General features: G+C 60.0%; 59 protein-coding genes (2 of these 59 only partly in view). 12 read left to right on the top strand and 47 right to left on the bottom strand.

Annotation, left to right across the window (positions count from 1 at the left end; genetic code table 11):
* The 4 genes from AC5SEM_RS17660 to AC5SEM_RS17675 form a co-directional block, all read left to right on the top strand.
* On the top strand, window positions 1–315 hold the 3' end of the coding sequence (locus tag AC5SEM_RS17660; protein ID WP_495470932.1) for an HD domain-containing protein. It extends 339 nt beyond the left edge of the window; only the last 315 of its 654 coding nucleotides appear in the window; its start codon lies beyond the left edge, outside the window; it ends in the stop codon at window positions 313–315.
* A 110-nt stretch (window positions 316–425) separates the two neighbouring features.
* Complete coding sequence (locus tag AC5SEM_RS17665; protein ID WP_495470933.1) at window positions 426–1,622, top strand: MFS transporter; 1,197 nt, start codon at window positions 426–428, stop codon at window positions 1,620–1,622.
* Between the two features lie 82 nt (window positions 1,623–1,704).
* Complete coding sequence (locus tag AC5SEM_RS17670) at window positions 1,705–2,046, top strand: hypothetical protein (RefSeq protein WP_008085503.1); 342 nt, start codon at window positions 1,705–1,707, stop codon at window positions 2,044–2,046.
* Between the two features lie 44 nt (window positions 2,047–2,090).
* Window positions 2,091–2,348, top strand: a complete 258-nt coding sequence (locus AC5SEM_RS17675) for a hypothetical protein (RefSeq protein ID WP_016986009.1) — start codon at window positions 2,091–2,093, stop codon at window positions 2,346–2,348.
* 146 nt (window positions 2,349–2,494) lie between these two features.
* Here the strand turns inward: AC5SEM_RS17675 and AC5SEM_RS17680 are convergent, their stop codons facing one another.
* The 27 genes from AC5SEM_RS17680 to AC5SEM_RS17810 form a co-directional block, all read right to left on the bottom strand.
* Window positions 2,495–3,424 (bottom strand): PfkB family carbohydrate kinase, encoded by a 930-nt coding sequence (locus AC5SEM_RS17680; RefSeq protein ID WP_495470934.1) that lies wholly within the window; start codon window positions 3,422–3,424, stop codon window positions 2,495–2,497.
* The gene (locus AC5SEM_RS17685; protein WP_116030460.1) at window positions 3,417–4,883 is read right to left on the bottom strand and encodes a purine-cytosine permease family protein; all 1,467 of its coding nucleotides are present in this window, start codon (window positions 4,881–4,883) and stop codon (window positions 3,417–3,419) included. Before AC5SEM_RS17685 ends, AC5SEM_RS17680 begins: the two co-directional genes overlap by 8 nt.
* Before the next feature lie 215 nt (window positions 4,884–5,098).
* On the bottom strand, window positions 5,099–6,097 hold the full coding sequence (locus AC5SEM_RS17690; RefSeq protein WP_495470935.1) for an ADP-ribosylglycohydrolase family protein: 999 nt from the start codon (window positions 6,095–6,097) through the stop codon (window positions 5,099–5,101).
* On the bottom strand, window positions 6,094–6,807 hold the full coding sequence (locus AC5SEM_RS17695; RefSeq protein WP_495470936.1) for a GntR family transcriptional regulator: 714 nt from the start codon (window positions 6,805–6,807) through the stop codon (window positions 6,094–6,096). The genes AC5SEM_RS17690 and AC5SEM_RS17695 overlap by 4 nt, the downstream gene beginning before the upstream one ends.
* Before the next feature lie 297 nt (window positions 6,808–7,104).
* Window positions 7,105–8,073 (bottom strand): L-arabinose ABC transporter permease AraH, encoded by a 969-nt coding sequence (gene araH / locus AC5SEM_RS17700; protein WP_026000669.1) that lies wholly within the window; start codon window positions 8,071–8,073, stop codon window positions 7,105–7,107.
* 12 nt (window positions 8,074–8,085) lie between these two features.
* On the bottom strand, window positions 8,086–9,630 hold the full coding sequence (gene araG, locus AC5SEM_RS17705) for an L-arabinose ABC transporter ATP-binding protein AraG (RefSeq protein WP_495470937.1): 1,545 nt from the start codon (window positions 9,628–9,630) through the stop codon (window positions 8,086–8,088).
* 53 nt (window positions 9,631–9,683) lie between these two features.
* Window positions 9,684–10,688 carry a substrate-binding domain-containing protein gene (locus AC5SEM_RS17710; RefSeq protein ID WP_016986016.1) on the bottom strand — a complete coding sequence of 335 codons (1,005 nt, stop codon included), beginning with the start codon at window positions 10,686–10,688 and terminating at the stop codon, window positions 9,684–9,686.
* 136 nt (window positions 10,689–10,824) lie between these two features.
* Window positions 10,825–11,643 carry an SDR family oxidoreductase gene (locus AC5SEM_RS17715; protein WP_495470938.1) on the bottom strand — a complete coding sequence of 273 codons (819 nt, stop codon included), beginning with the start codon at window positions 11,641–11,643 and terminating at the stop codon, window positions 10,825–10,827.
* A 271-nt stretch (window positions 11,644–11,914) separates the two neighbouring features.
* Window positions 11,915–12,790, bottom strand: a complete 876-nt coding sequence (locus tag AC5SEM_RS17720) for an SMP-30/gluconolactonase/LRE family protein (protein ID WP_495470939.1) — start codon at window positions 12,788–12,790, stop codon at window positions 11,915–11,917.
* Between the two features lie 135 nt (window positions 12,791–12,925).
* Window positions 12,926–13,642: a FadR/GntR family transcriptional regulator gene (locus AC5SEM_RS17725; RefSeq protein WP_127929329.1), complete on the bottom strand. Its 717-nt coding sequence runs from the start codon at window positions 13,640–13,642 to the stop codon at window positions 12,926–12,928.
* 192 nt (window positions 13,643–13,834) lie between these two features.
* On the bottom strand, window positions 13,835–14,395 hold the full coding sequence (locus AC5SEM_RS17730) for a DUF1285 domain-containing protein (RefSeq protein WP_053122580.1): 561 nt from the start codon (window positions 14,393–14,395) through the stop codon (window positions 13,835–13,837).
* A 15-nt stretch (window positions 14,396–14,410) separates the two neighbouring features.
* Entirely contained in the window at window positions 14,411–15,016 is a 606-nt protein-coding gene (locus AC5SEM_RS17735) for a DUF4823 domain-containing protein (protein ID WP_007908280.1), read from the bottom strand.
* Window positions 15,017–15,185: 169 nt separating this feature from the next.
* The gene (locus AC5SEM_RS17740; RefSeq protein WP_095120573.1) at window positions 15,186–16,154 is read right to left on the bottom strand and encodes a GTP 3',8-cyclase MoaA; all 969 of its coding nucleotides are present in this window, start codon (window positions 16,152–16,154) and stop codon (window positions 15,186–15,188) included.
* A gap of 137 nt (window positions 16,155–16,291) precedes the next feature.
* Entirely contained in the window at window positions 16,292–16,930 is a 639-nt protein-coding gene (locus AC5SEM_RS17745; RefSeq protein WP_016986022.1) for a TetR/AcrR family transcriptional regulator, read from the bottom strand.
* Between the two features lie 351 nt (window positions 16,931–17,281).
* Complete coding sequence (locus AC5SEM_RS17750) at window positions 17,282–18,073, bottom strand: TatD family hydrolase (protein WP_077574069.1); 792 nt, start codon at window positions 18,071–18,073, stop codon at window positions 17,282–17,284.
* Between the two features lie 15 nt (window positions 18,074–18,088).
* Complete coding sequence (locus tag AC5SEM_RS17755; RefSeq protein WP_077574070.1) at window positions 18,089–18,445, bottom strand: PilZ domain-containing protein; 357 nt, start codon at window positions 18,443–18,445, stop codon at window positions 18,089–18,091.
* A 42-nt stretch (window positions 18,446–18,487) separates the two neighbouring features.
* A complete protein-coding gene (locus tag AC5SEM_RS17760) occupies window positions 18,488–19,471 on the bottom strand; it encodes a DNA polymerase III subunit delta' (RefSeq protein ID WP_495470940.1) in 984 nt (327 codons plus the stop codon).
* Complete coding sequence (gene tmk, locus AC5SEM_RS17765) at window positions 19,464–20,096, bottom strand: dTMP kinase (protein ID WP_116030449.1); 633 nt, start codon at window positions 20,094–20,096, stop codon at window positions 19,464–19,466. Before tmk ends, AC5SEM_RS17760 begins: the two co-directional genes overlap by 8 nt.
* A 19-nt stretch (window positions 20,097–20,115) precedes the next feature.
* Window positions 20,116–21,291, bottom strand: coding sequence for an endolytic transglycosylase MltG (mltG, locus tag AC5SEM_RS17770; RefSeq protein ID WP_137218845.1), 1,176 nt, complete (start codon window positions 21,289–21,291; stop codon window positions 20,116–20,118).
* A gap of 3 nt (window positions 21,292–21,294) precedes the next feature.
* Window positions 21,295–22,110 (bottom strand): aminodeoxychorismate lyase, encoded by an 816-nt coding sequence (gene pabC, locus AC5SEM_RS17775; RefSeq protein ID WP_116030447.1) that lies wholly within the window; start codon window positions 22,108–22,110, stop codon window positions 21,295–21,297.
* Entirely contained in the window at window positions 22,110–23,354 is a 1,245-nt protein-coding gene (gene fabF, locus AC5SEM_RS17780; protein ID WP_034155353.1) for a beta-ketoacyl-ACP synthase II, read from the bottom strand. The genes pabC and fabF overlap by 1 nt, the downstream gene beginning before the upstream one ends.
* A 111-nt stretch (window positions 23,355–23,465) precedes the next feature.
* Window positions 23,466–23,702: an acyl carrier protein gene (acpP, locus tag AC5SEM_RS17785; protein WP_003175607.1), complete on the bottom strand. Its 237-nt coding sequence runs from the start codon at window positions 23,700–23,702 to the stop codon at window positions 23,466–23,468.
* Between the two features lie 196 nt (window positions 23,703–23,898).
* Window positions 23,899–24,642 (bottom strand): 3-oxoacyl-ACP reductase FabG, encoded by a 744-nt coding sequence (gene fabG, locus AC5SEM_RS17790; protein ID WP_008086267.1) that lies wholly within the window; start codon window positions 24,640–24,642, stop codon window positions 23,899–23,901.
* 16 nt (window positions 24,643–24,658) lie between these two features.
* Complete coding sequence (gene fabD, locus AC5SEM_RS17795; RefSeq protein WP_034155355.1) at window positions 24,659–25,597, bottom strand: ACP S-malonyltransferase; 939 nt, start codon at window positions 25,595–25,597, stop codon at window positions 24,659–24,661.
* A 123-nt stretch (window positions 25,598–25,720) separates the two neighbouring features.
* Window positions 25,721–26,731 (bottom strand): phosphate acyltransferase PlsX, encoded by a 1,011-nt coding sequence (plsX, locus tag AC5SEM_RS17800; RefSeq protein ID WP_371043956.1) that lies wholly within the window; start codon window positions 26,729–26,731, stop codon window positions 25,721–25,723.
* Between the two features lie 4 nt (window positions 26,732–26,735).
* Window positions 26,736–26,918: a 50S ribosomal protein L32 gene (gene rpmF, locus AC5SEM_RS17805; protein WP_003179396.1), complete on the bottom strand. Its 183-nt coding sequence runs from the start codon at window positions 26,916–26,918 to the stop codon at window positions 26,736–26,738.
* A 13-nt stretch (window positions 26,919–26,931) separates the two neighbouring features.
* Window positions 26,932–27,459, bottom strand: a complete 528-nt coding sequence (locus tag AC5SEM_RS17810) for a YceD family protein (RefSeq protein WP_007908248.1) — start codon at window positions 27,457–27,459, stop codon at window positions 26,932–26,934.
* Between the two features lie 105 nt (window positions 27,460–27,564).
* Here AC5SEM_RS17810 and AC5SEM_RS17815 point away from each other — a divergent pair, with 105 nt between their 5' ends.
* On the top strand, window positions 27,565–28,143 hold the full coding sequence (locus AC5SEM_RS17815; RefSeq protein ID WP_495470941.1) for a Maf family protein: 579 nt from the start codon (window positions 27,565–27,567) through the stop codon (window positions 28,141–28,143).
* 94 nt (window positions 28,144–28,237) lie between these two features.
* Here AC5SEM_RS17815 and sppA read toward each other — a convergent pair whose 3' ends face one another.
* Genes sppA through rluC form a run of 3 tightly spaced genes read right to left on the bottom strand, consistent with a single transcriptional unit; the run spans window position 28,238 to window position 30,860 of the window.
* Window positions 28,238–29,227, bottom strand: a complete 990-nt coding sequence (sppA, locus tag AC5SEM_RS17820; protein WP_368967697.1) for a signal peptide peptidase SppA — start codon at window positions 29,225–29,227, stop codon at window positions 28,238–28,240.
* A 24-nt stretch (window positions 29,228–29,251) separates the two neighbouring features.
* Window positions 29,252–29,914 carry an HAD-IA family hydrolase gene (locus AC5SEM_RS17825; RefSeq protein ID WP_077574078.1) on the bottom strand — a complete coding sequence of 221 codons (663 nt, stop codon included), beginning with the start codon at window positions 29,912–29,914 and terminating at the stop codon, window positions 29,252–29,254.
* Entirely contained in the window at window positions 29,901–30,860 is a 960-nt protein-coding gene (rluC, locus tag AC5SEM_RS17830) for a 23S rRNA pseudouridine(955/2504/2580) synthase RluC (protein WP_034155359.1), read from the bottom strand. Before rluC ends, AC5SEM_RS17825 begins: the two co-directional genes overlap by 14 nt.
* Window positions 30,861–31,559: 699 nt before the next feature.
* Here rluC and rne point away from each other — a divergent pair.
* Entirely contained in the window at window positions 31,560–34,796 is a 3,237-nt protein-coding gene (gene rne / locus AC5SEM_RS17835) for a ribonuclease E (protein ID WP_495470942.1), read from the top strand.
* Between the two features lie 191 nt (window positions 34,797–34,987).
* Here rne and AC5SEM_RS17840 read toward each other — a convergent pair whose 3' ends face one another.
* The 12 genes from AC5SEM_RS17840 to AC5SEM_RS17895 all read right to left on the bottom strand — a co-directional run bounded on the left by AC5SEM_RS17840 (window position 34,988) and on the right by AC5SEM_RS17895 (window position 46,451).
* The gene (locus AC5SEM_RS17840; protein ID WP_495470943.1) at window positions 34,988–35,584 is read right to left on the bottom strand and encodes a nucleotidyltransferase family protein; all 597 of its coding nucleotides are present in this window, start codon (window positions 35,582–35,584) and stop codon (window positions 34,988–34,990) included.
* The gene (locus tag AC5SEM_RS17845) at window positions 35,581–36,561 is read right to left on the bottom strand and encodes an XdhC family protein (protein WP_495470944.1); all 981 of its coding nucleotides are present in this window, start codon (window positions 36,559–36,561) and stop codon (window positions 35,581–35,583) included. Before AC5SEM_RS17845 ends, AC5SEM_RS17840 begins: the two co-directional genes overlap by 4 nt.
* Window positions 36,561–38,882: a xanthine dehydrogenase family protein molybdopterin-binding subunit gene (locus AC5SEM_RS17850; RefSeq protein WP_123594419.1), complete on the bottom strand. Its 2,322-nt coding sequence runs from the start codon at window positions 38,880–38,882 to the stop codon at window positions 36,561–36,563. The genes AC5SEM_RS17845 and AC5SEM_RS17850 overlap by 1 nt, the downstream gene beginning before the upstream one ends.
* Window positions 38,879–39,349, bottom strand: a complete 471-nt coding sequence (locus AC5SEM_RS17855) for a (2Fe-2S)-binding protein (protein WP_495470945.1) — start codon at window positions 39,347–39,349, stop codon at window positions 38,879–38,881. Before AC5SEM_RS17855 ends, AC5SEM_RS17850 begins: the two co-directional genes overlap by 4 nt.
* A gap of 246 nt (window positions 39,350–39,595) precedes the next feature.
* A complete protein-coding gene (gene murB / locus AC5SEM_RS17860; RefSeq protein ID WP_495470946.1) occupies window positions 39,596–40,615 on the bottom strand; it encodes a UDP-N-acetylmuramate dehydrogenase in 1,020 nt (339 codons plus the stop codon).
* Window positions 40,612–41,076: a low molecular weight protein-tyrosine-phosphatase gene (locus AC5SEM_RS17865; RefSeq protein ID WP_016986041.1), complete on the bottom strand. Its 465-nt coding sequence runs from the start codon at window positions 41,074–41,076 to the stop codon at window positions 40,612–40,614. Before AC5SEM_RS17865 ends, murB begins: the two co-directional genes overlap by 4 nt.
* Window positions 41,076–41,840: a 3-deoxy-manno-octulosonate cytidylyltransferase gene (gene kdsB / locus AC5SEM_RS17870; RefSeq protein WP_495470947.1), complete on the bottom strand. Its 765-nt coding sequence runs from the start codon at window positions 41,838–41,840 to the stop codon at window positions 41,076–41,078. Before kdsB ends, AC5SEM_RS17865 begins: the two co-directional genes overlap by 1 nt.
* A complete protein-coding gene (locus AC5SEM_RS17875) occupies window positions 41,837–42,022 on the bottom strand; it encodes a Trm112 family protein (protein ID WP_003174668.1) in 186 nt (61 codons plus the stop codon). Before AC5SEM_RS17875 ends, kdsB begins: the two co-directional genes overlap by 4 nt.
* Before the next feature lie 22 nt (window positions 42,023–42,044).
* Window positions 42,045–43,055, bottom strand: coding sequence for a tetraacyldisaccharide 4'-kinase (gene lpxK, locus AC5SEM_RS17880; RefSeq protein ID WP_495470948.1), 1,011 nt, complete (start codon window positions 43,053–43,055; stop codon window positions 42,045–42,047).
* The gene (locus AC5SEM_RS17885; RefSeq protein WP_495470949.1) at window positions 43,055–43,483 is read right to left on the bottom strand and encodes an ExbD/TolR family protein; all 429 of its coding nucleotides are present in this window, start codon (window positions 43,481–43,483) and stop codon (window positions 43,055–43,057) included. Before AC5SEM_RS17885 ends, lpxK begins: the two co-directional genes overlap by 1 nt.
* Complete coding sequence (locus tag AC5SEM_RS17890; protein ID WP_038364506.1) at window positions 43,480–44,115, bottom strand: MotA/TolQ/ExbB proton channel family protein; 636 nt, start codon at window positions 44,113–44,115, stop codon at window positions 43,480–43,482. The genes AC5SEM_RS17885 and AC5SEM_RS17890 overlap by 4 nt, the downstream gene beginning before the upstream one ends.
* A 101-nt stretch (window positions 44,116–44,216) precedes the next feature.
* Window positions 44,217–46,451 carry a DNA internalization-related competence protein ComEC/Rec2 gene (locus tag AC5SEM_RS17895; protein ID WP_495470950.1) on the bottom strand — a complete coding sequence of 745 codons (2,235 nt, stop codon included), beginning with the start codon at window positions 46,449–46,451 and terminating at the stop codon, window positions 44,217–44,219.
* 136 nt (window positions 46,452–46,587) lie between these two features.
* Here AC5SEM_RS17895 and AC5SEM_RS17900 point away from each other — a divergent pair, with 136 nt between their 5' ends.
* On the top strand, window positions 46,588–47,106 hold the full coding sequence (locus AC5SEM_RS17900; RefSeq protein ID WP_007908202.1) for a DUF2062 domain-containing protein: 519 nt from the start codon (window positions 46,588–46,590) through the stop codon (window positions 47,104–47,106).
* A 142-nt stretch (window positions 47,107–47,248) separates the two neighbouring features.
* Here AC5SEM_RS17900 and AC5SEM_RS17905 read toward each other — a convergent pair whose 3' ends face one another.
* The 4 genes from AC5SEM_RS17905 to AC5SEM_RS17920 form a co-directional block, all read right to left on the bottom strand.
* Window positions 47,249–48,028, bottom strand: a complete 780-nt coding sequence (locus AC5SEM_RS17905; RefSeq protein WP_008087860.1) for an ABC transporter permease — start codon at window positions 48,026–48,028, stop codon at window positions 47,249–47,251.
* The gene (locus AC5SEM_RS17910; RefSeq protein ID WP_495470951.1) at window positions 48,025–48,957 is read right to left on the bottom strand and encodes an ABC transporter ATP-binding protein; all 933 of its coding nucleotides are present in this window, start codon (window positions 48,955–48,957) and stop codon (window positions 48,025–48,027) included. The genes AC5SEM_RS17905 and AC5SEM_RS17910 overlap by 4 nt, the downstream gene beginning before the upstream one ends.
* Window positions 48,958–49,080: 123 nt before the next feature.
* Window positions 49,081–49,704, bottom strand: a complete 624-nt coding sequence (locus AC5SEM_RS17915) for a glutathione S-transferase family protein (protein WP_077574090.1) — start codon at window positions 49,702–49,704, stop codon at window positions 49,081–49,083.
* Between the two features lie 43 nt (window positions 49,705–49,747).
* Window positions 49,748–50,407 (bottom strand): transglutaminase-like domain-containing protein, encoded by a 660-nt coding sequence (locus AC5SEM_RS17920; protein ID WP_077574091.1) that lies wholly within the window; start codon window positions 50,405–50,407, stop codon window positions 49,748–49,750.
* A gap of 248 nt (window positions 50,408–50,655) precedes the next feature.
* Between AC5SEM_RS17920 and AC5SEM_RS17925 the strand changes: the two genes are divergently transcribed.
* Complete coding sequence (locus tag AC5SEM_RS17925) at window positions 50,656–53,103, top strand: acyl-CoA dehydrogenase (protein WP_495470952.1); 2,448 nt, start codon at window positions 50,656–50,658, stop codon at window positions 53,101–53,103.
* Between the two features lie 74 nt (window positions 53,104–53,177).
* A complete protein-coding gene (locus AC5SEM_RS17930; protein ID WP_039760212.1) occupies window positions 53,178–53,585 on the top strand; it encodes a PA2817 family protein in 408 nt (135 codons plus the stop codon).
* A gap of 62 nt (window positions 53,586–53,647) precedes the next feature.
* Here AC5SEM_RS17930 and AC5SEM_RS17935 read toward each other — a convergent pair whose 3' ends face one another.
* Window positions 53,648–54,646 (bottom strand): LysR family transcriptional regulator, encoded by a 999-nt coding sequence (locus AC5SEM_RS17935; RefSeq protein WP_077574093.1) that lies wholly within the window; start codon window positions 54,644–54,646, stop codon window positions 53,648–53,650.
* A gap of 90 nt (window positions 54,647–54,736) precedes the next feature.
* On the opposite strand from AC5SEM_RS17935, the gene AC5SEM_RS17940 reads away from it, so the two are divergent.
* From AC5SEM_RS17940 to AC5SEM_RS17950, 3 genes are all read left to right on the top strand, one after another.
* On the top strand, window positions 54,737–55,363 hold the full coding sequence (locus AC5SEM_RS17940; RefSeq protein ID WP_123594410.1) for an alanyl-tRNA editing protein: 627 nt from the start codon (window positions 54,737–54,739) through the stop codon (window positions 55,361–55,363).
* An 89-nt stretch (window positions 55,364–55,452) separates the two neighbouring features.
* Window positions 55,453–56,223 (top strand): 2OG-Fe(II) oxygenase, encoded by a 771-nt coding sequence (locus tag AC5SEM_RS17945; protein ID WP_007908184.1) that lies wholly within the window; start codon window positions 55,453–55,455, stop codon window positions 56,221–56,223.
* A 1-nt stretch (window position 56,224) separates the two neighbouring features.
* Window positions 56,225–56,240, top strand: partial view of a LysE family translocator gene (locus AC5SEM_RS17950; RefSeq protein ID WP_137218860.1) — the 5' portion only. It continues 623 nt past the right edge of the window; 16 of the gene's 639 nt are visible here — the first part of the coding sequence; it begins with the start codon at window positions 56,225–56,227; its stop codon lies beyond the right edge, outside the window.

The following is a 56,240-nucleotide window of genomic DNA, read 5'->3' on the forward strand; positions in this document are numbered from 1 at the left end:
AACATCACCCCGCTCACCCTCGAAGCGAAAATCGTCCAGGACGCCGACCGCCTCGACTCTCTGGGCATGCTCGGCGTCGCCCGTACCTTCTACATTGCCGGGCGCATGGGCTCGGCGCTGTACGACCCGCAGGATCCCGAAGCGAAACAGCGCGACTACGACGACAAACGTTTTTGCCTCGATCATTTTCAGACCAAACTGCTGCACCTCGCCGACGGTTTCCAGACTGCCGCCGGCCAGCGTCTGGCGCAGGTCCGTCATCAGCGTCTGAAGGGCTTCATGGAGCAGTTCAAGGAAGAGATCGGTCTCACCTGATACGTTACTCCGGCGCACAGCAATCCTGACTTCGCTAACCTCAGACCTAACCTGCGCGCCTGACGTGTTAAACAGACGACGCTGAATTTTTCCGGTCAAGGAACCGCGTCATGTCGCCAGCAACACCCAAGGTTTCAGGCAAGCTGTTCGGCCTGCTCTGTCTCGCCAGTTATCTGCTGTCGCTGTCCTACGGCTCGACGTTTTTGTTGTCGCTGCTGATCGCTTCTCGCGGTGGCAATGAACACGATGCCGGCAGTGTGATTTCGGCGGCGATGCTCAGTACGTTTGTCGCGGTACTGGTGTCCGGGCATTTGTCGGACTGGCTCGGGGCGGCGCGTTCGATTGCGGTGTTCGGGCTGTTGCTGGTCGCGGCGAGTCTGGGCTTTGCGCTGACGCAGGGGGTCGGCCATCTGCTGTTGTTTTTTGGTTTGTTGTTGGGATTGGGTTGGGGCGTTTTCTATACGTTGGGGCCGATCATCGTCGCCAGTCTGGTGACGCCAACGCAACGAGCGAAATACTTTGCGCTGTTGTCGGGCAGCATGATGACCGGCATCGGCAGCGGCCCGTTGCTAGGTCGTGCGGCGAGTGCAGTGGGTTTGCCGGTGACCTCGGCGTTTTATCTGGCGGCACTGGCGAGCCTGGTTGGCGTGCTGTTGTTCTGGCAACTCGGGGCTCGATTGAAAAGCACGCAAGTAACCTCGGCCGCAAGAATCACTTGGCGAGCGACCACCCAAGTGCTCGGCTCGCGCGCACTGTTCCCGATCATCATGGTCGGTCTCGGCGGATGCGTGTTCGGTGGTCTGTCGAGTTTCCAAACCAGCTATGCCACCGCCCGCTCGCTGGATTACTCACTGTTCTTTCTGGGTTTCATGGGGGCGGCCATCAGCAGCCGGATGTTGATCGCAGGTTATGTGGTCAAACGTGATCCGCTGCGCGCGTCGTGTCTGTTGTCCGGACTGATGCTGGCTTCGATTGTGCTGTTCGCGTTCGGCGTGCACAGCGGCTTCAGTTATCTGCTGGCAGCGATGATGCTCGGCGTCGGTTATGGCCTGACCTATTCGGTGATCAACGGTTTGGCGGCCAACGAAGCACCGGCCGGCACCACGTCACAGGCCTTGTTGCTGTTCAGTCTTGCGTACTTTATCGGTGTGTTTGGTTTCCCGTTGCTGGCCGGGAAAATCATCGTTGAGCACGACATGAGCACGCTGCTTTTGACGGTTTTGATCGTCGCGTTGGCCAACTGGTTGATTACCCTTGGCCGCTTGCTCTGGCGGCGGATCAGTCTGAAAGCCGCGCAGGCAACCTAGACCGTTCGTCGCTGATCAGGCACCAATCCGATCACAGGGCAGACCAACGACAGGTAAGGATTCCAATCACTGGAGACGCCCTATGATCCCGTCAAGGTTGACCGCTTTCGTATTCAGCGCCCTGCTCTGCCCTGCGGTTTTCGCCGCATCCGCCACCGCTGCGGGCACTGGCCCTACCGACCCGACCCCGCCAAGAGCCCCCGCCATCAATAGTGCCCCCGGTATGAACACCGATGGCTCGGGCGTGCCTTTGATCAATCAGCCTCCTGCGACCGGTACTGATCCGCGCACCCAGGGCAGCGATCCGGGCCGTCAGGGCGGCATGAACACCCCCGATGCCCCCGCAACGCCAGACAATGCTGGCCCCGGCATCGGCTCGAAAACCACCACCGGTGGCTCCGGTTCCGAAGGCTCCGGTCAGTAGTTCGCCGACGCGAGCGTCCTATTCAATCCAATGAAGAGGTAACCATGAACGTCGATAAAAACCTGGAAAAAGAAGTCCTCACCCGCCTGCTGCACGCCCATCCGAGTGGTCTGGGCAAGGAGGTTTTGGACAATTACCGGGGCGAGAAAGTCGTGGCCAGCGCCCTCGCTGCTTTGCAGGATCGTGGACTGATTCACCACGGGCATGTGACCTGCAACGAGGCTGGCGAGCATTCGTTGAACCTGCCGATCAAGCTCAGTGCGGCTGGCGTTGAGGCCGCGCGCAAGCTGGATCTGCAGTAGTCCTGCGGCCGCTCGTTGCCGATGCGGCGAGCGGTATCCAGGATTGAATTGTGTGTTGAAACTAATTGCCCTTTCGCGAGCAGGCTCGCTCCCACATTTGAAGTGCATTCCATTGTGGGAGCGAGCCTGCTCGCGAAAGCTATCTATCAGGCGTCGCCGGACTCGCGGATAAATGCATCCACTTCAGCCGCTCCCGGCGAAGTCGCCGGCCCCCACCGCGTCACCGCCAAAGCTGCCGCCGCATTCGCCCGTCGCGCTGCTTTATGCGCTGTCAAACCCTGCGCCAGTCCCGCGACAAAGACGCCGGCATGGGCATCGCCGGCACCATTGCTGTCCACCGCTTTCACAGCAAACCCCGGCACATGCCGACGCTCGTCACCTTGATGAATCCAGCAACCCTGCGGCCCGTCCCGCACCACCATCAGCACTTCTTTGGGCAAATGCTCAGCGAGACGATCCAGCGCCACGCCAATATCATCAGCACCAGTAAACCGCAACGCTTCAACACTGTTGCTGGTCCACACATCGATGCGTGGCAACAACGCCTGCATCATCGGTGAATCCGGCGACTCCACCAACGGGCCCGGATCGAACACCACATTGATCGTCGCCGGCAACGCCAACGTCCAGTCGAGCAACGCTTGGGCCTTGCCTTCGTGGAGCAGGCTGTAGCCGCTGAGATAAACGTAATCGCCCGCCTCGGCCGGCACGCTGTTCAGATCTGCCTCATTCACCTCACCTTCAGCGCCGATGTAGGAAATGAAACTGCGCTCGGCCGACGCATCGGTCAGCGCCACACACAAACCGGTGTCTTTCTGTGCCGTTTCGGTGATGCCGATGTGAATTCCCTCGGCATTCATCGCCTGACGCGCGAGATCGCCGAAACGCCCACTGCCATGCCGACCGAGATACACCACCGGCAGGCCATTGCGCACCGCCGCCGCCATCACGTTGAAACCGCCACCCGCTTCGAAACCCGCCGACTGCGCCAGCACGTCACCGCCAATCTGCGGCAGTTTATCCACGGCCATGACCAGGTCGATGATGACCTGGCCGGTGTGCAACATCTTAGGCATGAGCATTCTCGGTTTGCGCGGCGCGGCGATCTTTCGCCCCGCCGAGGACGAAGTAAATGCCACCAGCGACGACGAAGGTCACGATCCAGCCGAGGCCGTTGTGGCCCAGCCAAGAGTCGGACAGGAAGCCTTTGAACCAGACGTTTTCAGCGGTGGTGCCGATGGTGGTGAAACTGAAGCCGAGGACGATGGCAATCGCCCACGCGCCAAATGCGCGCCATTCGATACCGCCGCGATACCAATAGGCGCTGCTCGGGCTAACGTCGAGCAGGTCTTTCGGGCTGTAATAATGACGGTGAATCAGGTCAACGACGAAGATCCCGACCCACGCAGTGATCGGCACCGCCAGCAGGGAAATGAAGGTAATGAACGGGCCGTAGAAGCTGTCGGCGATCAGCATGAAGTAGATCGAACCGGCGAAGATCGCGACGATATCGACCACTACCGCGTAGACGCGTTTGACCTTGAGGCCGAGAGTCAGCGTGGTCAGCCCGGCGGAGTACACCGACAGGTTGTTCGACAGCAGCAAGCCACCGAAAGCGGTGATCAGATACGGCACCGCCATCCAGGTTGGCAGCATGTCGCGAATTGCCACGATCGGGTCAGTCGCCGAGGCGAGGTCGTTGTTGCCCACCGAGAGCAAGCCGCCGAGGGTGATCAGCAGCACCAGCGGAATACCCGCGCCGAATGCGGCAGACGCGACCAGACGCACAGCCTTGACGCTGCGGTGCTGATAACGCGACATGTCGGCGCCAGCGTTGGCCCAACCGATGCCAGTGCCGGCGGCCATGGTGCCAATGCCGATGATCATTGCGCTCATCGGCGCCGGCGTGGCGTTGAATACCGCGCTCCAGTCGATGGTCGCGCAGAGGAAGCCGCCAACGAGAATGTTCAGCGCGCCGAACACGTAGGTCGCCCACTTCTGGATCACCAGCAAGGTCGCATGGCCGAGGCCGGACACCGACAGGGTCAGCAGGACGAAAATCGCGATGAAGATCAGCGTCAGTATCGGCGCACTTTTCGCTTCGACCGGTGAGCCGAACAGAATCGAGCACAGCGACAGCAGCACGAAAGCGGCAGTGGTGGTGTTGACGGTTTCCCAACCGAGACGCGACATCAGCGAGACCAGCGTCGGGCCGATATTGCCGCGCACGCCGAAGATCGCCCGCGACAAGGTCAGGCTCGGCGCGCGGCCACGGCGACCGGCAATCGAGATGATCCCGACCACCGCGAACGAACCGGCAGCACCGATGATCGCGACGATGATCGCCTGCCAGATCGCCAGCCCGCGAAACGCCACCAGCGTGGCACCCAACGGCAACCCGAGGATGGAAATGTTGGCGGCGAACCAGACCCAGAACAGTTGCAGCGGATGGCCGTTGCACTCGGCTTCCGGCACCGGTTCGATGCCGCGGGTTTCCAGTTGCCCGGCGCTTTGCCCGGCGTTTGATGAACTCATGAAGGTGCTCCTGTTTGCCTTTTTTGTGGTTGTGGCAATGATGCAAAACGACAAGACATCGCGGCCGTCCTCGGCCTGTCTGCGCGGTCCATTGCGGGTTGAAAATTCGAAATTTGCGGTGCGGCCTTCGCGAGCAGGCTCGCTCCCACATTTGGACTTGTGGCGTTCACATAACCCCTGTGGGAGCGAGCCTGCTCGCGAAGACTTCGGCTCGGTCAACGCAAGGCCAGCAGCCCCTGCACCAACGGCTCAAGCTCCAGATGATTGACCGCTTTCACTGTATCGATCATCGGCACCGGCCAGCTCTCAAGACCCAGGCAGGCCCCCAGCATGGCGCCAAGAATCGCCGCAATGGTGTCCGTGTCACCGCCAAGGCTGGCGGCCATGCACAGTGCATCAAACGCGCTCATCTCACCGACGGCCACTTGCTGTGCCAGTGCGAACGAAACCACCACCGATTCCTGCGACGCCACCGAAGTGCCGATCACGTCGTAGAGCAGATCCGCGAGCAGTGCCTTGTCGCTATCGACACTGATGGTGCGCGCCCAACTAATGCGCGAGGCGATACGCCCACCGGCGACCCAGTGCCCGTGCACCTCGGCTTGCTGAGCGATTTGCTGGCCGAGGTTCAACGCCTCGCCCAGATCCAAGCCATTGATGCCAGCGGATACCACCGCCGCCACCGCCGCCGCGCTGGAAATCCCCAACGTAGTGTTGTGGGTGACCTGACAAGCCTGCACAACCGCCGCAATAAAGCGTTGAGGATCGGCAACATCTGCCGCGATCCCCACTGGCGTGATGCGCATCGCCGCGCCATTGGTGGTGCCGTAACGCCCGGCCTCTTCCGGCGAGTGCCCGGCGAGGATCATTTCGATCGCGCGTTTGGTCGACGGCCCGAGTAAATCCTGCGAGCCCTTCGCCTGCATCTCGGCTTCCCACTCGATCAGGCGTTGCGCGAGGATTGCCGGTTCGATGCGGCCCTTGCCTTCGACCAGCAATTCGCCGACCAGAATCGCCTGTTCGGTGTCGTCGGTGATCGAGCCTTTGGGCATGTTCGCGGCGATCGGCTGCAAGGGGCCGGCATCCTGCAAATCGGTGATCTGGCCGAAGCGGGTCTTGATGGTTTCGCGGTTCAGCGATTGGGTCGGCATGCCCAGCGCATCACCGAGGGCCAGGCCGTAGAAAGCGCCGAGGGCACGGTTGAGCGCGGTCATTTCGATTCTCCAAATTGCAGGTGCAGACGGAAATGCACCGGATCGAGCAGGCTTTCGACCAGCTCCATGAAACGGTTCTGGCGGTCGTAAGTGGTGCGCAACGCCTTGAGGAAAACCGTGCCGGCCGGGCGCCCGAGCAGTTCGGCGTCTTCGGCATTCAGCGGTTCGGCGCCGATCCATTGATCGCCGCGCTCGCCGATGTAGCCGTACGCGGCCAGGGTGATGGTCAGGGAATTGTCGATCAGACCGACGCGCGGCAGGCTTTCCAGGCCGCCGGTCGCCGGCATCAAAGAGCGTTCAAGGGAGACCAGCGTGCCTTCGTTGGAGCGGCGGCGACGGTCGAGGGTGATGAATTGGTCAGTGCCGAACCGCGAAAGCAGGTCTTGCCGGGTCACGGCTTCCAGACGCAGCACTTCGGTATTGATCATCGCCCCGCTATCGGCCAAGGCCTGCGCCCAGCCGCTGCGCTGGTCGAGGGCGACACCGTCGAAGGTGACGATCGAGCCGACGCCGCTTTGCGTGGCGATGTAATTGCGCCGTTTCAGTTCGGCCAGCGCTTCGCGCAGCGTGCCGCGGCTGACTTGGAATTCTTGAGCCAACTGATGCTCGCCGGGCAATAGAAAACCGTCCTCCATGAGGCCGCTTTCGATGCGCCGGACGAGCTCGTCGACCACCCGTTGTTTCTTGTCAAATCGTACCTGTCTAATCATGTACAAATTGATACCCGAAACGGGTGTGGGCGGGCAAGGGAAATTTAGGGGAAGAGACAGAAGGTTGAAAGTCAAAAGCACCCTCACCCTAGCCCTCTCCCGGAGGGAGAGGGGACTGAATGGGGGATGCTCAAGAAGTTCGCCGACCTGAAAGTGCTTCGCCGAATCCACAATCGACACGAAAGTGCTTTTCCGATTCCATAATCGACTAGGTCTTTCAAGTCGATGCAGGACGCAAAACACCTCGGTCGGCCCCCTCTCCCTCCGGGAGAGGGCTGGGGTGAGGGGCTCTTGATTCTAGCGTTGCTTCAGTCGGTCAATGACCACGGCCAGCAGCAGGATCGACCCACGAATCACATACTGATAAAACGTGTCGATATTCTTCAGGTTCATCGCATTCTCGATGATCGCCAAAATCAACACCCCGGCAATCACATGCCGGATCATACCAATCCCGCCGCTCAACGACACCCCGCCCAACACACAAGCCGAGATCACCGTCAGCTCAAACCCCTGACCAATCATCGGCTGCCCCGACGTCATCCGCGACGCCAGAATCACCCCCGCCAACGCACCGATCACGCCATGCACGGCAAAGATAATGATCTTGGTCCGGTCAACGTTCACACCCGCCAGCAGCGCCGCTTCCTGGTTGCCACCGATGGCCATGGTGTTGCGCCCGTAGGTGGTGTAATTCAGCAGCCAGCCAAAAAACAGAAAGCAGACGATGGTGATCAGAATCGGCACCGGCACGCCGAACAACTGGCCATTGCCGAAGACAAAGAACGATTCCTGCGACACGCCCACCGCTTTGCCGTTGGCAAAAATGTACGCCAGACCACGAACGATCTGCATGGTCGCCAACGTCGTGATCAAGGCATTGACGCGCAACTTGGCAATCACGATGCCGTTGATCAGCCCGACAATCAGGCCCATCACCAACGCCGCACTGACCCCGAGAAACACGCTGTTGGTGTCACGCATCACCACCGCCGCGACCACCCCGGCGCAGGCAATGACAGAGCCCACCGACAAATCGAAGTGCCCCGATGCCAGGCAATACAACATCGTGCACGCCGCGATGCCGGTGGTGGAAATCGCCAGGCCAAGGCCGCGCATATTCAGCGGCGAGAGGAAGTTGTCGATCAGCAGCGTGCAGGCAACGAAAATGCCCACAGCCGCCAGCAACATGACCCAGTCATCAAGGAAGCGCCGCATGTCCAGCGGTTTGCGCTCTTTGGGCAGGGTTTCGTTTTGGGTTGTCATCATAGTCACCTCTCAGTTCGCCACGCCGTCAGCGCGGTGGCGCGGCAGAGCCAGTTGCAGCAGGTTGGATTCATTGGCCTGGTCACGGCTGATTTCGCCGCGCAGGGCGCCTTCGCAGAGCACCAGAATGCGGTCGGAAATGCCCATCACTTCCATCAGATCGCTGGACACCACGATCACCGAAATACCCTCGGCGGCGAGGTTATGGATGATCTGGTAGATCTCAGCCTTGGCGCCGATGTCGATGCCGCGCGTTGGTTCGTCGAGCAGCAGGACCTTCATCGGCATCGACAGCCAGCGACCGAGAATGGCCTTCTGCTGATTGCCGCCGGAGAGGAATTTGATCTGCTGACCGGCGTGCGGGGTTTTCACTTTCAGCGCCTTGATCTGTTTGTCGGCGTTGTCCTTTTCCCACAAACCACGAATCAGGCAACCGAGACCCGAATGGGCGCCGCGCGCACTGATGTTGATGTTTTCGGCAACGCTGGCTAGCGGGATGATGCCTTCCTTCTTGCGATCCTCCGGACACAGCAGAATCCCCGCGGCAATCGCGTCGCGCGGTGAGCGCAGTTTCAATTCATGACCGCGCAATTCGAGGCGTCCGGCGGTGTTGCGTTCCAGCCCGCTGAGCAGGCGAAACAACTCGGTGCGCCCTGCCCCGACCAGTCCGAACAGGCCAAGGATTTCACCTTTGTGCGCCTCGAAACTGATCGGTTCGCGCAGGCCCGGGCCAAGCAGCCCAGATACCTTCAGCGCCACGGCGCCGCGTGGACGATGGCGATAATCGTAGATGTCCTGAATGTCGCGCCCGACCATGCAGGTCACCAGTTGATCGTGGCTCAACTGGCTCATGTCCTCGAAAGTGCGCACGTAGCGACCGTCCTTGAACACCGTCACCGCGTCGCAGATGCGGAACACTTCTTCCATCCGGTGCGAAACGTAGAGCACGACTTTGCCCTCGTCGCGCAAGCGGCCGATGATCGCCATCAAGCGGTCGATCTCACGGGCCGAAAGACTGCTGGTCGGTTCGTCGAAAGCGATGACGTGAGCACCACGCGACAGCGCTTTGGCGATTTCCACCAATTGCCGCTGGCCGAGGGACAAGCGCCCGACTTTGGTCTGCGGATCGATTTCATCGGCCAGACCTTTAAGGCAATTCAACGCTTGCTGGCGCAGCGCGCCGCGATTGATCAAACCGAAACTGGCCGGCAGATGGCCGAGAAACAGGTTCTCGGCGACGGTCATTTCCGGCACCAGATGCAGCTCCTGGTGAATCACCGCGACACCGCTGCCGATGCTGTCAGCCGTCGACTTGAACGCCATGGTCTGCTCGCCGATCTGCAACTCGCCACTGCTCGGGATGTAAGCACCACCGAGGATTTTCAGCAGGGTCGACTTGCCGGCGCCGTTCTCGCCCATCAAGGCGTGAACCTGCCCCGGATGGGCGACGAAACTGATCGCGTCCAGCGCCTTCACTCCGGGAAAGGTTTTGCCGATCCCGTTGAAGCGCAGGCTGCCGCTGGCGCTGTGTTGTTGTGTTTGTACTTGCGCGTGCATAAAGCCACCTCTTCACACCGAAAAACGGCCGGGCTGCCCGGGCCGTCGCGGCATCAGTTCCACAGGCCGATTTTTTCCAGCTCTTGCTTGAAGTTCTCGCGGGTGATCAGGGTGACGTCGTCCATCGCGGTGTACTTCGGCGGTTCTTTGCCGGTGGTCACCCACTCGTACATCATCTCGGCGGTCTTGTAGCCTTCGATGTGCGGGCTTGGCAGCATCGAGCCGAAGAAGCCGCTGTTAGGCTTTTTCAGTTCGCCGATGGCGTCGGTGCCATTGATACCGATACCGATCACGTTGGCCGCAGCAAAACCGGCGGCTTCGGTGGCGCGTACGCCGCCGAGCACAGTGTTGTCGTTCATGCCGCCAATGATCAGGTTTTTCGCCGCGCTCGGCAGTTTCACCAACGCCGAGTTAGTGGCGTCCATGCTGCCCGGTACGTCGAGGGTTTTCAGCGCGGCGAACAGAATGTGATCTTTCGGCAGGCCGGCGTCTTCGAGGGATTTCACCGAACCGTCGGTGCGCTTCTTGCCGGTGTCGAGCTCGTTGTAGGTGTTGACCACCGCGTAGGTGTCTTTCCAGTCCCAGTTACGCTTCTTCGCCTCGGCGACCATGGCGTTGCCCTGCTTCTGGCCGACCTCGAACGCGGCCATGCCGAGGTACGGCACGTCTTCCATGAACTTGCCGTTGGCGTCGACGAAGCGGTCATCGACGGCAATCACTTTCAGGTCATTGAGTTTGGCTTTGGCCATGATCGCCGGGCCGAGCGAGACATCCGGCGGGCAGATCACAAAGCCCTTGGCACCGTTGGCGGCAAGGCTGTCGATGGCCGACAGGGTTTTCTCGCCATCCGGCACGGCGATTTTGATCAGTTCGAAGCCCTTGTCCTTGGCGGCTTTCTCGGCAAAGGCCCACTCGGTCTGGAACCACGGTTCTTCCGCCTGTTTGACCAGGAAACCGATTTTCACGGTGTCGGCAGCGAGCAGCGCACTGCTCAGGCTGAACGCGGTAACCGCCAGGGCGGTACTGCACAGGGTACGAATCCCGAAACGACGTTTCATAAGCTGACTCCTTGTTATTTTTTTTGAGCAATGTTTGAAAAGCGTTAAAGCGTGTTCCTGCAAAATCTTCTGACAATAGTCATATCGTATGATGATTGGATTGCAAACGGATTTATCCGCATGAAAGCCACTGTGCTCAGTCGTGGTACATCACCGAGCGCCCACCATCGATGGTGATGCATGCAGCATTGATGAACGGCGCCTCATCACTGGCCAGAAACACCGCAGTCATCGCTACTTCCAGCGGCTGACCGATGCGTTTCGGCGGGTGCAGATCGAAAGCACGCTGACGCTCGGCGTGCGGGTCGGCGAAACCGTTCCAGTAATCGACGTTTAGTTGCGTTTCGATATAGCCCGGCGCGATGGCGTTGACGCGAATCCCCTTCGCGGCGTATTCGATGCCGAGTGCGCGGGTCAGGCCGAGCAAACCGTGCTTGGCCACCGGGTACGGGAAGCAGCCAGGAATGATGTGACTGGAATGGGTCGAGGCGATGTTGATGATGCTGCCAACGCCCTGCTCGATCATCTGCGGCAGCACCGCTTTGCAGCCAAACCAGGCGCCGTCCAGATCGATTGCGAAGCAGCGACGCCAGTCTTCTTCGGTCATTTCCAATGGATCGCGGAATACGTTGACCCCGGCGCAGTTGACCAGCACGTCGATGCGCCCGTGCAGTTCAACAGCGCGTTTGGCCATGGCATGCAGATCAGACTGACGCGAGACATCCGCCTTCAGCGCCTGCACGTCATAGCCTTGCCCACGCCAGTGCGCGGCAACCTGCTCGACTTTCTCAGCCTGGATATCGCTGATCACCAGTTTCGCTTGCTGCGAGGCGAAGGCCGCGACGATTGCTTCGCCAATGCCTTGCGCGGCGCCGGTCAGCAGCACGACCTTGTTTTTCAGACGCGCGCCCTTCGGCGGCGCGGGCACCGGCGGCAGGGAAAGGGGTTCAGCCATGGATCAGGACTCCTGTTTCGCAGGCACAAAAAAACCGGGCATCTGCCGATGTCCGGTCTGGAAGGCGGTTTGAACGAAACAGGCAGGCGCGGCCGACGGCATCGAGCCGTTGCGAGACGCGGACTCCACGCGGGAGTGCGATAGACATTCGCTGCATCACTTCACCTGTTTTGTTCTTTTTAAGTGTGAGTGCGTGTTACTGCTGGAGCCGACTATAAACCCGACCGCCAAATAATCTCAATATATAATTTTGCATCCCATATTTTGGGATTTAATCCGCAAACCGCGTACAGAGTTTTCCTGCGACATCCACGCGCATCGACAGCACTGCACCATCCAATGGATGGTTGTGCGGGCTCTGGGCGCTGGTGATGAACAGGGTTTTGAGGTCTTCGCCGCCGAACACACAACTGGTCGGGCGGCTGACCGGTAGATCGATTCTGCGATCAACTTTGCCATCCGGCGTCAGCCGCAGCAGGCAACTGCCATCCCAGCGGGCATTCCAGATATAGCCTTCGGCGTCCATCGCCGAACCGTCCGGGCCACCCTGCTGATCGGGGCCATACCAGACTTGCGCGGCGTCGAGATTGCCGTCGGTGTGAATGAAATAGCGGTGCAGCGTGTTATCGAGACTGTCGCCGAACAGCAGCGTGGTGCCGTCGTCACTCCACAACAGCGTGTTGGGAATACCCAGGCCGCGCAACAACGGCGTGACACGTTTATCCGGATCGATCCGGAACAGACCACCGGAACGACGGGTGATCGGCAGATCTTCGCCCTGTTCGCCGATGTTGTTTTGCATGGTGCCGAGCCACAGACGACCTTGGCCATCGCAGCGTGCTTCGTTGGGACGATTGCCCGGTTGCGGGTCGGCGACGCAGAACAGTGTCAGGCGCGGTTCGAGGCCTGGGGAGTCAAGATCGAGACGGTAGACGCCGCTGCTCAGGGTCACCAGCGCATCGCCGCTGGCGCAGGGGATGAACGCGGAAACGTGCTCGGGCATTTGCCAGATCTGCACGTTCTGGCCGATCAGACGCAGGGCCTGTTTGCCGGCGATGTCGACCCAGTACAGCGCCTGGGTTGGCGCGTCCCAGAACGGGCCTTCACCGAGCTGGGCGCGGTGTTGGGTCAGGGCGGTCCACGGCATATAACGGTCTCCATTGTTCTTGTGATTTTCTGTAGGAGTGAGCCTGCTCGCGATGGCGTAGTGTCAGTTGACGTCAATGCGACTGATCTACCGCTATCGCGAGCAGGCTCACTCCTACAGGGGATTTCGGTGTATTCAACTGGCTTTTTTGTCGGCCATGACTTTCGGGTAAAAGCGTTTGATCGCCAGGTCTGCGTTGTCGATCAAGGTCATGCAAGCCCACACGCCGCGCGCAGAATCCCGGGCGGCGATGGCGTCGGCCATGTCTTTGTGGATCGGCAAAGTGCGGCGCAGTTCATCCGGGTCGGCCGCAGAAACTTCAAACGACACAGCGAGCAACGCGCCGAGCGCCGGGACCATTTGTTCAATGAATTGGTTATGGCTGGCGGCGAGAATGCATTCGTGGAAGACCTGATCGGCGCGGTTGTAATCGATGCCGCTGTCGACCGCACGCTCAAGGGCGTTATAGGCCAGTTGCACCGCTTCGATCTGTTCCAGGGTCGCCCGCTCGCATGCCCAGCGCACGGCCATCGGCTCTATGGTGCGGCGCAGGTCGAGCAGGTCATCGACGAAGTTTTCCGGCAAGCCGTTGCGCGACAGCCAACCGACCACTTGCGGATCGAACAGGTTCCAGCGCCGTACCGGCAGCACGCGGGTGCCGACCTTCGGCCCGACTTCAAGCATGCCTTTGGCGACGAGGGTTTTGATCGCTTCGCGGATGACCGTGCGGCTGACGCCGAGCTGTTCGCCCAGATCGGCCTCGACCTTGATGGTCTGCCCGGGTTTGACCTGGCCAGCGGCGATCCAGCTGCCCAGCCAGTCAACGGTCGACGCATGAAAGCTGCTGGACATGAACACCTCAAAGCGGATCGCGATGGGTGATCAAGCTAATCATCATACGATTGCGCGTCAATAAGGATTTACTGCAGGAACACAAATCAGTGCAGGAGTGAGCCTGCTCGCGATAGCGGTATGTCAGTCACCATAAGTATTGACTGATCCACCGCTATCGCGAGCAGGCTCACTCCTACAAGGGGTTGTGTTTCAGGGTTCCAGGCCGATGCGAAAGAACTCGCCGCCGCTCCACACGCCAAGCCAACGCTGCCCGTCGATTTCGCGGCTCACCGCCAGTTCCACCAGTTGGTAGAACACATTGCGATGAATCAGCGCTTCAAGGTTGGTACGCACATGCACGTAAGGCGCGGGCTCTTGCGTCGTCGGATCAATCTCGACGCGGATCGGATGCTCAGGCCCGGCCTCGGCGGTTTCATCAACGTTGGTGGTGAAGCGCAACAGCTGCGCCTCCCCTTCGCCTTCAACCTCGACCGCAATCGCCACGAACGGCGCATCGTCGACCTTGATCCCGACCTTCTCGACCGGTGTGATCAGGAAATAGTCATCGCCATCGCGGCGCATGATCGTCGAGAACAGCTTGACCATCGGCTTGCGCCCGATCGGCGTACCCAGGTAATACCAGGTGCCATCACGGGCGATGCGCATGTCGATGTCGCCGCAAAAGTCCGGGTTCCACAAGTGCACCGGTGGCAAGCCTTTGGTTTTCGGGATCTGTCCCAACAGGTCATTGGCTTTTTGCGGGCCACTCATGGCGTTCTCCTTGAATTATTGGTCGCCGACTCCCAACAGGCTGCGCGCGTACTGTGCCAGCGGCGGGCCGATCAGGTCTTCGGGCTTGCTGTCGTGGAACGTCAGTAAACCGCCACGACTCTTGATCCGTGCAGTATCAATCAAATACTGGGTGCTGGTCTCGATCAACATGATCTGAATCACGCCGCCGTCGATGCCGAGGCGATCCACCGCCTCTTCATCGAGCCATTCATCGGAGTTGCCGATGCGGTCGTCAGCCTTGGCGAAACGCGTGTACAGCAGATAGTGCGCACCGGCATCGCGAGCTTCGCCCATCGCCTGATCGAGTCCCTCGGGAGCGCGGGCGCGGCGAACCATAGGAAAATATTCGACGAAACCTTTGAAAGCTTCTTCAGCCACCACATTCGGGCGCGGGTAAGAACCACCCGGCGGTGCGAACGCGCCTTGGGCGATGTAGATGAACGAGTCCGGCTGAATGCGGAAGTTGTTCACGCGGCGGCTGTCGCTGTGATCCAGCAAGCCTGCGTCGCTCATCTGATAGCGAGTGCCTTCGGCCATATCGCTGACAGTCATACAGCCGCCAAGCGCCAAAACGGCCAGCAGCAAAACCAGGCTACGCATCCTATTCCTCCAGAGGCCGGTGACGGAAAACCGGCGAATGGCCGTTGGATGCAGCTTTTGCGCCAGCTCAAGAAATTTGTTGATGGTTAAATCGTATTCGCGAGCAGGCTCGCTCCCACAGGGGAATACATTCCAAGGTGGGAGCGAGCCTGCTCGCGAAAGCGGTTGATCAGCCGCCGATAATCTTCATCACTGTCGCGCCACCTGAGAACGCCACTTCCTGCTTGTCCCCCAACGCCTTGACCAGCAAACGCTGGAGCGCCGGCAACGCCTGATGGCGCGGCTTGTCGAGCAGATCGCCGACATAGTGGCGGTTACTCGAGGACAGGCAGCCATGCAACCAACCAGTGGACGACAGGCGCAAGCGCGAGCACGTCCGGCAGAACGGCACGCTCTCGTTGGCGATCACACCAAAATTGCCAAGACCGGGAATTGCGTAACGCACGGCCGTAGCATCCACTGGTGCGTCGGTTTGCGCGTACTCATAACGCTCGCCAATCAGCGCCAGCAGCTGTTGCAGGCTGACGAACTGTTGCAGGAACGCATTGTTGTCCTTGGCCAAGTGACCCATGCGCATCAGCTCGATGAAGCGCAATTCGTATCCACGCTCCAGACAGTAATCCAGCAGCGGCATGACTTGATCAAGGTTCTGCCCGCGCAACGGCACCATGTTGACCTTGATCTTCATCCCCGCCGCTTTCGCCTGATCCATGCCATCGAGCACCGTGGCCAGATCGCCACCACGGGCGATGCTGCGGAACGCGCTGGCGTCGAGGGTATCAAGGGACACGTTGATCCGGCGCAGACCGGCTTCCACCAGCAGCGGGAGTTTTTTCGCGAGGAGTTGACCGTTGGTGGTCAGACTGATGTCGTCCAGGCCCATCTTGCCGACGGCGGTCATGAACGATTCGAGTTTGGGGCTGACCAGCGGCTCGCCGCCAGTAATGCGCAGCCGTTCGATGCCGGCGGCTTCGATCAGATACGCCACGCCGCGGGCCATGGCTTCGGCCGACAGTTCATCCTGCGCAGCCACCAGCCGCTTGCCGTTGGGCACGCAGTAGGTACACGCGTAATTGCAGGCTGAGGTCAGGCTGATGCGCAAATTGCGAAAACGCCTGCCTTGACGGTCAACGATCATGATCACTCCGGCGAAAGAATTTCGAGCCGCTAAAACTTGACTCACAAATCAAGTTTTAGCAAGCCCTATGCCTGAGTATATTCCTGCGGTACTGCGTCATGTAGCGAAATCATGGCGCAATAAGGCAGCTGAATGGCTCAGCTGCTCGGCGTTTCCGGATCACGCTTGCGCTTGTTGCCCATGCGCACGCCGATGTCCATCAGGAACTGGAAGAAACCTTCCTGATCTTCGAGCACATTGCTCCAGAACGGCGAGTGATACAGCGCGACAGCGCCGTGCACCAGCGCCCAGGCTGCGCAGTAGTGGAAGTACGGCGGCACGTCTTCGAGCTTGCCTTCGCTGATGCGGCCCTTGATCAGCAGGGTCAGGCGTTCGAAGTTCGAGGCACGGATCTTGTGCAGCTCCTCGACCATTTCCGGCACCTGATTGCCTTTGACGACCTTCTCTTCGAGACGGTCGAACAGGCGATAACGCTGCGGGTCGCGCATGCGGAATTCGAAGTAGGCGCGGGACAGCGCTTCCTTGTCCTTGTCGACATCAGCCGAATGCAGCAGCTCGTTCAAATCGCGCTCGTAATCGAGCATCAGGCGCAGATAGATCTCGGCCTTGGATTTGAAGTGCTTGTAGATCGTGCCTTTGCCGATACCCACGGCATCAGCAATCATCTCGACGGTGACACTGTCTTCACCTTGGTCGAGGAACAGCTTGAGCGCGGTATCGAGAATTTCTTGCTCGCGGCGACGAAACTCACGGACCTTACGAGGTTCTTTGTGCATAAGAAAAGGTCTGAAGGGTCAAAATTCGAAGCCGCGTATTATGCCTAACTTGCGCAAAAATGCACGGATCATCCGACCATATCTGTGTTTCTTGTTCATTTTGAGAACGTTTTGGGCGCAATGAGAACTCAACTGAAGCGAACGTATTCCAAATTTGTTTAAAAACCCCGACCGGCTAACTGGACTGCACGCCAGACTGATCAATACTTGAACTGTCGGGCGACATCTCCCCCAAGTGTCGCGCCGATAAAGGTACCAAGGGACCGCGTGCCTTTGTTTTACTCCTAATGGTCTTAACCCGGATTCACCCCCCAGAACCCGGGTTTTTTTTGCCTGCGATTTGGCTAGCGCTTACAGGGCAGATTTAACACTCGCCAGCGGGAACAGCCGCTTGAAGTTCTCGGTGGTCTGTTCGGCAAAACGCTCGTAGTTCTCACCGCGCAGCATCGCCAGGAATTCCGCCACTTCGCGCACGTACTGCGGCAGGTTGGGCTTGCCGCGATAAGGGATCGGCGCCAGATACGGTGAATCGGTTTCCACCAGCAGGCGATCCGCCGGGACCTTGCTCGCAACATCGCGCAACGCATCGGCATTGCGGAAGGTGACGATGCCCGACAGGGAAATGTAATAACCCATGTCCAGTGCAGCCTTGGCCATATCCCAGTCTTCGGTGAAGCAATGCAGCACACCGGCCTGAGGCAACGCCGCTTCGCGCAGCAATTCAAGGGTATCGGCACGCGCGCCGCGGGTGTGGATGATCACCGGTTTGCCAGTCTGCTGCGCCGCTTGCAGGTGTAGACGGAACGACTCCTGCTGCAACTCGGCGGCTTCCGGTTCGTAGTGATAATCCAGACCGGTTTCACCGATCGCCACCACTTTCGGGTGATTGAGTTCGTGCAACAGCCAGTCCAGCGCTGGCGCCGCGCCCGGTTGCACATCGAGCGGATGCACGCCGACGGAACAATCGACATCGTCATAACGCTCAGCCAGGGCTTTGACGTCGGCGGCGTTGTCGGCACTCACGCCGATACACAGGAAGTGCCCTACTCCGCGCTCACGGGCCGCATCGAGTGCAGCATCCAGCGAGCCGTCGTGGGCGGCGAGGTCGAGGCGATCAAGGTGACAATGGGAATCTACGAGCATAAAAAAGACGGCTACTTACATCGTATGAGTGGGACGGTCGGATTTAAGGGCTCCGGCCAGATGGGTTTCGATGCGACTGCGCGCGGTGTTGTCGCCGTCGTTGAACTGCACGCCGACACCGGCAGCGCGATTGCCTTGCGCCCCTTTCGGGGTGATCCAGGCGACTTTGCCGGCCACCGGAATCTTCTCGGCCTCGTCCATCAGGTTGAGCAGCATGAACACCTCGTCGCCCAACTTGTAACTTTTGTTGGTCGGGATGAACAGGCCACCGTTCTTGATGAACGGCATGTAGGCGGCGTAGAGCACCGACTTGTCCTTGATGGTCAGGGACAAAATGCCGTTACGCGGCCCCGGGCTGACAGATTCATTCATGTTGACCTCCACTGCTGATGTTCAGAGTCTAGGTACACATTCTTATCTTTGGCCAGGCAATCCCGCCCATTGCACCAACAACGCTTCCAGCAGCAAGGCCGGGTTGAGGTTGGCCTTGCTCAGGACTTTCTGGCGCTGGGCGAGAATCCAGTCCTGAATTTCGAGGACTTTGCCTTGCGCACTTTTCTGCGCCAGGTACTGCACGACTTTACGCATATCGGTCAGACCGAGGCCGGCTTCATCCTGAGTCAATTGATAACGCAGGATCAGGCTCGACCAATCGCAGAACCAGTCGAACAGCCGCAGCATTGGAATGCTTTTCCATTCCTCCGCCAGTTGCGTCGGCGATTGCTGCTGCTTGAGCAGCTTCTTCACGCCTTCGACCACTTGCGCGCGCTGTTCGCGCACGCCCTGGGATTGCAGGCTGACCGACATCAACGGCGAACCGGCGGCCAGCGTCAGCAGTTCGACACGTTCTTCTTCCGAGCAGTCCGGCAGCGCCTGAGCCAGCCATTGCAGGCTCATCGCCTCGCCCGGCAGCGGACAGGCCTGCTGCACGCAACGGCTCTTGATGGTGGGCAGCAGACGACTGGTCTGGTGGCTGACCAACAGCAGAACCGTGTCGCCGGACGGTTCTTCAAGGCTCTTGAGCAAGGCGTTGGCGGCGTTGATGTTCATCGACTCGACCGGCTCGATCAGCACCACCTTGCGCCCGCCGAGCTGCGCGGTCTGCACCACGAAGCTGACCAGATCGCGCACCTGATCGACCTTGATCGCCTTGTCGGCTTCTTCCGGTTCGAGGATGTAATTATCCGGGTGGCTGCCAGCCTTGAGCAGCAGGCAGGATTTGCATTCGCCGCAGGCTTCCGGCGTCGGCCGCTGACACAAGAGGCTGGCCATCAGGCGCTCGGCCAACGCGCGCTTGCCGATACCGGCCGGCCCGTGCAGCAGATAGGCGTGCGCGTGCTGCTTACGCCCGGCCAGTTGCTGCCAGAGGCTGTCCTGCCATGGATAGGCCTCAGCCACGGGCCAGCTCCAGCAAGTTAGGAATCAGGGTATCCAGCGATTGTTGAACCTTGACCAGTGGCTGACCGGCATCGATGCGCACATAACGCGCAGGATCGGCTTCGGCGCGTTTGAGGAACGCGCTGCGCACGGCTTCGAAAAATGCCCGGCCTTCCAGTTCAAAACGATCCAGACGACCACGGGCACTGGCGCGGGCCAGACCGATTTCCACCGGCAGATCGAAAATCAGTGTCAGATCCGGGCGCAGATCGCCTTGCACAAAGGTTTCCAGCGCGGCGATACGCTCCAGCGACAGACCGCGACCGCCGCCCTGATAGGCGTAAGTGGAATCGGTAAAGCGATCACACAGCACCACCGCGCCTCGGGCCATGGCCGGTCGAATCACCTCTGCCAGATGCTGGGCACGCGCAGCAAACACCAGCAACAGCTCGGCGTCCGGATTCATGACTTCGTCGGCCGGCGCCAGCAGCACTTCGCGGATCCGCTCGGCCAGCGGCGTGCCACCGGGCTCGCGGGTCAGCACCACTTCGATACCGGCGGCGCGCAGGCGCTCGGCGAGGTATTCGCGGTTGGTGCTTTTACCGGCGCCTTCGGGGCCTTCCAGAGTAATAAACAAGCCAGTCACAGGCAGTCCTTAATCAACGTCATTGCGTATTTTGTGGGGCGGCGGCTTCTGGAGTCGGCGCTGGCTCCTGTGGTGCAACTTGTGGCATCGACTCTGGCGCTGTGTCCGGAGAGGCCGCAGGAATCGCATCCTCGGCAGCGGGAGCCGCTTCAGGCGTTACCGCTGGCGCAGGGCTGGAGCGGTAATCCGCACGGCGCTTGAGCTGATACTCACGCACCGCATTGTTGTGCGCATCGAGATCGTCAGAGAACACATGACTGCCGTCACCACGCGCAACAAAGTACAGGCTGGTGCCGTCCACCGGGTTCAATGCCGCGTGAATCGCTTCGCGGCCAACCATCGCGATCGGCGTCGGCGGCAGGCCGGGGATCACGTAAGTGTTATACGCCGTCGGCTCTTTCAGATGTGCGCGGGTCAACTTGCCGGTGTAGCGATCGCCCAGACCATAGATGACGGTCGGATCGGTCTGCAGCTGCATGCCCAGAGCCATGCGACGCACGAAGACACCGGCAATTTGCCCACGCTCCTGCGGCACGCCGGTTTCCTTCTCGACCAGCGACGCCATGATCAGCGCTTGATAAGGTTCGGTGTACGGCACATCGGCAGAACGACTCTCCCACTCTTTCGCCAGAACTTCATCGAGGCGGTCAAAGGCTTTCTTCAGCAACTCGGCATCAGACATGCCACGCACGAAGCGGTAGGTATCGGGGAAGAAACGGCCTTCCGGGAACAGACCTTTATGGCCGATTTTGGCCATGACGTCGCTGTCGCTCAAACCGTTCAGGGTCTGCTCGACCTTGTCATCCTTGGCCAGCGCGGCGCGTACCTGGTGGAAATTCCAGCCTTCCACCAGCGTCAGGCTGTACTGCACCACTTCGCCACGCTTCCACAAGTCGATCAAACCATTGACGGTCATGCCCGGCTGCATGCGGTATTCACCGCTGTGAATCGGCGTGCCGGCGAGATTGAAACGCCAGTAAACCCGCAGCCAGAACGCGTCCTTGATGACGCCATCGGTTTCGAGGGAAAGGAACGTACGGGTCGGAGTGGAGCCTTTCGGCACATCCAGCAGTTCTTCCTGCGTGATGTTCAGAGGCTGTTCCAGTGCAGAGTGAATCTTCCAGGCGCTGGCGCCCATCAACAGCCCTGCCAGAACCAGTCCGGTTTCCAGCAGCAGCAAAAGTTTACGTCTCACAAATCAGGCATCCAGTAGGGCGCGGGCAATGGTTTGCAGTTTACGGGTGAGCGGGCCAACCGGCCAGCTCAGTGCAGCACAGGCGCGTACCGGCCAGACGCCATACACGCTGTTGCAGACAAACACTTCATCAGCCCATTGCAGTTGATCGAGGCTGATGTCGGCGATTTGCGTGGGGATGGCCAATGACTCGGCCTGAAACAATATTTCGGCGCGCATCACACCGGCGACGCCACAGCGCTTCAGGTCCGGAGTGATCAGCACACCGTCACGCACCAGAAACAGATTACTGAATACACCTTCGATCACTCGACCGACCTGATCAAGCATCAAGCCCTCGGCGTGCTCGCTGTCCTGCCATTCGGCACGGGCGAGAACCTGTTCAAGGCGATTGAGGTGTTTGAGTCCGGCGAGTAACGGCTGCTTGGCCAAGCGGGTGCTGCACGGGAACAGGCGGACGCCTTGTTCAGCATGCACAGCAGGATAAGCCGCAGGAGGATTGCCTTGCAGAATGCGGCGGCCCGGCGCCGTCGGGTCGGGCGCATAACCGCGCAAACCGTCACCACGGGTGAGGATGAGCTTGAGCACGCCCTCGCCCATCGCTGCCGCATAGCTCAGCAGCTCGTGACGGATCAGTTCGATATCCGCCGCGATGGCCAGACGCGAGCAGCCGTCGGCCAGGCGCGTCAGGTGTCGATCCAGCAGGATCGGCTGGCCGCTACGCACGGCGATGGTCTCGAACAGACCATCGCCGTAAGCCAGGCCGCGATCTTTCAGCGACAGAGCGTCAGCCGGTTGACCGTCGACCCAGCTGTCCATCAGCCTGCGAACCGGCGGAACGCCAAGGTGCCGTTGGTGCCGCCAAAACCGAAGGAGTTGGACAGCACGACATCGATGTCCATGTTGCGCGCGGTGTGCGCCACGAAATCGAGGTCGCAACCTTCGTCCGGCTCATCGAGGTTGATGGTCGGCGGCGCTACCTGGCTGTTGATCGCCAGCACGCTGAAGATCGCTTCAACCGCGCCCGCCGCACCCAACAGGTGACCGGTCATCGATTTGGTCGAGCTCACTGCCAGTTTGTAGGCGTGATCACCGAACACGGTCTTGATCGCATTGGCTTCGGCGAGGTCGCCGGCCGAAGTCGAAGTACCGTGAGCGTTGATGTATTGCACTTGATCGGCGTTGATCTTCGCATCGCGCAGCGCGTTGGTGATGCAGCGTGCTGCACCGGCGCCGTCGGCCGGTGGCGAGGTCATGTGGAACGCATCGCCGCTGGTGCCGAAACCGATCAGCTCGGCGTAGATGGTCGCACCGCGCGCCTTGGCGTGTTCCAGCTCTTCGAGAACCAGGGCACCGGCGCCGTCGGACAGGACGAAGCCATCACGGCCCTTGTCCCACGGACGGCTGGCGCGAGTCGGCTCATCGTTGCGGGTCGACAGCGCACGGGACGCGCCGAAGCCGCCCATGCCGAGGCCGCACGCGGCCATCTCGGCACCGCCGGCAATCATCACGTCGGCTTCGTCGTACATGATGTTGCGCGCGGCCATGCCAATGCAGTGCGTACCGGTGGTACATGCGGTGGCGATAGCGTAGTTAGGTCCCTGTGCACCCAGGTGGATGGACAGAAAACCGGAAATCATATTGATGATCGAGCCTGGCACGAAGAATGGCGAGATTCGACGCGGGCCCGTCTCATGCAGAGTACGGCTGGTTTCTTCGATATTGGTCAGACCGCCGATCCCCGAACCCATGGCCACGCCAATGCGTTCACGGTTGGCGTCAGTGACTTCCAGACCGGCGTTGCGCACGGCTTGAAAGCCTGCGGCGAGGCCGTACTGAATGAACAGGTCGAGCTTGCGCGCTTCCTTGACCGACAGGTATTCCTCGACATTGAAGCCCTTTACCGAGCCGCCAAAGCGGGTGGAATAGGCAGAAAGGTCGGTGTGTTCGATCAGACCAATGCCACTGCGGCCAGCCAGAATGCCCTGCCAACTGCTCGGCACATCCGTGCCCAGTGGCGACAACATACCCATACCGGTGACTACGACGCGTCTACGCGACACAGCACTCTCCTTTTTCAAATGACGACGACTTTGCATCAGGCCTAAAGAAAAAACCGCACGCCATGATGGCAGTGCGGTTTTTCCATGACAGCAAACAACGATTACAAACTATTACGCCTGGTGGCTAGTAACGTAGTCGATTGCAGCTTGTACAGTAGTGATCTTCTCAGCTTCTTCGTCAGGGATTTCGGTCTCGAATTCCTCTTCCAGAGCCATCACCAGCTCAACGGTGTCAAGGGAGTCGGCACCCAGGTCTTCTACGAAGGAAGCGGTGTTGACCACTTCTTCTTCTTTAACACCCAGTTGCTCGGCAACGATTTTCTTGACGCGCTCTTCGATGGTGCTCATACCTTGTTTTCACTCCTAATGGACAAATTCAGGCAGCTGGCCAGTGGGTAAGTGTATAGAAAGACTTTTCAGTTTTTCAACTGAAAGCTTCACTCCTCAAACCCTGCAGCCCTCTGCCTATAAATAGATTGCAGCTTTATAACGGATTTTAGACAGCTCGTATGACATTTTTTTGAAGCAATCCGTCACATTTTACTTACATGTACATCCCACCGTTCACCGGGATTGTAGCCCCAGTGACGTATGCCGCACCGTCGGATGCAAGAAAAGCGACCACAGACGCGATCTCTTGAGCTTGTCCCAGACGACCCAGCGGAATCTGCGTCTGCAAGGCTTCACGCTGTGCTTCAGGCAGCTCGCGGGTCATATCGGTGTCGATAAACCCTGGGGTTACCGAGTTGACCGTAATCGAACGCGAACCGACTTCACGCGCCATTGCACGGCTGAAACCTTCCAGACCGGCCTTGGCGGCTGCATAGTTTACTTGGCCAGCGTTGCCCATGGCACCCACTACCGAGCCAATACTGATAATTCGGCCCCAACGCGCCTTGGTCATGCCGCGCAAAACGCCCTTGGACAGGCGGAACAGACTGTTCAGGTTGGTATCGATCACGTCGTACCACTCGTCGTCTTTCATGCGCATCATCAGGTTATCGCGGGTGATGCCGGCATTATTGACCAGGATCGCCACTGGCGCACCAAACTGCTCCTGAATGCTTGCCAGCACCGCGCTGACCGATTCGTCGCTGGTGACGTTCAGCTCAAGGCCAGTGCCCTGAATACCGTTTTCCTTCAGGGTCGCGGCAATGCGCTCAGCACCCGAAGCGGAGGTCGCGGTGCCAACAACAATGGCGCCCTGACGACCCAGTTCCAGCGCGATAGCCTGACCAATGCCGCGGCTTGCACCGGTGACCAGTGCAACTTTACCTTGCAGACTCATGCAAGTTTCTCCTGATTCAGGCTTGCGCTGCACGAGCGGCAGCGAAAGCGTCTGGGGTATTGAGGTTGGATGTCGCCACGCCTTCGGCGCAACGCTTGTTCAGACCGGCCAGGACTTTGCCCGGGCCGCATTCGACCAGATTGGTCGCGCCCTTGGCAGCGAGAGTCTGTACCGACTCGACCCAGCGCACTGGCTTGTACAATTGTTCGAGCAGATCACGCTTGAGGGTTTCCAGATCGGCCGGCACTTGCGCGCTAACGTTCTGTACTACCGGGATCTGCGGCGCCTGCCAGTCGATGGCAGCAATGGATTCGGCGAAGCGCTCAGCGGCCGGACGCATCAGCTCGCAGTGCGACGGCACGCTCACCGGCAACGGCATGGCACGCTTGGCACCACGCGCCTTGCAGCCTTCGATGGCGCGCTCGACCGCAGCCTTGGCACCGGCAATCACCACCTGGCCCGGCGAGTTGAAGTTGACGGCGCTGACCACTTCACCCTGCGCAGCTTCGGCGCAGGCAGCCAGTACATCAGCGTCTTCCAGACCGAGAATGGCAGCCATGCCGCCCTGCCCGGCCGGAACCGCTTCCTGCATCAACTGACCGCGACGCTCAACGAGCTTCACCGCGTCAGCCAGTGTCAGGCTGCCAGCAGCGACCAGCGCGCTGTATTCACCCAGGCTGTGACCGGCAACGAATGCCGGGCGCGCACCACCTTCAGCCAGCCACAGGCGCCACAGAGCGATCGAAGCGGTCAGAATGGCCGGTTGGGTTTTATCGGTTTGATTGAGCAGTTCTTCCGGGCCCTGCTGGGTCAGTGCCCACAGGTCATAACCCAGAGCCTCAGAGGCTTCTTTGAAAGTTTCGAGGATCAACGGATATTCCGCGCCCAGCTCGGCCAGCATGCCGAGGGACTGCGAACCTTGTCCTGGAAAGACGAATGCGAGGGAAGCAGACATGTAACAAGCCCCTAATGATCTTGTCGTCGGAAAATGACGCCCCGCTTGGGGACGCAAGAAACTGACAGTTGGATGGCCCTTTGAACCGGGCGGTCACATTTAAGCATTGTCCGACGAAAACGCCTAAGACAACAGATCCTCCAGACGGCCGTGAAGGCGCTCGGGGAGGTTCTCCTGGATCTCGATCAGCGCACGCGAAATAGCACTCTGAAAGCCCTGAACCCCGGCCGAACCGTGACTTTTCACGACGATGCCCTGCAAGCCGAGAAAGCTTGCGCCATTATGTCGCGCCGGCGCCAGATCCGCCTGCAAACGCTTCATCAACGGCAATGCCAAAGCCCCCACTGCACGGGAGACCAGATTCTTTTTGAACAGCGCTTCGATGCGCGCAGCAATCATCGTCGCCAGGCCTTCGCTGGACTTGAGCAGGATGTTGCCGACGAAACCGTCACACACCACGACATCGGCCTCGCCACGATACAAACCGTCGCCTTCGATGAAGCCGATGTAGTTGATACCGCGAGCAGCCTGCAACAGCGTCGCCGCGAGCTTGACCTGCTGATTACCCTTGATGTCTTCGGTGCCGATATTCAGCAGCGCAACACGCGGGCGATGGATACCCAGCGTCTGCGCCGCCACCGAGCCCATCACCGCAAACTGCAGCAAATGCTCAGCACTGCAATCGACGTTGGCGCCCAGATCGAGCAACTGGCAATAGCCCTTCTGCGTCGGAATCGCGGCAACCATCGCCGGACGATCAATACCCGGCAACGTCTTCAGCACGAATCGCGAGAGCGCCATCAACGCTCCGGTATTGCCGGCGCTGACACAGGCCTGAGCCTTGCCATCACGCACCAGTTCCAGGGCGACACGCATCGACGAGTCCGGCTTGCCACGCAAGGCCTGGGTCGGTTTTTCGTCCATGGTGATGACTTCGCTGGCCGCAACAATCGTCAGGCGCGCGCGATCGGCAGCCGATTGGCCGTTGATCAGTTCTTCAAGAAGGGAGGGTTGACCGACGAGGGTCAGGTGCAGCGAGGGCGTAGCAGACAGGCAAGCAAGGCTGGCCTGAACAATGCTGCGGGGACCGAAGTCCCCGCCCATTGCGTCAATCGCGATGACTTGAGCGGACAAGTGATTACTCGTCAGCGCCCTTGTCGATCACTTTACGGCCACGGTATACGCCTTCTGGCGATACGTGGTGACGCAGGTGAACTTCACCAGTGGTTTTTTCTACAGACAGGGTGCTAGCCTCGAGAGCGTCGTGCGAACGGCGCATGTCACGGGCAGAGCGGGATTTTTTGTTCTGCTGAACAGCCATAATTGATTAACTCCTAAACGTTTGGGTCACGCTTTAACTGCGCCAATACACTGAACGGGTTGGACCGCGTTGACTCGTCCTCGCTCGGTTCGGGCTCATCGAGACCCGCCGGCTGCTGGCATTCTTCCGGATGATGAGCAGGCACAATGGGCAAGGCGAGCAGAAGCTCCTCCTCGATCAGTGACTGCAGATCCAATGGATCTTCGCCCAGTTCCAGCACGTCATAACCTTTCGGCAACGACTGGGTATTCGCACCCTCTTTCACCACAGCATAACTGCATTCGCTGTGGATCGGCAGGGTGACCAGCTCAAGACAACGCTGGCAAACCATTTTGACTTCGGTGTCGATAAAGCTGTGGATTACCACAGATTTACGTTCATCTCGTTCAAAAACGAATTTCGCCTGCACCGTACCGACATTGTCGGAAAGCGGGTCGCAGAGTCTCTCCAAATCGGCCAGCAGCATTTCACCTTGAAGGGTGGTGCCACGGTCAGCCAATTTGCGCGGGTCAACGTGAGGTGGAATCGGGTCATTCAACATAGGCGCAGCATTATAGGGATGCACCCACCCATGTCAAAGGAAATTGTGCCCTGTCCGTCACTTGCGTGCCTCCGCTAGAATTCGCACCTGCCTCAGGAGACGCGAATGCTGCCTTTATTACTCGCTTCAAGCTCGACCTATCGTCGCGAATTGCTCGCCCGCCTGCACCTGCCGTTCGTCTGCAGCTCGCCGGATATCGATGAAAGCCATCGCCGGGGCGAGTCAGCCATCGAGCTGGTCAAACGCCTCGCCGAACAAAAAGCCCGGGCATTGGCTGACAGTCACCCTGCGCACTTGATCATCGGCTCCGACCAGGTTGCCGTGCTCGGCGAGCAGATCATTGGCAAGCCGCACACCTTTGAGAAGGCCCGCGAGCAACTGATGGCCGCCAGCGGCGCCAGCGTGACCTTCCTGACCGGCCTGGCGCTGCTCAACAGCCAGACCGGCGAATGCCAGGTCGACTGCGTGCCGTTTACCGTGCACATGCGTCAGCTCGATCAGGCGCGCGTTGAGCGTTATCTGCGCATCGAGCAGCCGTATGACTGCGCAGGGAGCTTCAAGGCGGAAGGACTGGGCGTCAGCCTGTTTCAGTCCACCGAAGGCCCTGACGCCACCAGCCTGATCGGCCTGCCGCTGATTCGCCTGATCGACATGCTGCTGACTGAAGGCGTGCAGATCCCATAAAGCAAAAGATCGCAGCCTGCGGCAGCCCCTACAGGGGACTGTAAAACCCCGTAGGAGCTGCCGCAGGCTGCGATCTTTTGATCTTTACAACGAATCAGCGCAACGAAGGCCCGTGGAAACCCATCCACATCGCCAACTGCTCAGCAACACTGGCACCGAGCTTCTTCGAGAAACGATCAAACGGAGACTCCTGCACAGTGAAGTCCACCAGCTCTTTCTCGCCGATCACATCCCGCGCCACCGAGCTGGCATTTCCCAGCCCATCGATCAACCCCAACGGCAGCGCCTGCTCGCCCGACCAGACCAGCCCAGAAAAAAGCTCCGGATGCTCTTTGTCCTTCAGGCGATCCCCGCGACCCTGCTTGACGCTATTGATGAACTGTTTGTGCGTGGTATCCAGCACCGTCTGCCAGAACGCCGTTTCATCCGGCTTCTGCGGCTGGAACGGATCGAGGAACGACTTGTGCTCGCCCGAGGTGTACGTGCGACGCTCAACGCCAAGCTTCTCCATGGTGCCGACAAAACCGTAACCGGCCGCCGTCACACCGATCGAACCGACCAGACTCGCCTTGTCGGCGTAGATCTGATCCGCCGCACTGGCGATGTAATAAGCGCCGGACGCGCCCAGATCGGAAATCACGGCATACACCTTGATATCCGGGTGCAGGCCACGCAGGCGCTTGATCTCGTCATACACATAACCCGACTGCACCGGACTGCCGCCCGGGCTGTTGATGCGCAGGACGACGCCTTTGACCTTCTTGTCTTCAAACGCGGCGCGCAGACTACCGACAATGTTATCGGCGCTGGCAGGCTCCTTGTCGGCGATCACCCCGGTGACATCGATCAACGCGGTGTAGTTATCGCTACGGGTGGCGCTTTTTTCCATATCCATCAGCGGCGTGAACAAAATCAGCGCAACAAAAAGATAAACAAACGTCAGCAGCTTGAAGAAAATCCCCCAACGCCGTGAACGCCGCTGCTCTTGCACACCGGCCAGCAGGGTTTTTTCCAATAGCTTCCAGCTTTTCTGATCACCGTCGTCGGCACTTGCCTTGGCCGGTGCTTTCCATTCGTCGGTCATGCCATCCACCCCAGCAAAAACGTATTAAGCCTGCTTCTCCAGCCAGGCATGCAATTCGGAAAAACGGTCGATCGACAGGCGCGGTTCGAACTGCTGCAGCGATTCGATCGATTGCGCGCCATAGCTGACCGCCACCGAGTCCATCCCCGCGTTACGCGCCATCAGCAGATCGAAGGACGAATCGCCAACCATCAGCGCCTGTTCGGCGCGCACGCCGCAATGAGCAAGGATCTGCTCCAGCATCAGAGGGTGCGGCTTGCTGGCAGTTTCATCGGCAGCACGGGTGATATCGAAATATTCTTCCCAGCCATTGGCCTTGAGCACCCGATCCAGCCCGCGACGATTCTTGCCGGTGGCGACAGCCAGGTGATAACCCTGCTCACGAAACGACGCCATCGATTCGACTACGCCTTCGAACAACGGCGAAGGCACAGCTTCGGCAGCGATGTAGTGATCGGCGTAATACTCGCGAAACAAAGTCATTTCGGCATCGCTGATTTCGGGGTACAGCGTACGGATCGCCTCGGGCAGACCCAAGCCGATGATGCCTTTGACGGCAAAGTCATCACGCAACTCGAAGCCGGAACGCCCGGATGCAGAGTGCATCGCCTCGACGATCCGATGGATGGAATCGGCCAGTGTGCCGTCCCAATCAAAAATCAGCAGCTTGTAATCAGATGGGCGCACTCAATCGCTCCACGGTCTTGGCCCACATTTCATCGACCGGCGCCTGCAAGGTCAGCTTGCCGCCATCGGGCAGCGGCACGGTCAGCATGTAGGCGTGCAAAAACAGCCGCTTGCCACCCAGATCGCGAATTTCCTTGGTGAAATCCTCATCGCCATACTTGCTGTCACCAGCAATGCAATGGCCCGCATGCAAGGTGTGCACGCGAATCTGGTGGGTGCGACCGGTAACCGGTTTAGCCTCGACCATGGTGGCAAAATCGCCGAAGCGGCGCAGCACCTTGAACATGGTCAGGGCTTCCTTGCCCTCGTCATTGACTTCGACCATGCGCTCGCCGGAACGCAGATTGCTCTTGAGCAATGGCGCGCTGACTTTCTTGATCGAAGTCGCCCAGTTGCCGCGCACCAGCGCCATGTAGCGCTTGTCGACGCCATCGCCGCGCAACTGCTCGTGCAAGTGGCGCAACATGCTGCGCTTTTTGGCGATCATCAGCAGGCCGGAGGTGTCACGGTCGAGACGGTGAACCAGTTCCAGCTCCTTGGCATCGGGACGCAACTGACGAAAGGCTTCGATCACGCCGAAATTCAGGCCGCTGCCACCGTGAACCGCAATGCCGGCGGGCTTGTTGATCACGATCAGGGCTTTGTCTTCGAAGACAATCGAGGCTTCCAGGCGCTGCAACAGGCCTTGAGCGAGTGGCACCGGCTCATCGCGCTCAGGCACGCGAACCGGCGGCACGCGCACGATATCACCGGCCTGCAGCTTGTATTCGGGCTTGATCCGACCTTTGTTCACACGCACTTCGCCTTTGCGCAAAATGCGGTAAATCAAGGTCTTGGGCACGCCTTTGAGCCGGGCGAGGAGGAAATTGTCGATTCGTTGGCCGGCATACTCCGGCGAGACTTCAAGCAATTGAACGCCTGGAGTCGAAGGGGCAGTAGTTGTCATGCCGCGGATGATAACAATTTTTATGGAATTGAAGCACTTAATCATTGCTGCTATAGTCGCGAACGCCGCCAAAAGCGGCCTGGACAGAGGAACCACGGTCAAAAACCGGCCCTGACCAACGCAATTCACCAGGACGCGAGGCCGTCCTACGGGGCTTTCGCTACGTAACGGTGGAGTTTGCAGTTGTAACAAGCGCAGGTGACATGAGGCCTGAATTACACCGTCGAGCAGAGTTTTTACTCGCCTGACAGGCACACATTCAAGGCCAGTTCACAAAGTGCAGTCAGCTGCAGATGACCCCGAGCGAATGCTTCGGAAACAACGCCTGAATTAGCCATGATGCGTGACCTCCCCTTTCGGAGCTCACGGTAAATGCCAACCCGCTGCGGATTCTGCGCGCGGCAGCACCCGAATTATCAGGGATACGTGTAGGGTGGAGATGCACAACCGCTGGACTGTGTAGCAATAGGCTTTATCAAGACGCTTCATCTCGTCCACAGCCGCTGGTTGATTCCTCCTCCTGACTGAGTGCTTAAGTAGCCACAGCAAGCAGGACGCGTACGTCGCTATATCGGCCCAATTGGCCGCATATCGCTGGACACGGGAATGGCCAACCACTCCCGACGCACCTGACACCGACCGTGAGAAGTCGTGTGTGCCGAACGCCGTTTCCGGCAGCCCGGAAACCGACGGTACTACATGAAAAGAATGCTGATTAACGCAACTCAACCCGAAGAGTTGCGTGTTGCACTGGTAGATGGCCAACGCCTCTACGACCTGGACATCGAATCCGGTGCACGCGAGCAGAAGAAGGCCAACATCTATAAAGGCCGCATCACTCGCATCGAACCAAGCCTTGAGGCTGCCTTTGTCGATTTCGGCTCCGAGCGCCACGGCTTCCTGCCCCTCAAAGAAATCTCCCGCGAATACTTCAAGAAAGCCCCTGAAGGCCGCGTCAACATCAAGGACGTCCTGAGCGAAGGCCAGGAAGTCATCGTTCAGGTCGAAAAAGAAGAACGTGGCAACAAGGGCGCAGCCCTGACCACCTTCATCAGCCTGGCCGGTCGTTACCTCGTGCTGATGCCAAACAACCCGCGTGCCGGCGGTATCTCCCGTCGCATCGAAGGCGAAGAGCGCAACGAACTGCGTGAAGCGCTGAACGGCCTGGTAGCACCGGCCGACATGGGTCTGATCGTGCGCACTGCCGGCCTGGGCCGCAGCAGTGAAGAAATGCAGTGGGACCTCGATTACCTGCTGCAACTGTGGACCGCCATCAAAGAAGCCTCGCTGGATCGCTCCGCGCCATTCCTGATCTACCAGGAAAGCAACGTGATCATCCGCGCCATCCGCGATTACCTGCGCCAGGACATCGGCGAAGTGCTGATCGACAGCGTTGAAGCCCAGGACGAAGCCCTGACCTTCATCCGTCAGGTGATGCCGCAGTACGCCAGCAAGATCAAGCTGTACGAAGACAGCGTGCCGCTGTTCAACCGCTTCCAGATCGAAAGCCAGATCGAGACCGCTTTCCAGCGCGTCGTTGAACTGCCTTCCGGCGGCTCCATCGTCATCGATCCGACCGAAGCCCTGGTGTCCATCGACATCAACTCGGCGCGCGCCACCAAAGGCAGCGACATCGAAGAAACCGCTCTGCAGACCAACCTTGAAGCCGCCGAAGAAATCGCCCGTCAGTTGCGCCTGCGCGACATCGGCGGCCTGATCGTCATCGACTTCATCGACATGACCCCAGCCAAGAACCAGCGCGCCGTGGAAGAGAAAGTCCGCGAATGCCTGGAAGCCGACCGCGCCCGCGTGCAGATCGGCCGCATCTCGCGCTTCGGCCTGCTGGAAATGTCCCGTCAGCGCCTGCGTCCATCGCTGGGCGAAAGCAGCGGCATCGTCTGCCCGCGTTGCAACGGCACCGGCATCATCCGTGACGTTGAATCGCTGTCGCTGGCGATCTTGCGCCTGATCGAAGAAGAAGCCCTGAAAGACCGCACTGCCGAAGTGCGCGCTCAGGTGCCAATCCCGGTCGCCGCGTTCCTGCTCAACGAAAAACGCAACTCGATCACCAAGATCGAACTGCGCACCCGTGCCCGCATCATCATTCTGCCGAATGATCACCTCGAAACCCCGCATTTCGAAGTTCAGCGTCTGCGTGACGACAGCCCGGAAGCCGCGACCAACCAGTCCAGCTACGAAATCGCTGCTGCCGCTGCCGAAGTCGAAGAAGTCCAGCCAGCCGCCGCGACCCGCACCCTGGTTCGCCAGGAAGCCGCGGTCAAGACTGCTCCGGCCCGTGCCAACGCTCCGGTTCCGACCGAAGTCGCCGCGCCTGCCGCTCCAGCACCGGCCCCGGTTGCCGCGCCAGAGCCAAGCCTGTTCAAAGGCCTGGTGAAATCGCTGGTCAGCCTGTTCGCCACCAAAGAAGAGCCAGCCGCTCCGGTTGTGGTTGAAAAACCAGCCAGCGAACGTCCGGCCCGCAACGAAGAACGTCGCAACGGTCGTCAGCAGAGCCGCAACCGTAACGGTCGCCGCGATGAAGAACGCAAGCCACGCGAAGAACGTGCCCCACGTGAAGAACGTGCGCCACGCGAGCCGCGCGAAGAGCGCGCGCCACGTGAAGCCCGTGAAGTCCGCGAGCCTCGCGAAACCCGTACCGAAGCGCCAGTTGCCCGCGAAGAACGCGCACCACGTGCTCCGCGTGAAGAACGTGCTCCACGTGCACCGCGCGAAGACCGCAAGCCACGTGGCGAGCGTGAAGAGCGTGTACGTGAACTGCGCGAGCCACTGGACGCCGCTCCAGTTGCAGCAGCCACCGCAGCCGTTGCCGCTGAAGAGCGTCCGGCCCGTCAGCCACGTGAAGAGCGCGCACCGCGTCCGCCGCGTGAAGAGCGTCAACCGCGTGCCGAGCAGGCCGCTGCTGCCGTCGCTGAAGAAGAAGTGAACATCAACGAAGAGCAACTGCCGGAAGACGGTTCGGAGAACGCCGAAGGCGATCGTCCACGTCGTCGTTCGCGCGGTCAGCGTCGTCGCAGCAACCGTCGTGAGCGTCAGCGTGATGCCAACGGCAACGTGATCGAAGGTTCGGAAGAATCCGAAGCCGGCGAAAACGCTGAAGAGCCAAGCACCGCCGATCTGGCTGCTGGTCTGGCTGTCACCGCCGCTGTTGCCAGCACCGTGATCAGCGCTCCGGCCGAAGCACAAGCCCACGAGCAAGCCGAACGCGCTACCGCTGCTGTTCAGGAAACTGCGCCAGTGGAAGCGCCGGTCGTTGAAGCGACCACTCCGGTCGAAGTGGTTGCTGCTCCGGAAGTCGAAGTGGCACCGGTTCAGGAAACCCTGCCTCAGGTAGAGCCTGCGCCAGTTGTAGTGGCCGAGCCGGTGGTAGAAAGCGTTGCTGAAACCGTGACCGAAACCGTGCGTGAAGTTCGCGAAGAGCAGACCGCTTTCAACTGGGTCGCCGAGCCGGCTGTTGCTGAAACACCAGCGCCAGTGGTTGAAGCACCGGTTGTTGAAGCGCCAGTGTTCGAAACCCCGGTGGTTGAAGCTCCTGTGGTTGAAGAGAGCAAAGTTGCCGAGCCAGTGGTCGTTGCTGAACCAGCACCGGTGGTCGAAGCACCTGTCGTTGCCGAAGCGCCAGCTCCAGTGGTTGAAGCACCGGCTCCGGTCAGCGCCCTGACACCAAGCGGCCGCGCGCCGAACGACCCACGTGAAGTGCGTCGTCGCAAGCGTGAAGAAGAGCGTCTGCAGAAGGAAGCCGAACTGGCTGCCGCTGCTGCTCCGGTTGCTGAAGTGGTCGAGGCAGCGCCTGCCCCGGTCGCTGAAGAAGCGGTTGTCGAAGCGGTGATCGCTGAAGCACCACGCTCCGTTCAGGACGCGGTCGAGCAACACCAAGAGGCCGAGGAAAAAGAGCACGAGCCTAAACCACTCGTGTAATTTCCAAAGCCAATAAAAAGCCCCGCCCGGTGAAAACCTGGCGGGGCTTTTTTATGCCTGCAATTTAAGCCTTAACGCTATCTCCTGTAGGAGTGAGCCTGCTCGCGATAGCGGTGGTTCAGCAAAAGTAGTATCAACTGACACACCGCTATCGCGAGCAGGCTCACTCCTACAGGGGATCTGAGCAAGGCTCAGGATTGGGGAAATACCAAAGCCTCAGGCACATCGATATCCCACAGAACGCCTGGATCATCGACGGCAACCTCCACCACCCTGCCCTGCTTGAACAAAGGCCTGGCCCCACGATCGCCGCTCAACCCCTGCAACCCCGCGCCAAACGAACGCCCAAACCCCACAGGATGGCCAAACTCGCCCTCCTGCACCGGCACGCTCACCGCATCATCAGCAATCGCCGCGACCACCCGCTCAATACTCGACGGCAAGATAAACGGCATATCCCCCAGCACAATCAACCAGCCATCGGCATCCGGGCAAGCTGCAACCCCGGCGGCAATGCTGTCACCCATTCCGGTCGACTCGATTGAGACAACGTCACAGCCATAGGCCTGCGCCATGCGCATCGCCTGTGGCCGCGCCTCAGTCGTCACCAACACACGCTTATCAAGATCGGCCGGCAGATTAACCAATACCTGCTCGATCACCGAACGCACCGCACCATCACGACCAGTGCAATCCGCCAGCAACTTGTCCTTATCGGCACCTGCCACCTGGCGAAAGCGGCTGCCCTCGCCTGCAGCCAGCACAATCACTGCAATGGATCGACTCATGCGTCCTCCAAAGTTTTCTTCTGCTTCAATTCGACCCCGTTCTTGATCGCTACAATTTCCGCCAGCAAGGACAAGGCAATTTCTGCCGGCGAATGACTGCCAATGTGCAGACCGATCGGCCCGTGCAATCGATCGATCGCCTGTACCGACAAGCCTAGCTGAGCGAGATTTTCCCGACGCTTCTGGCTGTTGACCCGCGAACCGAGCGCCCCCACATAGAAGGCTGGCGAATCCAGCGCCGTGAGCAACGCCATGTCATCCAGACGCGGGTCGTGAGTCAGCGCGACAATCGCCGTGCGCTCATCGGTCTGGATGCTCAACACCGCGTCATCCGGCATGCCCGGGACGAAACGCCCGTGGTGCTCTTCCCAACCGTAGACAAACTCGGTACGCGGATCGCAGATCAGCACTTCAAAATCCAGCAACCGTGCCATGTCCGCGACGTAGCGCGACAACTGGCCGGCACCGATCAACAGCAGCCGCCAACGCGGACCGTAAATCGCACGCAGGGTTTTACCGTCGAATTCCAGCGCATCGGATTTACTTGCCAGCGACAGAAGCACTTCACCGGTGTCGATGTTCAATTCGCGAGCAACGATCTCGTGAGCCTCACAACGGGCCAGCAATTCAGCGACCCAAGCAGGATCGCCAACGCGCTCTTCGGTCAGGCGCAACGTACCGCCACAAGGCAATCCGAAGCGCGCCGCCTCCTCTCGCGTGATGCCATAAGTGATCAACTGCACCGGCGGCCCATCGCTGGCGATGCGGCCGTCGTGCAGGCGGGCAATCAAGTCATCCTCGACACACCCGCCCGACACCGAACCAATCACCACGCCATCCTCGCGCAACGCCAACATGGCGCCGGGAGCGCGAGGCGCCGTGCCCCAGGTCTGCACCACACTGAACAACACCACCCGCTGTCCGGCGCGGCGCCATTCGAGGACGCTGCGCAGGACATTGAGGTCGACGCTGTCCATCAGGCCTCTGCCTTCTGCCAGCCCTGCAACTGATAGCGCACCGGCAGGTTGCGAATACGCTTGCCGGTGGCGGCGAAAATCGCGTTGCACAGCGCCGGGGCAATCGGCGGTACGCCCGGTTCGCCGACGCCGCCCAACGGCACGTCGCCCGGCGGTGTCACCAGATGCACGGCAACTTCCTTCGGCGCCAGCGACATGCGCGCCACTTCGTACATGTGGAAGTTGTCCTGCTGAACCTTACCGTCCTTGAAGCTGATTTCACCCAGCACAGCATTGCCCAGGCCCATCACACAAGCGCCTTCGAACTGCGAGCGAATGCGCTCGGGGTTGATCTGTGGCCCGCAATCCACGGCAATATCAGCCTTGTGCACGATCAGCGTACCGTCGTCCTTGACCTCGACTTCGATCACCGCCGCCACATAGGTGACGAAGCTGTAATGCACCGCCAGGCCAAGACCACGCCCCTTGGGCAGTTTGCGCCCCCAACCGGCAGCCTTGGCCGCAGTTTCCAGCACGGTGCGCATGCGTCCGGTGTCGATCGGGTAACGCTCGGGAGATTCGCCGTAGTTCCACTCCTCGCTCAAGGTACGCGGATCGATCTGCCGATCCGCGCCGAGCAGTTTGATCTGATATTTGAGCGGATCCTCACCGGCCTTGTGTGCCAGCTCATCGACGAAACTCTGGATCGCGAAGCCGTGCGGAATGTTCGACACCGAGCGATACCAGCCGACCCGCGTGTGCACGGTCGCTTCGGGGTTTTCCAGGCGCACATTGGGAATGGCGTAGGCCATGTTGGTGAAACCCATGCCCAGCTCGAACGCCGCCTCATGATTCATCCCCGGCGCAAACAACGCGGTGATGCTCGGCGCCACGGTGCGATGCAACCAGCCGGACGGCATACCGTCCTTACCCACGCCAGCCTTCAAATACTCGGCGGACACGGTATGAAAATACGAGTTGTGGATGTCATCTTCACGCGTCCACTGCACCCGCACGGCTTTACCCGGAAACTCCTTGGCGAGGATCGCCGCTTCGACGACAAAGTCCGGTTTCGACTTGCGACCGAAACCACCGCCGAGCAGCGTGACATTAAAGGTGACGTTGTCGAACGGCAAACCAAGGCGCTCGCCGATTCGCTCGCGGGTGACTTGTGGCGCCTGACTCGGTGCCCAGGCTTCGCAGACGCCATCCTTGTAACGGGCGATGGCGACCATTGGTTCCATCGGTGCTTGCGCCAGATGCGGCAAATAGTAAGACGCTTCGAGGGTGCTGGCAGCGCCGCTCAAGGCCTTGTCGATATCGCCGGTGTTGCGCACCACTTTGCCGGGTTTCAGCGAGGCGGCTTCCAGCTCCTTGCGATAGGCAATCGAGTCGTAACTGGCGTTCGGGCCGTCGTCCCACTCGATTTTCAGCGCCTCGCGGCCCTTGATTGCAGCCCAGGTATTGGTGGCAACAACCGCCACGCCACCCAATGGCTGGAATTCAGAAGGCAATGGACGGCCTTCAATCTGGAGCACTTTGAGCACGCCGGGGACTTTCAGCGCGGCGCTGTCGTCCAGCGATTTGACCTTGCCGCCGTACACCGCCGGACGGGCAATGGTCGCGTACAGCATGCCGTCGAAATGCACATCAGCACCGTACACCGCGCGACCGTTGACGATGTCGTCACCATCGATGGCTTTCGTACCTTCCTTGCCGATGTAGCGAAACTCCGACGGCTGCTTGAGACGCAAGCTGTCCCGTGTCGGTACTGCCAACGCACTGGCTGCGGCGGCTAGCTCGCCATAACCCAGCTCACGGCCGGACGGCTTGTGAATGACTTTGTGCAACTGCGCGTGGCATTCGCCGACCGGCACTTTCCACTGTGCGGCGGCGGCCTGCTCGAGCATCGTCCGTGCCGCCGCGCCGCAACGCCGCATCGGTTCATACCAATGGCGCATGCTGCGCGAACCGTCAGTGTCCTGGTTGCCGAAACGCACTTCATCACCCGGTGCCTGCTGCACTTTGACGTGCGCCCAATCGGCCTCCAGCTCATCAGCGACAACCATGGTCAGACTGGTGCGCACGCCCTGGCCCATCTCCGAGCGGTTGCACACCACGGTGACCGTGCCGTCGGCGGCGATGCTGACGTAGACCTTCGGATCATCGATCCAGCCGTTGGGCATGCCATCGGCGCCGAACTGTTTCGGTTTGTCTTCGGCCAACGCATCCTGCCAGCCCCAACTCGCCGCCAGCACCAGCGCACCGGTGGCGCCGACGCCTTTGAGAAAACCGCGACGGCTGAGATTGCTCAGGGCGAAATCATTCGGGAGACGACTCATGACTTGGCCTCCTTCAAATGGGTGGAGGCTTGGCGAATCGCAGTCTTGATTCGGTTATACGTGCCGCAACGGCAAATGTTGCCGACCATGGCTTCTTCGATCTGTTCGTCGCTCGGGTTTGGGTTGGTTTTAAGCAACGCGGTGGCCGACATGATTTGCCCGCCCTGACAGAAACCGCATTGGGCGACAGCCGTGTCCAGCCAGGCTTGTTGAACCACCTGGCCGACCGGGTCGGCGTGCAGGTTATCGATGGTGGTGACGTTCTGCCCGACCACCGAGCCAATCGGCGTGATGCAACTGCGCGCCGGCAAGCCATCGATATGAATGGTGCAGGCGCCACACAGGCCCATGCCGCAGCCGAATTTGGTGCCGTTGTAACCAGCAACATCGCGGATAGCCCAGAGCAGCGGCATGTCTTCCGTGACATCAAGTGAATGGTCTTGGCCATTGAGTTTCAGGGTAATCATGGGCACGCCCGCATATTTTTGGTGGTTATCGGGTCGAGCAATCTGCCGCCATTGAATCGGCGGTGGTTCACGCAGATCGACTCAGGCTAATGAGGCTCTCTTGTGCCGACGGGAACGTCTGCACCGGGCCTTTGGTGGAGCAAATGACGGTTATCGTTAGCTCGCTAAGTTAACTCAGCATTAACGAAAAAGCCCTGCACTTTTTAATCAGTGCAGGGCCTTGGTTGGTGCTTTGAAAGCGTAGCCTCAATACCGATTAGGCTCCATTTCCAGCTCGACATTGAAACGTTCGGCAATGTCTTTCTGAATGCGTTGCGCCAGATCGAGCAGTTGCAGCCCGGTTGCCGCGCCGTAGTTGACCAGCACCAGCGCCTGCAATTTATGCACGCCGGCATCGGCCTCACGGAAGCCTTTCCAGCCAGCGCGCTCGATCAACCAGCCCGCGGCCAGTTTCATCTGCCCGTCCGGTTGCGCGTAGGCGACCACATCCGGATGCTGCGCTTTGATCTGCGCGACGATGGCCGCCGACACCAGCGGATTCTTGAAGAAGCTGCCGGCATTGCCGAGCACTGCCGGGTCCGGCAGTTTTTCACTGCGAATGCTGCAGATGGCGCGGCTGACATCGGTCGGCGTCGGCTGCTCGATACCCTGCTCGGTCAGGCGCTGGCGCACCGGACCGTATTCGAGATGCAGATGCGCAACGCGATCCAGTTTGAAGCGCACGCGAAGAATCAACCAACGCCCCGGCTGCTGCTTGAACAGACTGTCGCGGTAGGCAAAGTTGCATTCTTCGAGAGTGAAGTCGCGCAACTCGCCGGTCTGACGATCCAACGCGGTGAGCCCGGCAAACACATCCTTGATCTCGACACCGTAAGCGCCAATATTCTGCATCGGCGCAGCGCCGACAGTGCCGGGAATCAGACTGAGGTTTTCCAGTCCGGAAAAGCCCAGCGCCAGTGTGTGCTGGACAAACGGATGCCACGGCTCGCCGGCTTCAGCCTCGATCACCACCCGGCTGCCGTCATCGCTGATCACACGAATGCCACGGGTGGCCATGCGCAGCACCAGCGCCGCAATGTCGGCGGTGAGCAGCAAGTTGCTGCCGCCGCCGATGACCAGCAATGGCACATCATGAGCCGTGGCATACGCCAGCGCCTCACGGACATCGGCATCGCTGTGAGCTTCGGCGAACAGTTGCGCGCGCACATCGACGCCGAAACTGTTGAACGGTTTCAGGGAAACCTGCGGTTGCACCTGCAAACTCATAACCGGCCCTTCACTTCGATCAACAATTGGTCACAAGCCGCTTCGATCAGATCCAGCACCTGCTCGAACCCTTGATCGCCGTCGTAATACGGATCCGGCACTTCATCGACCACGCCGGCGTAGCGACGCAGAAACAGGTCCAGCTCAGCCTTGCCGGTGGACGGCTGCAACGCCTTGAGGTTGCGCAGGTTGCTGTTGTCCATCGCCAGAATCAGGTCATAACTGGCGAAGTCCGCGCGGCTGACCTGCTGCGCGCGTTGCGCCGACAGGTCATAGCCGCGCACTTTGGCGGCAGCCTGGCTGCGTTTGTCCGGCGGGTTGCCGACGTGCCAGTCACCGGTGCCAGCCGAAGCCACTTCGACCTGATCCGCCAGCCCCGCTTCGCGCAGTTTGTGCCGCAACACGCCTTCGGCCGTGGGCGAACGGCAAATGTTGCCCAGGCACACAAACAGAACGCGCATCAGGCCCCCAGCAGGCGACGAACGCGCTCGAGGTCTTCGGCAGTGTCGACACCGGTGGGCGGCGCGATCAGTGCATCGGCGACATGAATGCGTACGCCGTGCCACAGGGCACGCAGTTGCTCGAGGGATTCAGTGTTTTCCAGCCAGCACGGGCCCCAGCTCACGAAGTCATGAAGGAAACCGGCGCGGTAGGCGTAAATGCCGATGTGGCGACGGTACGGCACGCCTTCGGGCAATTGCTCGCGGCTTTTGGCAAAGGCATCGCGCGCCCACGGCAAAGTGGAGCGGCTGAAGGTCAACGCAAGACCGTTGATGTCACTGACGACCTTGACCACGTTCGGGTTGAACAGGGTTTCAATGTCTTCGATCGGCTCGGCCAACGTAGCCATACGCGCGTCAGTGTGAGCCGCCAGGTTGGCGGCGACCTGATCGATCACGCTTGGCGGAATCAGCGGCTCGTCGCCCTGCACGTTGACCACGATCGCATCGGGTTCCAGGCCAAGTTTCGCTGCGACTTCAGCCAGACGATCGGTGCCGGAATTGTGATCTTCACGGGTCAGCACGACTTCGGCGCCAAACGCCTGGCAGGCCTCGACGATGCGCGCATCGTCAGTCGCAACCACCACGCGGGAGGCGCTGCTTTTGCTCGCCTGTTCCCAGACGTGCTGGATCATTGGCTTGCCGGCGATATCCAGCAGCGGTTTGCCCGGCAAACGGGTCGAGGCGAAACGCGACGGGATGACAACGGTGAAGGCAGTGGTCATTTATCCAGACGCTCGTCGGTGGTCAGGGTGCGGGCTTCGCTTTCGAGCATCACCGGGATGCCGTCGCGGATCGGGTATGCCAGACCGGCGCCCTTGCTGATCAGCTCGGTCTTGTCGGCGCTGAGCTTGAGCGGGCCTTTGCAGATCGGGCACGCGAGGATATCGAGCAATTTGGTGTCCATGAACATTCCCTGGATAAAAAAGTTAAGGCAAAAGCCGATCGGGCAACAGGCGCATCAGCTGAGTGTCGAACCAGGCCACGAAGGCCGGCGACGGCACGGCATCGACCGCCAGATACCACCAGTCGGCAGCAGCGAAGGCACGGCACTTCACCGCGTCCTTTTCGGTCATCACCAACGGCAATGACGGTGTGAAATTCAACGCCTGCACGCTGTATTCGGCGTGGTCGGCAAACGCGTGCGGAACCGCTCGCCAGTCTAGCGCTTCGAGGGTATTGAAGAAACGTTGCGGATTGCCGATCCCGGCGACCGCGTGGACGGCCTGGCCGGAGGGGAAATGATCGAGCGGCTTGCGCTCGCCACTGCGCAGATTGACCAGCGCGGTGGGTTGCAGGCGGAAGGCGAAACCGTCGGCGCGATCTTCGGTGGCACCGTTGAACAGCACGCCGTCGACGCTTTGCAAGCGTTCGATTGGCTCGCGCAAAGGCCCGGCCGGCAGGCAACGCTTGTTGCCGAGGCCGCGAGCGGCATCGATCAGCACCAGTTCCAGATCCCGCGCCAGACGATAATGCTGCATACCGTCGTCGGAGAGGATCAGATCCAGCGGTTCGCTGGCGAGCAAGGCTTTGACGGCGGCGCTGCGATCGGGGTCGATCATCAGCGGCACACCTGTGCGCTGGACGATCAACAACGGTTCATCACCAGCAATGTCAGCGCTTTGCTCGGCCTCAACGCGCCACGGCAACTGCGGTGGTTTGGCACCGTAACCACGGCTGACCACGCCGACGCGCAAACCGCTGCGCCGGCAATGTTCGATCAGCCAGAGGATCATCGGCGTCTTGCCGGTGCCGCCAACGGTGATATTGCCGACCACGATCAACGGCACGGGCGACTGATAGATTTCGCCTTCATTGTCGAGAAAGCGTTGGCGTTTGTTGATCACCACGCGGCGGTACAACAACTCCAGCGGCCGCAGCAGCGTCAGGGCCGGATGCCCCTGATACCAAGCGGCGAGCAAACGATCGGACAGGCTCATCAGGATTTCGGCGCCGCCTCGACCGTGGTCATGCGCAGATGGCTGAAACCGAGCTTGCCGGCCGCGTCCATGGCGGTGATCACGGATTGATGCTGAGTCTTGCCGTCGGCACTGATCGACAACGGCATGTTGGTGTCACCGTTGGATTCTTTCTGCATCGCTTCCATCAATGTCGCCAGATCGTTCTTCGGCAGAATCTTGTTGTTCACCGAGAACACGCCTTCAGCGCTGATCGTCACGTCGATCTGCTTGAGCTGCTGATCTTCGGCCGGTGAACCGCTGACCGCTTCCGGCAGGTCGACGCGCAACTGGGTTTCACGGGTAAACGTGGTGGTCACGACGAAAAACAGCAGCAGAATGAACACCACGTCGATCAGCGACGCGAGGTTGATATCGATGGTTTCCCGAGGCTTGCGACGGAATTTCACACCCGGCCCTCGGCCAGATCGACGTCACGGTCGCCCTGCACCACTTCAACCAGTTTGATCGCTTCCTGTTCCATGCCGACCACCAGCTCATCGATGCGGCGTTGCAGGAACCGGTGGAAGAACACCGCCGGAATACCGACCATCAGGCCCGCAGCGGTGGTGATCAGCGCTTTGGAAATACCACCGGCCAATACCGAGGCGTTGGTGGTCATGCCTGAGCCAGTGAAGGCACTGAAAATGTCGATCATGCCTAACACGGTACCCAGCAGACCGAGCAACGGCGACATGGCGGCAATGGTGCCCAGCGCGTTAACGTAGCGCTCGAGTTCGTGAATGACCCGGGCGGCGGCCTCTTCAATGCACTCTTTCATGATCTCGCGACCATGCTTGGAGTTGGCCAGACCGGCGGCGAGGATTTCTCCCAGCGGCGAATTGGCGCGCAATTCCTTGAGCTTTTCTTTATTGAGCTGCTTGTCCTTGATCCAGACCCAGACCTGGCCCAGCAGATGCTCGGGGGTGACGCGACTGGCGCGCAGGGTCCACAGGCGTTCGGCGACGATCGCCATGGCCGCGATGGAGCTCAGAATGATCGGCAACATCATCCAGCCGCCGGATTTGACCAATTCCCACACAGTGACAGTCCCCTCGAAAAAGTGCGCCACTTTACCATACCGATCCGCGATTAAGACCCGCCGCCCCGACGACCGTGAGGTGGCATCCATGCTGGCACCGATCAACGGGCGAGCGCAGGCGTATCGCGCCAGAAACGCCGCTGTTGACGCATCGTCCACGGCGGCTTGAAGCGGCCCAATTGCAGATGAATGGCGCCGTGTTCGGCGCTGTCGTAAATGTGCAGGCCGAGTTTCCGATAACGCGCCAGCACGGTCGGGTGGGGATGACCAAATGAATTGCCATGACCTCGCGAAATCAGCACGGACTCAGGCTTCAAGACGTTGAGCAGCGCCATCGACGACGAACTGCGACTGCCATGGTGAGGCGCTTGCAGCCATTGCGTCGGCACGGCCAGCGGACTGTCGAGCAGCGAGCGCTCGGCGTGGGTGTCGATGTCGCCAGTCAGCAGCAGGCGCTCGCCATTGGCCTCGATCTGCAATACGCACGAACGCTGATTGCTGTCGTGAGCGTCCGTCCACTGCCAAAGTTGAAAACGCACGCCGTCCCACTGCCATTGCCGGCCGCTTTCGCAGGCTTCGGCGCCCAATTGCGCGGGCAGTGGCGCCGGATCGCCGCTGATCACTTGCGCAATGGTCAAACCGCGCATGATCGCCAGCGCACCACCCGCGTGATCGGCGTCCGCATGGCTGAGCAGCATCAGATCGAGGTCTCCCACGCTGAGTTTGCGCAACGCGGGCAACACCACCCGCTCGCCGAGATCGAAATCGCCAAAGCGTGGCCCCGCGTCATACAACAGCGAGTGATGCCGGGTACGGATCAGGGTGGCCAGGCCTTGGCCAACATCGAGCTGCCAGATATCGGCCAGGCCTTCGGCCAATCGCTCGCGGGGTGGCATGGCCAGCAGCAACAACAGTGGCCAGCCCAGTGCACGCATCGGCACGCCGCGCGGCAACAGCAACAACACGGCGCCGAGGCTGCCAATGGCCCAGACCCAAGCGGGTAGCGAGGGTGCGATCCACGCCGGCCAATGCCCGGCAATCATTGCCAGCGCGCGAAACAGTCCGTCGATCAAACCGCCGGCCAGCCACAGCAGGCCGGCGCCGACATAAGGAACAGGCAATAACACCGTCCCCAGTAGCGCCGGCGGTAACACCACAAGACTGACCCAGGGCACCGCGAACAAATTGGCCAGCGGCCCGCTGAGACTGATCGGCAGGTTCAGTGCCAGCAACACCGGGCACAAGCCGATCGCGATCAACCATTGCGCCCGCGTCCAGGTCTGCCACCAGCGCCACGCGCCCAAACGACCGCCAAAAGTAAAGATCAGCACGGCCACCGCCGCAAACGAGAGCCAAAAACCTGGACGCAAACTGGCAAGCGGATCCAGCAACAGCACACCATTGAACGCCAGCAGCAACGGCCACCATGCCCCCAGATGGCGAAAGCGCAGCCGCCACAACAGCACCAGCCCGACCATCACGCAGGCCCGCTGCACCGGCACATCGAACCCGGCAAGCAGGCCATAACCAAACGCTGCCGCGAACGCCAGCCCACAGGCCCATGGCAGCCACGGCCAACGCAATGGCCACAGACCAAATCGCGCCAACCCTGCGACCAGCCAATACATCACCGCCGCGAGCAAACCGATGTGCTGGCCGGAAATCACCAGCAAGTGCACGGTGCCAGTGTCCTGCAGAATCCGCCAATCCTCACGACTGAGTCCCGAACCGTCGCCCAGCACCAGCGCCGCCAGTGCGCCGCTTCGCCCCTGCGCATCCACGCTCAGCAAACGCTGACGAATACTGTCGCGCCAGGCCCACCTTGCTTCGCTCAGGCGTTGGCCGTCCTTGATCGTGCCGGTCGCACCGATGCGTTGCGCGAGCAGCCATGCTTCGTAATCGAAGGCGTCCGGGTTGAGCAAACCACCGGGACGCTTGAGCTTGACCGCCAAGCGCCAGCGCTCGCCACTGTTGACCGGCGGCCCGGCGTACCAGGCGAGGCGCATCAGCGATGGCAGCTTTTCATGACGCGAGCGCGCATCCGCCAGCTCGAAACGCACCACACCCTCGGCGCTCTGCGGCAAGCCGATAACCCGTCCTTCGAGCCAACGGGTTTCGCCATCCAGTTCAGTTGGCAAACGATCATTCAACGCCCATTGCGCACCGACGCTGGCCCACGAGAAGCCAAACAGCAAAAACGCCAACGGATAGCTGCGAAACGGCAGCAGCATCAAAGCCGCCACCGGCAGCAACAGCAGCAACCAGACCGGCGGTAATGCCGGCATAAAAACCGCGGCGAGCAGACCGACTGCAAGCGCCATCATCCCTGTGCGCATAAGCCCGTCCTTGAGAGTCCCGCACTTAGGCATAGCGGGTGTCGGGCACAGGCGTCGTCAACAATTGTCACAAAGTCTGAATGGGCGCTTCGTAGAATCCAGACATACTTGCCGCCTTAACCGACCGAGAAGCCTTATGCCCCGGCGCTTATTCAAACGTTACATGCCCGATCCGACGAGCATCAGGGAACACAAATCCTTACGCTTTCTCGGCAAGTTGCTGCATGACCCGAACCTCTGGCACCTCAATCGCCACTCGGTCGCCCGGGCGATGGCGGTCGGCCTGTTTGCTGCGTTCCTGCCGATTCCGGCGCAGATGCTGGTGGCCGCCGCACTCGCCGTCATGGTGCGGGGGAACATGCCGATTGCCGTCAGCCTGGTGTGGCTGACCAATCCGATCACCATGCCGGCGGTATTCTTCTGCACGTATCAGGCCGGGGCGTTTTTGATGGACGTGCCTGCCCGGCATCTTCCGGACGAGTTGACCTGGGAGTGGATCAGCGGCGAGTTGTCGACGTTGTGGCAGCCGTTCTTGCTCGGCTCGGTGGTGGTGGGGTTGGTGCTCGGCGCCCTCGCCTATTGCCTGGTGATGATGTACTGGCGCTGGTGGGTCGCGCGGCAATGGGCGCGACGCAAGAAAAGTCGCATGCGCTGAATGCAAAACGGCCTCCGCAGTGGGAGGCCGTTTTGATTTGTGGCGTCTGTATTGCCCTATCGCGAGCAGGCTCACTCCTACATTGGAATGCGTTCCCCTGTAGGAGTGAGCCTGCTCGCGATGGCCACGACTCGGTCTGGAGTCAGGTCCGCATCCCGCGCCCACTCACCAGCAACCGTGCGCAACCGAGATACAGCACCACCGTCGCCACCAGCATAAAGGTGATCGCGATACCGATCTTGATATCCGACACACCGAGAATGCCGTAACGGAAGGCGTTGACCATGTGCAGCACCGGGTTGGCCAGCGACACGGTCTGCCAGAACGGCGGCAGCAAGGTGATCGAGTAAAACACCCCACCCAGGTAAGTCAGCGGCGTCAGCACAAAGGTCGGGATAATCGAAATATCATCGAAGTTGCGCGCAAACACCGCGTTGATGAAGCCCAGCAGCGAGAAGATCGTCGCCGTCAGCACCACCACCAGAATGGTCACACCGAGGTGATGCACCTGCAAATGGGTGAAGAACAGCGACAGAATGGTCACGATCACGCCGACCATCAGGCCACGCAACACGCCGCCAATGGTGAAGCCGATCAGAATCGTGTGCGGCGACACCGGCGACACCATCAGCTCTTCGATGGAGCGCTGGAACTTGCTGCCGAAGAAACTCGAGACCACGTTGCCGTAGGAGTTGGTGATCACCGACATCATGATCAGCCCCGGCACGATGTATTCCATGTAGGTGAAGCCACCCATGTCACCGATCTGCCGACCGATCAGATTGCCGAAGATCACGAAGTACAGAACCATGGTGATCGCCGGCGGCAGCAGCGTTTGCGGCCAGATCCGCGTGAAGCGTTTGACCTCGCGGTAAACGATGGTCTGCAGGGCGACGAGGTTGGGACGGAATTCGGAACTCATACCGCCACCTTCGACAGATTTTTCTCCACCAGGGACACGAACAGCTCCTCGAGGCGATTGGTTTTGTTACGCAGGCTCAGCACTTCGATGTTCTGCTGCGCCAACTGGGTGAACAACGCCGTGATGCCCATGGATTTGTCGACCTGGACTTCCAGGGTGTGAGCGTCGATCAACCGGGCGGGATAGCCGAGCAATTGCGGCGTGGCGTGCAAGTCGCTTTTCAGGTCCAGCAGGAAGGTTTCCACGTGCAACTGGCCCAGCAATTGTTTCATGCTGGTGTTCTCGACGATGGTGCCGTGGTCGATGATGCCGATGTTGCGGCACAACTGCTCAGCCTCCTCCAGATAGTGCGTGGTGAGGATGATGGTGATGCCTTTCTGGTTCAGTTCGGTGAGGAACGTCCACATCGACCGGCGCAGTTCGATATCCACACCTGCGGTCGGTTCATCGAGGATCAGCAGACGTGGTTCGTGTACCAGCGCACGAGCGATCATCAAGCGCCGCTTCATGCCGCCGGACAACGAACGTGACGGCACGTCGCGCTTGTCCCACAGGCCCAGTTGAGTGAGGTACTGCTCGGCGCGTTCCTTGGCGATCTTCGCCGGAATGCCGTAGTAACCAGCCTGGGTCACGACGATGTCGAAAGTCTTTTCGAACTGGTTGAAGTTGAATTCCTGGGGCACCACGCCGATCGAGCGCTTGAGCTGCGCAGGATTCTTGTCCAGGTCATGACCGAAGATATTCACCGTGCCGCTGGTCTTGTTGACCAGGGTCGAAAGAATGCCGATGGTCGTGGATTTGCCGGCACCGTTGGGGCCGAGCAAGGCGAAAAAGTCACCTTCGGCGACGTCCAGATCGATACCACTCAAGGCCTGGAACCCGTTGCCGTAGGTTTTGGTTAGCTGCCGGATGGACAGAGCGGAACTCATATCTGATTTACGCACCATTGAAGGGAAAAAGGAGACGGCGGCGAAGGATCGAACCGCAGCGCAAGTGCGCAATGGTGCTTGCCGCCGCCGTACAAGTACAGTCAAGTGTGTCGATAGTAGGTATTAAGTCAACGCGGTCATGACGGCTTTCTGGTAGGCCGGACGCTGCTTCAGGCGCTCGTACCAGGCTTGCAGATGCGCTTGCGGCGCGCGTTCGATGGGCATCTCGAACCAGGCATAAATGAAACTGCCGAGCGGGATATCACCCATGCCGATGTCTTTTCCGGAAAGGTAAGGCTGACTGGCCAAGGCACTGTCGGCCATGCTCAGCAACTCATTGCATTCCTTGATCGCTGCATTGATTGCCGTCCAGTCCTGCTTGTCCGCTGGCGTGCGCAACACGCCCCAGAACACCGTGCGGAAGGGACCGGCAAAACTCGAGGTGGTCCAGTCCATCCACTTGTCAGCGACGGCGCGGGTTTGCGGATTCGCCGAATACCAGTGGCTGTCGGGCGCATGTCTGGCCAGCAGATAGCGGACGATGGCGTTGGATTCCCACAACACGAAACCGTCGTCTTCGATCACCGGCACCCGGCCGTTCGGGTTCATCGCCCGGTACTCGGGCGTGTCGACCACGCCGAATGCGCCACCGGCATCAATCGCCTCGTAAGCCAGACCGAGTTCCTCGGCAGCCCACAACGGCTTCCTGACATTCGATGAGTTTTTCCGTCCCCAGATCTTCAGCATGACCGCCTCTTTTCAAATGAGTGGGCAGGCAGCATACGCCGGATCAGGGACGGCTCAAATCACTCTGCATATCGCCCAGCAGTTGCGGCTGCAGATCAGTGAACAGATGCGGATAGCACTTTTGCAGATGTTCGAAAAAGAATGTTTCCGGGACATCGGCGAATTGACCGTGATCGACCAGATACTCCATCAACTGCGCCCCGTCACGGTTGAACGGATGAAAAACGCTGTCGTTGATGCCGTCGAATTCCAGCGGCGCGACGTTGAACAACTCGCAGAGCTTCTGGTTGAACGCCGGCGTGGCTTTGACCCAGCGTCCATTGAGGAACAGCTCGGTGTAACCGTGCATGGCGAACATGTCGCTCTTCAGCAGTTCAAGCAGGCGCGGGGTCGACAGGTGATTGCGCACATCGGCCAGACCAATGCGCGCCGGGATCGCGCAATGCCGTGCACAACCGGCTAGCAGTGTGGCTTTGGGCACGCAATAACTCTCCCCCGTCGCCAGCGCATAACTGCCGCACAGGGTCTGCGGATCACGACTGAAGGTGTACGGGTTGTAGCGCACCGCCTCACGCACGGCGTAATAAAGACTGATCGCCTGCTCGAGCGGATCGCGGCTGGCACCCCGGTGTTGTTCGGCGAACTCCACCACTGCCGGGTGGTCACTATCGATGAAGCGGCCGGGGCTCAGATATTCGTGCATGACGACAATCTCCTGGGTGAGCCCCGAGTCTAGCGACAGCTTCAGCACAGAGATAACGACGTTTCGGCCAAACTTGCACGCAAAGACGCGGAATCAGCGAACGATTTCCCACGCGCGTTGCCCACCGAACCTACGAAAACCATCCGGGGTTTCCCACGATTTCAATCACCTTGGTCTGACCACCCGGTTTTACAGATGCCGTCTAAGCTCTGGAGGGTCGATTTGCCTTGGTTCACGGAGGACTGAATATGCTGTTGTTGTGGATACTGGTTTTGATCGTTGGTGTGGCGTATCTCGCCCACCGACGTATTTCCCCTCTGCCGGCCTTGGGCATTGTTGCCGTCTACCTGCTGGCGATGGGTATTTTCAGTCATGCACCGGGCTGGCTGCTGCTGGTGTTCTGGGTCGTGCTGGCGGTGGTCGCCGCACCGTTGCTGCTGCCTGACCTGCGCCGCAAGCATTTCACGGCGCCGCTGTTCAACTGGTTCCAGAAAACCCTGCCGCCGATGTCGCAGACCGAACGCGACGCGATCGACGCCGGTACCGTCTGGTGGGATGGCGAGCTGTTCAGCGGCCGTCCGGACTGGGACAAACTGCTGGCCTATCCCAAGGCGCAATTGAGCGAAGAAGAACAGGCGTTCATCGACGGCCCGACCGAAGAACTTTGCGCGATGGTCACTGACTGGCAGATCGGCCAGTCGATGGACCTGCCGGCCGAAGCCTGGGCACATATCAAGGAACACGGTTTCTTCGCCCTGATCATCCCGAAAGAGTTCGGCGGCAAAGGCTTCTCGGCTTACGCCCACTCGCAGGTGGCGATGAAACTCGCTACCCGTAGCGGTGACCTCGCCTCCACCGTGATGGTGCCGAACTCCCTCGGCCCGGCCGAACTGCTGCTGCACTACGGCACCGACGAACAACGCAATCACTACCTGCCACGTCTGGCCCGTGGCGATGATATCCCGTGCTTCGCCCTCACCGGACCGCTTGCGGGTTCCGATGCCGGTGCGATGCCCGACACCGGGATCATCTGCAAAGGTCAGTGGGAAGGTCAGGAAGTCGTCGGCCTGCGCCTGAACTGGGAAAAACGCTACATCACCCTCGGCCCGGTCGCTACCCTGCTCGGTCTGGCTTTCAAGGCTTACGACCCGGAACATCTGCTGGGCGACAAGGAAGACCTGGGTATCAGTCTCGCGCTGATCCCGACCGATACCGCCGGTGTGGAAATCGGTCGTCGTCACCTGCCACTGGGCGCGGCATTCATGAACGGTCCGAACTCCGGCAAGGATGTGTTCATTCCGCTGGACTTCCTTATCGGCGGTCAGGAAATGCTCGGCAAGGGCTGGATGATGCTGATGAACTGCCTGTCGGTCGGCCGTTCGATTTCGTTGCCAGCCGTCGGTACCGGCGCGGCGAAATTCACCAGTCTGGTCACTGGCCAGTACGCGCAGATTCGTGAGCAATTCAACGTGCCGCTGTCAGCGTTCGAGGGTATTCAGGAGGCCATGGCGCGCATCGGCGGCAACGCATGGATGATGGATGCCGCGCGGATGCTCACTGCCAACGCGGTGGACCTGGGCGAAAAACCTTCGGTGCTGTCGGCGATCCTCAAGTACCACCTCACCGAACGCGGCCGCGAGTGCATCAGCCATGCGATGGATGTGCACGGCGGCAAGGCGATCATCATGGGGCCGAACAATTACCTGGGGCGCAGCTGGAACGGTGCGCCGATCTTCATCACCGTGGAAGGCGCGAACATCCTCTCGCGCAACTTGATGATCTTCGGTCAGGGCGCGATTCGCTGCCATCCGTTTGTACTGAAGGAAATGGCGCTGGCGGGTCGTGAGGACAAGGATCAGGCGCTGAAAGAGTTCGATGGCCTGCTGCTCAAACACATTGGTTTCGCCGTGAGCAACGCTGCGAGCACGCTGGTGCTGAACCTGGGTTTTGGCCACTTCGAACATGCGCCGGGCGACAAGATCAGTCAGGGTTACTTCCGCGCACTCAACCGTCAGGCGGCAGCGTTCGCCATGCTCGCCGACTTCAGCATGATGTTGCTGGGTGGCGAGCTGAAGCGTCGCGAACGTCTGTCGGCACGTTTGGGTGACGTGTTGAGCAACCTGTATCTGGCCTCGGCCGCACTCAAGCGTTATCACGATCTGGATTCGCCGGCGTACATGGAACCGCTGTTCCGTTGGGCGATGGAAGAAAGCCTCGGCCAATCGGAACGGGCGCTGGATGAATTGCTGCGCAACTTCCCGAACAAAGTGTTTGGCTGTCTGTTGCGCGCCATCGTCTTCCCGTTTGGTCGTCGTCACAAAGGCCCGTCGGACAAACTCGGTGCCGAAGTGGCTGGCGTCATTGGTCGCGCCAAGGGCGATCCGGCGCTGGAAGAGCTGCTTGCCGGTTGCTATCGCCCGCAGTCTGCAGACGATGCGGTCGGGGCATTGCAACATGCCAGCGATTTGCTGAACGCCGCGCAGCCGTTGCACAAAAAACTGCACACTTCGCTGAAAAGCGGTCAGGTGAAACCGGTCGCGGGTGAACATGCCATCGATGCAGCACTGGAGGCCGGGGTGTTGCAACCGGTGGAAGCGCAGAGCCTGCGCGATGCCGAAGCGGCGCGACGCAAGGTGATCGACGTCGATGATTTCGACAAAGAGGAGTTGAAACTGGCAGAGGGCAAAGTCCGCTGATCCTGACAACCATGTCCAAGAGGGCGCGGGAGCTTTATACTCCCGCGCCCGTTTTGCTCTTGAGGACTTATCTCGTGTCCAACGTCGTTGCCGATCATCTTGTTTTGCTCGACCACCTGCGCAGCATCCTGGTCGCCGTAGGTGAGGCCGAACAGGTTCCCGAAGAAAGCCATGCCCTGTTCCTGGAGCGCTTCGACGAACTGCTCGCATCGCTGCCGATCGACCCGATCGAAAGCCAGTACCTGGGCCAGGACATCCTGACTCAAGTGATTAGCCGTTACCCGCAAATCGCCCACCTGATCCCGCGCGATCTGCTGTGGTTCTTCGCCGGTGACTGCCTGCACTACCTGTCCGATGAAGAGATCGACCTGTATCAGGCGCTGGAAGAACGCCGTTACGAAGCTGAACAGAACGACGAACCGTTCGACTGGAATCAGGAAAAACAGCTGCTCGCGATGTCCGCTCAGGACAGCAAGCACTGATTTTCGCGCCGTTATGAAAACGCCCGCATGGTTGTCCATGCGGGCATTTTTTTGCATTGGCGTTAGAGCAGCCCTTCGCTTTCCGGTAATTCATACGCCATGGCTGCGTTACTCGCACCACCTGACTTGCCTGGCTTGCTCAAGGTCGGCTCTTTCTGCAGACACTCCACCAGATAGTCGATAAACACCCGCAACTTGGGAGGCAGATAGCGCGTCGGCGAATGCAGCAACCACAGTCCGCCATGGTAGGACGCGAGGAAGGTCCAGTCCGGCAGCACCTGCACAATCAACTTCTGCTCAAGTGCGTAACGGGCAGTGAAGTACGGCAGGCTGCCAATGCCGATGTGCTGCAACACCGCGCCCAAGCGCACGCCCGTGTGATTGGCGGCATAGCGACCACGCACACCCACCGTCACTGCCTTGCTGCCTTTCTTGAATTTCCAGCGTGCATCACTGGGGGTTTCACCCAGATAGATACAACTGTGATTGAGCAAATCATGGGGGTGGGTCGGTGTGCCGTGCTCAGCCAGGTATTGCGGCGTGGCACAGAGCAAATGATCGATGGTCAACAATTGCCGACCGACCAGTCCGGCCGGTGGTCGATCGGTGATTCGAATCGCCAGATCGACATGGTCGTCGATCAAATCGACCTGGCGATCTTCCAGCAGCAACTCGACATCGACCTTGGGATAGCGTCGCAGAAACTCGGGCATGTGCGGATGAATCACGAAGCGACCTACCGCTTTCGGTACGCTGACCCGCACCAGTCCTTCCGCTTCATGGGTGAACTGGCCGCTGATTTCCATCACCGATTTGGCCGCGCTGACCATTTCCTGACAACGCTTGAACACCTCCTCGCCGCCGTCACTCAAACGCAGCTTGCGCGTGGTGCGCTGCAGAAGCCGCGTGGCCAAGGCTTTTTCCAGCCGCGAAATACTACGGCTCACCGCTGACGGCGATGAGCCCAGTTGCCGAGCGGCTTCAGAGAAGCTGCCGGTCTCCACAACCTTGACGAAAATCGCCATTTCACCGAGCAGCGGTAGCGGCAGATTGATGCTCACAGCGCACAAGTCCTTTGATGTTTGAACGGATTATCACGTTATTGCACGATTCATATAATAAAAACAGAAACTTTAATAAGGGCATGGAATATGACGCTTCGCCTCTTTTTCCATAGTGATGACCTCAAGGCCAATGTGGAAGTCCTCGACTGCACGCCCCAAGAGCACGAATTCGCCGTGGTATTGCGCGCCACGCTGTTTCATCCGCAAGGCGGCGGTCAGCCATGTGATACCGGCTGGATCGGCGAAAGCCAGGTACTGCGTGTAGTGCAGGAGCCGGAGCGGATCATTCATTTTGTAGACCGACCGGTAAAGCTCGGCATGACCTGTATTCGCGTTGACGAAGAGCGTCGCCGGTTCAATACGCGCATGCATTCAGCCGGCCACTTGATCGGGCATTTCGTTCAGGCCATGGGCTGGATGCCGATCAAGGCCCACCACTGGCCGGATGAAGGTCGCGTGCAATTCAAACCCGGTGATGCCGCGCAGGAAGTCGACGCCGAGACCGTTCAGTGCGGCATCGGCCAGTGGATCGAGCACGATCTGCCCCGCCTGACCTCGCTGCGCGAAGGTGCGCGGGAGATCGGTTTCGGTGAACTCCCGGCTTATGGCTGCGGCGGCACCCATGTACGTAGCCTGAAGGATCTGGGCACAGTCACGATCGCGTCCCTTTCGCAGAAGAAAGGCACGCTGTCCGTCCACTACAGCGTGGATTGAGCATTCCGGACGTTGCCTCACGCAGCGTCCGACGCCGGGGAACTGCACTCGCAGCTTCCGTAGACTATCGATAGATGGACCTAAAAAAAATGATGCTAGACGTCGAGCGTCTCGATGAGACGTGCATAAAAAAACTGGCCAACGAAGAAGTCCTCGCCATTCGCGTCAAAGGCTTTTTGCCGGAGCCGCTGGCCATTCAGATTGGCGACAAGATTCTCGCTCCAGGCTTTGAGGGTTACATCAACGCACCGAGTATCGGCCGCATCGGCATGGCCTTTTACGAGGCGGAAAACCAGCCGCTGCTGATCGAGGATTACTTCGAACGCGCCACCAGCAACATCGCCGAATTGCGCAATCGCTGCGCGCCCTACTCTTCACCGATCGACACCTTGCGCTGCATGCTCGACGAGTCCTGGCCGGCCGGTGCGCACCTGGAAAACCTCTATGGACGGAAAATGTATGTCGGCCTTTCGCGAGTGGTGAAACCCGGCGTGTGCTTCCTCGCCCACCACGACATCTTCGCCAAAGACGCCCCGGACAGCTTCCAGGCCCGCAGCCTGGAGGCGCAGTTCGCTTGCAACGTCTATCTGAACATGCCGACCGAGGGCGGCGCGCTGCAGATGTGGGACGACGACATCAGCCCGGATCAATTCGACGAGATGCGTGGCGACAGCTACGGCATTGAACCGGCGCTGCTCGGCCCGCCCGCCCTCGAAGTCCGACCGCAACCCGGCGATTTCATCATGTTCAATTCGCGGCGCATGCACTCGGTGACCCCGGGCGTGGCCGATCCGCGTTTGAGTCTTTCGTTTTTTGTCGGCTATCGCGGCAATGCTTCACCCCTGACCTACTGGAGCTGAGATGTATTCGAATTATC

The sequence above is a fragment of the Pseudomonas sp. CH61 genome, assembly GCF_059429415.1.

Coding starts and splice junctions, on each gene's coding strand:
- AC5SEM_RS17665 (WP_495470933.1), top strand. CDS start 426: ATGTCGCCAGCAACACCCAAGGTTTCAGGCAAGCTGTTCGGCCTGCTC.
- AC5SEM_RS17670 (WP_008085503.1), top strand. CDS start 1,705: ATGATCCCGTCAAGGTTGACCGCTTTCGTATTCAGCGCCCTGCTCTGC.
- AC5SEM_RS17675 (WP_016986009.1), top strand. CDS start 2,091: ATGAACGTCGATAAAAACCTGGAAAAAGAAGTCCTCACCCGCCTGCTG.
- AC5SEM_RS17680 (WP_495470934.1), bottom strand. CDS start 3,424: ATGCCTAAGATGTTGCACACCGGCCAGGTCATCATCGACCTGGTCATG.
- AC5SEM_RS17685 (WP_116030460.1), bottom strand. CDS start 4,883: ATGAGTTCATCAAACGCCGGGCAAAGCGCCGGGCAACTGGAAACCCGC.
- AC5SEM_RS17690 (WP_495470935.1), bottom strand. CDS start 6,097: ATGACCGCGCTCAACCGTGCCCTCGGCGCTTTCTACGGCCTGGCCCTC.
- AC5SEM_RS17695 (WP_495470936.1), bottom strand. CDS start 6,807: ATGATTAGACAGGTACGATTTGACAAGAAACAACGGGTGGTCGACGAG.
- araH (WP_026000669.1), bottom strand. CDS start 8,073: ATGACAACCCAAAACGAAACCCTGCCCAAAGAGCGCAAACCGCTGGAC.
- araG (WP_495470937.1), bottom strand. CDS start 9,630: ATGCACGCGCAAGTACAAACACAACAACACAGCGCCAGCGGCAGCCTG.
- AC5SEM_RS17710 (WP_016986016.1), bottom strand. CDS start 10,688: ATGAAACGTCGTTTCGGGATTCGTACCCTGTGCAGTACCGCCCTGGCG.
- AC5SEM_RS17715 (WP_495470938.1), bottom strand. CDS start 11,643: ATGGCTGAACCCCTTTCCCTGCCGCCGGTGCCCGCGCCGCCGAAGGGC.
- AC5SEM_RS17720 (WP_495470939.1), bottom strand. CDS start 12,790: ATGCCGTGGACCGCCCTGACCCAACACCGCGCCCAGCTCGGTGAAGGC.
- AC5SEM_RS17725 (WP_127929329.1), bottom strand. CDS start 13,642: ATGTCCAGCAGCTTTCATGCGTCGACCGTTGACTGGCTGGGCAGCTGG.
- AC5SEM_RS17730 (WP_053122580.1), bottom strand. CDS start 14,395: ATGAGTGGCCCGCAAAAAGCCAATGACCTGTTGGGACAGATCCCGAAA.
- AC5SEM_RS17735 (WP_007908280.1), bottom strand. CDS start 15,016: ATGCGTAGCCTGGTTTTGCTGCTGGCCGTTTTGGCGCTTGGCGGCTGT.
- AC5SEM_RS17740 (WP_095120573.1), bottom strand. CDS start 16,154: ATGATCGTTGACCGTCAAGGCAGGCGTTTTCGCAATTTGCGCATCAGC.
- AC5SEM_RS17745 (WP_016986022.1), bottom strand. CDS start 16,930: ATGCACAAAGAACCTCGTAAGGTCCGTGAGTTTCGTCGCCGCGAGCAA.
- AC5SEM_RS17750 (WP_077574069.1), bottom strand. CDS start 18,073: ATGCTCGTAGATTCCCATTGTCACCTTGATCGCCTCGACCTCGCCGCC.
- AC5SEM_RS17755 (WP_077574070.1), bottom strand. CDS start 18,445: ATGAATGAATCTGTCAGCCCGGGGCCGCGTAACGGCATTTTGTCCCTG.
- pabC (WP_116030447.1), bottom strand. CDS start 22,110: ATGGACAGCTGGGTCGACGGTCAACCGGCTGACGCTCTGTCGCTGAAA.
- acpP (WP_003175607.1), bottom strand. CDS start 23,702: ATGAGCACCATCGAAGAGCGCGTCAAGAAAATCGTTGCCGAGCAACTG.
- fabG (WP_008086267.1), bottom strand. CDS start 24,642: ATGAGTCTGCAAGGTAAAGTTGCACTGGTCACCGGTGCAAGCCGCGGC.
- fabD (WP_034155355.1), bottom strand. CDS start 25,597: ATGTCTGCTTCCCTCGCATTCGTCTTTCCAGGACAAGGTTCGCAGTCC.
- rpmF (WP_003179396.1), bottom strand. CDS start 26,918: ATGGCTGTTCAGCAGAACAAAAAATCCCGCTCTGCCCGTGACATGCGC.
- AC5SEM_RS17810 (WP_007908248.1), bottom strand. CDS start 27,459: ATGTTGAATGACCCGATTCCACCTCACGTTGACCCGCGCAAATTGGCT.
- AC5SEM_RS17815 (WP_495470941.1), top strand. CDS start 27,565: ATGCTGCCTTTATTACTCGCTTCAAGCTCGACCTATCGTCGCGAATTG.
- sppA (WP_368967697.1), bottom strand. CDS start 29,227: ATGACCGACGAATGGAAAGCACCGGCCAAGGCAAGTGCCGACGACGGT.
- rluC (WP_034155359.1), bottom strand. CDS start 30,860: ATGACAACTACTGCCCCTTCGACTCCAGGCGTTCAATTGCTTGAAGTC.
- rne (WP_495470942.1), top strand. CDS start 31,560: ATGAAAAGAATGCTGATTAACGCAACTCAACCCGAAGAGTTGCGTGTT.
- AC5SEM_RS17840 (WP_495470943.1), bottom strand. CDS start 35,584: ATGAGTCGATCCATTGCAGTGATTGTGCTGGCTGCAGGCGAGGGCAGC.
- AC5SEM_RS17845 (WP_495470944.1), bottom strand. CDS start 36,561: ATGGACAGCGTCGACCTCAATGTCCTGCGCAGCGTCCTCGAATGGCGC.
- AC5SEM_RS17850 (WP_123594419.1), bottom strand. CDS start 38,882: ATGAGTCGTCTCCCGAATGATTTCGCCCTGAGCAATCTCAGCCGTCGC.
- AC5SEM_RS17855 (WP_495470945.1), bottom strand. CDS start 39,349: ATGATTACCCTGAAACTCAATGGCCAAGACCATTCACTTGATGTCACG.
- murB (WP_495470946.1), bottom strand. CDS start 40,615: ATGAGTTTGCAGGTGCAACCGCAGGTTTCCCTGAAACCGTTCAACAGT.
- AC5SEM_RS17865 (WP_016986041.1), bottom strand. CDS start 41,076: ATGCGCGTTCTGTTTGTGTGCCTGGGCAACATTTGCCGTTCGCCCACG.
- kdsB (WP_495470947.1), bottom strand. CDS start 41,840: ATGACCACTGCCTTCACCGTTGTCATCCCGTCGCGTTTCGCCTCGACC.
- AC5SEM_RS17875 (WP_003174668.1), bottom strand. CDS start 42,022: ATGGACACCAAATTGCTCGATATCCTCGCGTGCCCGATCTGCAAAGGC.
- lpxK (WP_495470948.1), bottom strand. CDS start 43,055: ATGAGCCTGTCCGATCGTTTGCTCGCCGCTTGGTATCAGGGGCATCCG.
- AC5SEM_RS17895 (WP_495470950.1), bottom strand. CDS start 46,451: ATGCGCACAGGGATGATGGCGCTTGCAGTCGGTCTGCTCGCCGCGGTT.
- AC5SEM_RS17900 (WP_007908202.1), top strand. CDS start 46,588: ATGCCCCGGCGCTTATTCAAACGTTACATGCCCGATCCGACGAGCATC.
- AC5SEM_RS17905 (WP_008087860.1), bottom strand. CDS start 48,028: ATGAGTTCCGAATTCCGTCCCAACCTCGTCGCCCTGCAGACCATCGTT.
- AC5SEM_RS17910 (WP_495470951.1), bottom strand. CDS start 48,957: ATGAGTTCCGCTCTGTCCATCCGGCAGCTAACCAAAACCTACGGCAAC.
- AC5SEM_RS17915 (WP_077574090.1), bottom strand. CDS start 49,704: ATGCTGAAGATCTGGGGACGGAAAAACTCATCGAATGTCAGGAAGCCG.
- AC5SEM_RS17920 (WP_077574091.1), bottom strand. CDS start 50,407: ATGCACGAATATCTGAGCCCCGGCCGCTTCATCGATAGTGACCACCCG.
- AC5SEM_RS17925 (WP_495470952.1), top strand. CDS start 50,656: ATGCTGTTGTTGTGGATACTGGTTTTGATCGTTGGTGTGGCGTATCTC.
- AC5SEM_RS17940 (WP_123594410.1), top strand. CDS start 54,737: ATGACGCTTCGCCTCTTTTTCCATAGTGATGACCTCAAGGCCAATGTG.
- AC5SEM_RS17945 (WP_007908184.1), top strand. CDS start 55,453: ATGATGCTAGACGTCGAGCGTCTCGATGAGACGTGCATAAAAAAACTG.